48 protein-coding genes and 1 pseudogene (1 of these 49 only partly in view) are annotated in these 54953 nt (G+C 52.9%); 27 read left to right on the top strand and 22 right to left on the bottom strand.

The genetic code is table 11. The features are described 5' to 3' along the window. The 6 genes and pseudogenes from EK22_RS14055 to EK22_RS14030 all read right to left on the bottom strand — a co-directional run. Window positions 1-230, bottom strand: a pseudogene (locus EK22_RS14055) (IS110 family transposase); the annotation flags it as partial. A 451-nt stretch (window positions 231-681) separates the two neighbouring features. Then, complete coding sequence (locus EK22_RS14050; RefSeq protein ID WP_036251998.1) at window positions 682-3399, bottom strand: cation-transporting P-type ATPase; 2718 nt, start codon at window positions 3397-3399, stop codon at window positions 682-684. Between the two features lie 201 nt (window positions 3400-3600). Beyond that, the gene (locus tag EK22_RS14045) at window positions 3601-4095 is read right to left on the bottom strand and encodes a DUF4188 domain-containing protein (protein WP_036251996.1); all 495 of its coding nucleotides are present in this window, start codon (window positions 4093-4095) and stop codon (window positions 3601-3603) included. Further along, window positions 4092-4439 (bottom strand): hypothetical protein, encoded by a 348-nt coding sequence (locus EK22_RS14040; protein WP_036251994.1) that lies wholly within the window; start codon window positions 4437-4439, stop codon window positions 4092-4094. The genes EK22_RS14045 and EK22_RS14040 overlap by 4 nt, the downstream gene beginning before the upstream one ends. 55 nt (window positions 4440-4494) lie before the next feature. Beyond that, window positions 4495-4788, bottom strand: a complete 294-nt coding sequence (locus EK22_RS14035) for a putative quinol monooxygenase (RefSeq protein WP_020157401.1) — start codon at window positions 4786-4788, stop codon at window positions 4495-4497. 524 nt (window positions 4789-5312) lie between these two features. Further along, entirely contained in the window at window positions 5313-6317 is a 1005-nt protein-coding gene (locus tag EK22_RS14030; protein WP_036251991.1) for a mechanosensitive ion channel family protein, read from the bottom strand. A 1345-nt stretch (window positions 6318-7662) separates the two neighbouring features. Here EK22_RS14030 and EK22_RS24290 point away from each other — a divergent pair. From EK22_RS24290 to EK22_RS14005, 4 genes are all read left to right on the top strand, one after another. Continuing rightward, window positions 7663-8139: a cell envelope integrity TolA family protein gene (locus EK22_RS24290; RefSeq protein ID WP_152565112.1), complete on the top strand. Its 477-nt coding sequence runs from the start codon at window positions 7663-7665 to the stop codon at window positions 8137-8139. Between the two features lie 645 nt (window positions 8140-8784). Then, on the top strand, window positions 8785-9267 hold the full coding sequence (locus EK22_RS14015; protein WP_036251988.1) for an SRPBCC family protein: 483 nt from the start codon (window positions 8785-8787) through the stop codon (window positions 9265-9267). A 37-nt stretch (window positions 9268-9304) separates the two neighbouring features. Then, window positions 9305-9763 carry a PAS domain-containing protein gene (locus EK22_RS14010; RefSeq protein WP_036251986.1) on the top strand — a complete coding sequence of 153 codons (459 nt, stop codon included), beginning with the start codon at window positions 9305-9307 and terminating at the stop codon, window positions 9761-9763. 21 nt (window positions 9764-9784) lie between these two features. Continuing rightward, window positions 9785-10618: a sterol desaturase family protein gene (locus EK22_RS14005; RefSeq protein ID WP_036251983.1), complete on the top strand. Its 834-nt coding sequence runs from the start codon at window positions 9785-9787 to the stop codon at window positions 10616-10618. 29 nt (window positions 10619-10647) lie between these two features. Here EK22_RS14005 and EK22_RS14000 read toward each other — a convergent pair whose 3' ends face one another. The 3 genes from EK22_RS14000 to EK22_RS13990 form a co-directional block, all read right to left on the bottom strand. Then, window positions 10648-11163, bottom strand: coding sequence for a DUF421 domain-containing protein (locus tag EK22_RS14000; RefSeq protein ID WP_020157394.1), 516 nt, complete (start codon window positions 11161-11163; stop codon window positions 10648-10650). 3 nt (window positions 11164-11166) lie between these two features. Beyond that, entirely contained in the window at window positions 11167-12513 is a 1347-nt protein-coding gene (locus tag EK22_RS13995) for a DUF2254 domain-containing protein (protein WP_020157393.1), read from the bottom strand. Window positions 12514-12646: 133 nt separating this feature from the next. Further along, window positions 12647-13204 (bottom strand): OsmC family protein, encoded by a 558-nt coding sequence (locus tag EK22_RS13990; RefSeq protein ID WP_036251981.1) that lies wholly within the window; start codon window positions 13202-13204, stop codon window positions 12647-12649. Between the two features lie 613 nt (window positions 13205-13817). Here EK22_RS13990 and EK22_RS13985 point away from each other — a divergent pair. The 8 genes from EK22_RS13985 to EK22_RS23230 all read left to right on the top strand — a co-directional run bounded on the left by EK22_RS13985 (window position 13818) and on the right by EK22_RS23230 (window position 22496). Then, window positions 13818-15068, top strand: coding sequence for an ABC transporter substrate-binding protein (locus EK22_RS13985; protein ID WP_235209401.1), 1251 nt, complete (start codon window positions 13818-13820; stop codon window positions 15066-15068). After that, entirely contained in the window at window positions 15065-15940 is an 876-nt protein-coding gene (locus EK22_RS13980) for a carbohydrate ABC transporter permease (protein ID WP_020157389.1), read from the top strand. Before EK22_RS13985 ends, EK22_RS13980 begins: the two co-directional genes overlap by 4 nt. A gap of 2 nt (window positions 15941-15942) precedes the next feature. Beyond that, window positions 15943-16779 carry a carbohydrate ABC transporter permease gene (locus tag EK22_RS13975; RefSeq protein WP_152565111.1) on the top strand — a complete coding sequence of 279 codons (837 nt, stop codon included), beginning with the start codon at window positions 15943-15945 and terminating at the stop codon, window positions 16777-16779. A gap of 8 nt (window positions 16780-16787) precedes the next feature. Then, window positions 16788-17933 (top strand): ABC transporter ATP-binding protein, encoded by a 1146-nt coding sequence (locus EK22_RS13970; RefSeq protein ID WP_036251976.1) that lies wholly within the window; start codon window positions 16788-16790, stop codon window positions 17931-17933. 350 nt (window positions 17934-18283) lie between these two features. Next, the gene (kaiC, locus tag EK22_RS13965; RefSeq protein WP_036251973.1) at window positions 18284-20014 is read left to right on the top strand and encodes a circadian clock protein KaiC; all 1731 of its coding nucleotides are present in this window, start codon (window positions 18284-18286) and stop codon (window positions 20012-20014) included. Between the two features lie 13 nt (window positions 20015-20027). Next, window positions 20028-20363: a circadian clock KaiB family protein gene (locus EK22_RS13960; protein WP_036251971.1), complete on the top strand. Its 336-nt coding sequence runs from the start codon at window positions 20028-20030 to the stop codon at window positions 20361-20363. Then, a complete protein-coding gene (locus tag EK22_RS13955) occupies window positions 20360-20767 on the top strand; it encodes a circadian clock KaiB family protein (protein ID WP_036251968.1) in 408 nt (135 codons plus the stop codon). Before EK22_RS13960 ends, EK22_RS13955 begins: the two co-directional genes overlap by 4 nt. Further along, entirely contained in the window at window positions 20751-22496 is a 1746-nt protein-coding gene (locus tag EK22_RS23230) for a hybrid sensor histidine kinase/response regulator (protein WP_051961909.1), read from the top strand. Before EK22_RS13955 ends, EK22_RS23230 begins: the two co-directional genes overlap by 17 nt. A gap of 112 nt (window positions 22497-22608) precedes the next feature. Here the strand turns inward: EK22_RS23230 and nqrF are convergent, their stop codons facing one another. The 5 genes from nqrF to EK22_RS13925 all read right to left on the bottom strand — a co-directional run bounded on the left by nqrF (window position 22609) and on the right by EK22_RS13925 (window position 27886). Beyond that, on the bottom strand, window positions 22609-23838 hold the full coding sequence (gene nqrF, locus EK22_RS13945; RefSeq protein WP_036251966.1) for an NADH:ubiquinone reductase (Na(+)-transporting) subunit F: 1230 nt from the start codon (window positions 23836-23838) through the stop codon (window positions 22609-22611). A gap of 61 nt (window positions 23839-23899) precedes the next feature. Continuing rightward, the gene (gene nqrE, locus EK22_RS13940; protein ID WP_036252026.1) at window positions 23900-24508 is read right to left on the bottom strand and encodes an NADH:ubiquinone reductase (Na(+)-transporting) subunit E; all 609 of its coding nucleotides are present in this window, start codon (window positions 24506-24508) and stop codon (window positions 23900-23902) included. Window positions 24509-24514: 6 nt separating this feature from the next. Beyond that, window positions 24515-25339, bottom strand: a complete 825-nt coding sequence (locus EK22_RS13935; protein ID WP_036251962.1) for a Na(+)-translocating NADH-quinone reductase subunit C — start codon at window positions 25337-25339, stop codon at window positions 24515-24517. Further along, window positions 25326-26525 (bottom strand): NADH:ubiquinone reductase (Na(+)-transporting) subunit B, encoded by a 1200-nt coding sequence (locus tag EK22_RS13930; RefSeq protein ID WP_036251960.1) that lies wholly within the window; start codon window positions 26523-26525, stop codon window positions 25326-25328. The genes EK22_RS13935 and EK22_RS13930 overlap by 14 nt, the downstream gene beginning before the upstream one ends. Beyond that, window positions 26522-27886: a Na(+)-translocating NADH-quinone reductase subunit A gene (locus EK22_RS13925; RefSeq protein WP_036251957.1), complete on the bottom strand. Its 1365-nt coding sequence runs from the start codon at window positions 27884-27886 to the stop codon at window positions 26522-26524. Before EK22_RS13925 ends, EK22_RS13930 begins: the two co-directional genes overlap by 4 nt. Before the next feature lie 517 nt (window positions 27887-28403). On the opposite strand from EK22_RS13925, the gene EK22_RS13920 reads away from it, so the two are divergent. After that, a complete protein-coding gene (locus EK22_RS13920; protein WP_027146968.1) occupies window positions 28404-29039 on the top strand; it encodes an MEDS domain-containing protein in 636 nt (211 codons plus the stop codon). 75 nt (window positions 29040-29114) lie between these two features. Further along, a complete protein-coding gene (locus EK22_RS23725; RefSeq protein ID WP_020157375.1) occupies window positions 29115-31292 on the top strand; it encodes a hybrid sensor histidine kinase/response regulator in 2178 nt (725 codons plus the stop codon). Window positions 31293-31952: 660 nt separating this feature from the next. Here EK22_RS23725 and EK22_RS13910 read toward each other — a convergent pair. Continuing rightward, complete coding sequence (locus tag EK22_RS13910; RefSeq protein WP_036251955.1) at window positions 31953-34607, bottom strand: PAS domain S-box protein; 2655 nt, start codon at window positions 34605-34607, stop codon at window positions 31953-31955. Window positions 34608-34906: 299 nt separating this feature from the next. On the opposite strand from EK22_RS13910, the gene ssb reads away from it, so the two are divergent. Then, window positions 34907-35380 carry a single-stranded DNA-binding protein gene (ssb, locus tag EK22_RS13905; protein ID WP_020157373.1) on the top strand — a complete coding sequence of 158 codons (474 nt, stop codon included), beginning with the start codon at window positions 34907-34909 and terminating at the stop codon, window positions 35378-35380. A gap of 216 nt (window positions 35381-35596) precedes the next feature. Next, a complete protein-coding gene (locus tag EK22_RS13900; RefSeq protein WP_027146967.1) occupies window positions 35597-36046 on the top strand; it encodes a CBS domain-containing protein in 450 nt (149 codons plus the stop codon). Between the two features lie 3 nt (window positions 36047-36049). Here the strand turns inward: EK22_RS13900 and EK22_RS13895 are convergent, their stop codons facing one another. Both EK22_RS13895 and EK22_RS13890 read right to left on the bottom strand, forming a co-directional pair. Further along, window positions 36050-37327, bottom strand: coding sequence for a serine aminopeptidase domain-containing protein (locus tag EK22_RS13895; RefSeq protein ID WP_036251952.1), 1278 nt, complete (start codon window positions 37325-37327; stop codon window positions 36050-36052). A gap of 108 nt (window positions 37328-37435) precedes the next feature. After that, window positions 37436-37999, bottom strand: a complete 564-nt coding sequence (locus EK22_RS13890) for a YbhB/YbcL family Raf kinase inhibitor-like protein (protein WP_036251949.1) — start codon at window positions 37997-37999, stop codon at window positions 37436-37438. Between the two features lie 172 nt (window positions 38000-38171). Between EK22_RS13890 and EK22_RS13885 the strand changes: the two genes are divergently transcribed. Continuing rightward, window positions 38172-39791 carry a bifunctional aminoglycoside phosphotransferase/ATP-binding protein gene (locus EK22_RS13885; RefSeq protein WP_036251947.1) on the top strand — a complete coding sequence of 540 codons (1620 nt, stop codon included), beginning with the start codon at window positions 38172-38174 and terminating at the stop codon, window positions 39789-39791. A gap of 286 nt (window positions 39792-40077) precedes the next feature. Then, window positions 40078-41178, top strand: coding sequence for an AI-2E family transporter (locus EK22_RS13880; protein WP_051114321.1), 1101 nt, complete (start codon window positions 40078-40080; stop codon window positions 41176-41178). Between the two features lie 52 nt (window positions 41179-41230). On the opposite strand, the gene EK22_RS13875 is transcribed toward EK22_RS13880, so the two are convergent. From EK22_RS13875 to EK22_RS13865, 3 genes are read right to left on the bottom strand one after another with little or no spacing between them, the layout of a single operon-like run. Then, entirely contained in the window at window positions 41231-42646 is a 1416-nt protein-coding gene (locus EK22_RS13875; RefSeq protein ID WP_020157365.1) for a PhoH family protein, read from the bottom strand. Continuing rightward, window positions 42643-43125: a peroxiredoxin gene (locus EK22_RS13870; RefSeq protein ID WP_027146965.1), complete on the bottom strand. Its 483-nt coding sequence runs from the start codon at window positions 43123-43125 to the stop codon at window positions 42643-42645. The genes EK22_RS13875 and EK22_RS13870 overlap by 4 nt, the downstream gene beginning before the upstream one ends. A gap of 8 nt (window positions 43126-43133) precedes the next feature. Further along, window positions 43134-43697, bottom strand: a complete 564-nt coding sequence (locus EK22_RS13865; protein WP_081917901.1) for a glycine cleavage system transcriptional repressor — start codon at window positions 43695-43697, stop codon at window positions 43134-43136. Window positions 43698-43827: 130 nt separating this feature from the next. Between EK22_RS13865 and EK22_RS13860 the strand changes: the two genes are divergently transcribed. Both EK22_RS13860 and EK22_RS13855 read left to right on the top strand, forming a co-directional pair. Further along, the gene (locus EK22_RS13860) at window positions 43828-45363 is read left to right on the top strand and encodes an SPOR domain-containing protein (RefSeq protein ID WP_036251943.1); all 1536 of its coding nucleotides are present in this window, start codon (window positions 43828-43830) and stop codon (window positions 45361-45363) included. Window positions 45364-45388: 25 nt separating this feature from the next. Continuing rightward, the gene (locus EK22_RS13855) at window positions 45389-46291 is read left to right on the top strand and encodes a 5'-nucleotidase (RefSeq protein WP_036251941.1); all 903 of its coding nucleotides are present in this window, start codon (window positions 45389-45391) and stop codon (window positions 46289-46291) included. Window positions 46292-46326: 35 nt separating this feature from the next. Here the strand turns inward: EK22_RS13855 and epmB are convergent, their stop codons facing one another. Next, the gene (gene epmB, locus EK22_RS13850) at window positions 46327-47358 is read right to left on the bottom strand and encodes an EF-P beta-lysylation protein EpmB (RefSeq protein WP_036251938.1); all 1032 of its coding nucleotides are present in this window, start codon (window positions 47356-47358) and stop codon (window positions 46327-46329) included. 88 nt (window positions 47359-47446) lie between these two features. On the opposite strand from epmB, the gene efp reads away from it, so the two are divergent. The 7 genes from efp (at window position 47447) to rnhB (ending at window position 53953) form a co-directional block, all read left to right on the top strand. Further along, window positions 47447-48016 (top strand): elongation factor P, encoded by a 570-nt coding sequence (gene efp, locus EK22_RS13845; RefSeq protein WP_020157359.1) that lies wholly within the window; start codon window positions 47447-47449, stop codon window positions 48014-48016. Then, complete coding sequence (epmA, locus tag EK22_RS13840; protein WP_027146963.1) at window positions 48016-48996, top strand: EF-P lysine aminoacylase EpmA; 981 nt, start codon at window positions 48016-48018, stop codon at window positions 48994-48996. Before efp ends, epmA begins: the two co-directional genes overlap by 1 nt. A gap of 76 nt (window positions 48997-49072) precedes the next feature. Further along, a complete protein-coding gene (gene bamA / locus EK22_RS13835) occupies window positions 49073-51388 on the top strand; it encodes an outer membrane protein assembly factor BamA (RefSeq protein WP_020157357.1) in 2316 nt (771 codons plus the stop codon). Window positions 51389-51492: 104 nt separating this feature from the next. Further along, window positions 51493-51993, top strand: coding sequence for an OmpH/Skp family outer membrane protein (locus tag EK22_RS13830; RefSeq protein ID WP_020157356.1), 501 nt, complete (start codon window positions 51493-51495; stop codon window positions 51991-51993). Window positions 51994-52048: 55 nt separating this feature from the next. Beyond that, window positions 52049-52495: a 3-hydroxyacyl-ACP dehydratase FabZ gene (gene fabZ / locus EK22_RS13825; protein WP_036251935.1), complete on the top strand. Its 447-nt coding sequence runs from the start codon at window positions 52049-52051 to the stop codon at window positions 52493-52495. Beyond that, a complete protein-coding gene (gene lpxA / locus EK22_RS13820) occupies window positions 52474-53268 on the top strand; it encodes an acyl-ACP--UDP-N-acetylglucosamine O-acyltransferase (protein ID WP_304413694.1) in 795 nt (264 codons plus the stop codon). The genes fabZ and lpxA overlap by 22 nt, the downstream gene beginning before the upstream one ends. A 70-nt stretch (window positions 53269-53338) precedes the next feature. Next, a complete protein-coding gene (gene rnhB / locus EK22_RS13815) occupies window positions 53339-53953 on the top strand; it encodes a ribonuclease HII (RefSeq protein WP_027146960.1) in 615 nt (204 codons plus the stop codon). A gap of 13 nt (window positions 53954-53966) precedes the next feature. On the opposite strand, the gene EK22_RS13810 is transcribed toward rnhB, so the two are convergent. Then, on the bottom strand, window positions 53967-54953 hold the 3' portion of the coding sequence (locus EK22_RS13810; RefSeq protein ID WP_036251930.1) for a serine/threonine protein kinase. 3 nt of this gene lie beyond the right edge of the window; the window shows 987 of its 990 coding nt (coding positions 4-990); its start codon lies off the right edge, out of view; its stop codon occupies window positions 53967-53969.

The following is a 54953-nucleotide window of genomic DNA, read 5'->3' as shown; positions in this document are numbered from 1 at the left end:
TAACGGGCATTCAGCAGCACGACCTGATGCCCCAGCTTAGTCAGTTCTCTCCCCCAATGATGGGCTCCGCCGCAAGCTTCTATGCCAATCAGACTCGCCGGGTAATTGGCGAAAAAAGCCAGCAATTCTGCTCGCTTGAGCTTTTTCCTGATCGCTTTGCCCTCGGCGTTCAGGCTATAGCAGTGAAAGATGTTCTTTGCGATGTCCAGGCCAACTACATTATCATTCATTTCGGGCTCCTCTTTGCTCCGTTGTTTATTGTTGGGTGCATTATGACACCGTGGGAGTGAAGAGGAGTCCATATCATCATCCTATGTTTAAACAGGTAAATTATTTATGACCAGATCCTTAGCGTTTTTCGGCCGGGTCAGTGTCTTGGGGAGTTGCCTGTGTTCGCGTCATTCCGGCTAATAATGGAAGGATGCGGGTTTCACAGGCTTTCGTTCAAGACAGGAATTCTTGTTTTGAGTTTCGATCCAGTGACGAGTTCAGTCAAAATGGCAGCGCCGAAGCCTGATACGCATTATTAATGCAGAGCTTGGCCAGCAGCCATGGGTATGTGATGCACAGGAAGCTGCATCACCTCATGAATGATGCAGCTTCCTGCGTCTCGTGGAGCGCCTGCTCCGGGGCGGGACATTCTATGCGCTGAGTGGACAACGCCATGCCGAAAAGCCGGCATTAGCGGCGTCTGGCCGGCCGGTCCGGTTTTAAGTGCCTGATAAAAAACTTTTCGATCTCAACCAGTACAAATACGCTGGACGCAACCGTAATGATCATTCCCCAGGTGTGCAGATCGATGGCTACCGTTCCGAATAGCAGTTGCATCGGTTGCCAATAGGTAAACGCCAGCTGAAACAAGGCAAGCAGTATGACCGCCAGCCATACCAGCGGGTTGCCGAACAGGCCACGCAGGTTCAGCACGGAATTGTGCAGATAACGGCTATTGAAGACGTAAAAAGCTTCAAAAGCGACCAGGGTGTTGGTCGCCACCGTGCGCGCTTCTTCTATCGGCGCCCCCTGCGCTTGCTCCCAGAGAAACAAACCGAAGGTGCCGGCCACAATAATCAGCGATACGAAGACGATGCGCCAGATCAGAAAAGCCGACAGCAACGGCTCATTCGGTTTTCTGGGCACGCGTTTCATGATGTGCTGTTCCGGCGGCTCAAAGGCCAGGGTCAGTGCCAAGGTCACGGCGGTAATCATGTTGACCCATAAAATCTGCACGGCCGTAATCGGCAGTTCCCTGCCCAGGACGATAGCGGCGATAAGGGTAAAGGCTTCGCCGCCGTTGGTCGGCAGAATAAAAATAATCGACTTTTTCAGATTATCGTAAATGCTGCGGCCTTCTTCCACGGCATGGGCAATGGAGGCAAAATTGTCATCCGTCAGCACCATTTCACTGGCCTCCTTGGCGACCTCGGTCCCTTTTTTGCCCATCGCCACACCGACATCCGCCCGTTTCAACGCGGGCGCGTCATTAACGCCGTCGCCGGTCATGGCGACGACCTGGCCGGCCGCCTGAAGCGCCGTCACCAGGCGCAGCTTGTTTTCCGGATTGGTACGGGCAAAAACATCGACGTTGCGGATGGCGCCGGTGAGTTCGGCGTCGCTCAGTTTATCGATGTCTTCGCCGCTCAGTACCGCGTTGCCGCCGATGTTCATCTGGGCCGCAATCGCGGCCGCCGTGACGGCGTGATCGCCGGTTATCATCTTGACGCGAATGCCGGCGTCTTGGCAGTCTTTGACCGCTTTGACCGCTTCCGGGCGCGGCGGATCGATCATGCCGACGATGCCGATTAACGTCAGTCCGGTTTCAATGTCGGCAAAACCGATTTGCCTCTGCGAGTCGGCCGTCGTCTTGAACGCGATCGCCAGCAAGCGTTGGCCGCGGCCGGCCATGACGTGCATGGTTTCATGCCAGTGCTTCAGATTGATGGGCCCATCCTCGCCGCTGTTGCGTTGCTGGCTGCACATGCTCAGCACGCGTTCCGGCGCTCCTTTGACGAAGATAAAGGCGTGGCCGCTGTGGTCGTGATGCAAGGTGGCCATATAGCGATGTTCCGATTCGAACGGAATAATATCGATCATCGGCATTTCCTGCTTGAGAAAGTCAGGATCCAGATGGGCTTTATGGGCCAGCGTCAATAATGCGCCTTCGGTCGGGTCGCCGTGAATCCGCCAGTTGCCGGCTTTGTGCTCCAGGCGGGCGTTATTGCACAGTGCGCCTGCCCGAAGCAGTTCGCGCAGGTTGGGATGTTCGTCTACGGCTATGGCTTGATTGTCCAGCTCAAAGCCGCCGTGGGGATCGTAGCCCACGCCTTCGACGGTGTACTGCTTGTGGTCGGCGAACACGGTCTTGACGGTCATTTCGTTGCAGGTCAGCGTGCCGGTCTTATCCGAGCAAATCACCGTCACCGAGCCTAATGTTTCGACCGCCGGCAGGCGCCGGATGATGGCATTGCGTTTGGCCATGCGCTGCACGCCGATCGCCAGGGTAATGGTCATGATGGCCGGGAGGCCCTCCGGGATGGCGGCCACGGCCAGCCCTACCGCCGACATGAACAGGTCTTTTACGGACGAGTGCTGGACGTACCAGCCGTAAGCGAAAGTGCCCGAGGCGAGCATGATAATGGCAAAGGTCAGCCAGTGGCTAAAGCGGGCAATTTGCCGCAATAGCGGCGTAGTAAGTTGCGAGACTGTACGCAGCATCGAGCCGATGCGGCCAATCTCGGTTTTATCGCCGGTCGCGACCACGATGCCCAGCGCCGTGCCATAGGCGACCAGCGTGCCGGAGTAGGCCATGCAGAAACGGTCGCCCAAGGCGGACACCACATCGATTGTCTGGGTATTTTTTTCTACCGGCACGGATTCGCCAGTGAGCATGGATTCATCGATACGCAGGTTTTTCACCCGCGTCAGGCGCAAATCGGCTGGCACTTTATCACCGCTCTCTATGACTACGATGTCGCCGGGAACCAGGGCTTCCGCGGCTATCAGGAAATTTTTGTCATTACGCCGCACCATCGCCTGGTGCGTGAGCATATTGCGAATGGCATCCAGCGCTTTTTCCGCCTTGCCTTCCTGTATGAAGCCAATGATTGAATTGATCAGGACCACGCCCACAATCACGCCGCTGTCTATCCAGTGCCCGATCGCCGCCGTGACGGCGCCGGCAATCAGCAATACATAAATCAGTACGTTATGGAACTGGCTGAGGAACCGCCTGATCGGGCCGCGGCCTTTTGTTGCCGTCAGCTTATTCGCGCCATGGCGGCGAAGGCGTTTTTCAACTTCCTGCTCGCTTAACCCCTGCTCGGAACTGGAAAGAGCTTCATAAACGTCTTCGACAGGCAGGGCATGCCATGGCCGGTTTTTCGGATGCTTTTTTGCTTTCATAATTTTTTTGTTTTTTATTTACTTGCAACAACTTTATAGAGTGACTTCCAAGTGCGGATTTTGTCAACCTGACGCACGATGCTTGCATGCGGGAGAAAGGGAGGGTGATCTGGCTGAGTCGTCGGTGGCGTATTGCGAAAAACACTATCGGCGGCGTCGAAATGCCGGAGGGCAAGCCGGCCTGAAGCCGCCAACGGCTTGTCAGGTATCAGTATTTTGCTTGAGCGTCAGTCTTCCACGCGCAGTCTCTCTATATCCCGTGGCCGGCACGAGCGTACCGGCAACACCCAGGCCGAACCGGGGCATGCCGCTGTACGCGGTCTCGTATTCGCCGGCTCTTATCTGGTAGGTTTCGTGCCATATGCCAACGTCGCCGCGACTCTTGCTCACCGACTCATTAAAGGCTTTCCAGGCGGGAAGATGGGCGTTGTCTTTGCTTCGGGCATAGGCTTCCAGCTGGTCGAACGAGCGCCAGTACTGAACGCTCAAGCGGAGGCCGCTGATGTGGTTCAGCATTCCGAGTTCCGGGTGGGCCTCAAGCTCCCTGATCATTTTCGGCATGGCGGAAAACACGGGCCACCAGCTACGCACTTTCCAGGGCTTGTTAATCCGCATGCCGATGAGGAAGACGACGAAATCGCCTTCGATTTCGGCGCTCATGCGGTCGGTGAATAAATTGTCTATGGCATCGCTCATTCGTTTCTCCGCAGAACCGTTAGAATTTGTAAATTCAAGGCAATCAGAAACAGGCCCGCGCGCGTGGCATGGGAGTATTCCCACTGTTTTCGGAGATCCGCCCAGTTGCCGGGCAAGCGCGTCCAGTTGGCCGTCTGCTGATTGGCCGGATAGGTGAACAGGAAGAACACGGCCAGGGCGGCCGCGATACAAAGCAAGGCCCAGCCCCGGTAGATTTGCTGGACGGTCAGGTAATCCTCGCGGGACAGAGTGATTTTGTTCGGCAATTCCAGCGCGTGAGCCAGCGCGACAGCCAGCGCCAGCGCCGTGAACAGGAAACTGACAAAACGCAGGGTCTTCAACATCGTCGTTCACCTTTTTGCATAAGCGCGTACCGCGGCTTGAGATGTCGGATTTGTTTTATGATGCCTGGTCCTCGCATGTTATCCAGCGCTCCCGGGGGCGGGCGAGAAGCGCGATGAGCTGGCGGATGGTTTCGGAATTCTGGTATTTTTCCCGGACGGCATCCGCGTCCGCGCGGCTTCGCCAGTCGGCGATGGCGATGATGTGCCCCGGCTCGTCCTGATCGATGAAAAGCCGGTGCGAAACATAACCGTCAAAGCGGCGCATGTCCGACCATACCTGACGCGTGAGGCGGAGGCCTTGTTCTTCCGTACCCGGCTTTAACCAGGTATCCCAGATAACCGTAATCATTTGTTTTCTCCGATATATTTCAGCGTAATGTAATTCGGCTGTCCGCTAACCATTAAACTAAGCGGCCAGGGATGCGTCTTCGGCAGTCGCCTGCCAATTATTCAAGTGTTGCCTTGAAACCTTGCCCGACAAACGGGCTTAATGAAGCTCCGTTCATGGCACATGAGACACAGCGCTGATAGGAGTGTCTCTTGATGCTCTGGATCTTGCCGCCTATTCTGCCTGATGTTCCGCAGGGATCGTTTATATCCTGCTTGCCGCGCTGGCGACAGATTGTTAGAGCGATCTTTATTCAATTTACACTGACCACATCGCTTGAGTGGCAGTGCGCGCGTAGGTGCGAATTTATTCGCACTAAACTGTGTAATAGCAGGCGTTTGGTGAATTCGAGCCACCCGCAACCTGATGCCTCCAGATCCGTGAATTTTTACCCCAAGTATTCAGCCGGGGTCAAGCCATTCAATTTTTGCGCATGGAGTCGCCGTTCGGATTGATCCTGTGCCGGCAAGGCACCGGCCAGGGCTTCACGGATTTTGATCCGTTTCATGAGGGCTGGCGCTGCGTTCCGCTGAACGGGCTTTATTCAGAGCACGCAGGGCATCGACGATGCGCGCCGGACGCGGGACTTCGCCTTTGCCGGGCGGCCAGCCCTCGCGCTGGCGGGAACGGTCGCCGTCGGATTCCTCGGTCTGGTCGTGGAAAAGAATCTGCTGAGTCGGGAACGGCAGATCGAAGCCTTCGGATATCAGCGCGTTGGCAACCTTTTCCAGAACAACATCCAGGGCGTTGAGGCTTTCGAACCGGCGCGGCGGCTGTACCCACCAGCGTAAGCGGATAGTGACGCTGCTATCAGCCAGGTTAACGACCAGCGCATCGGGTTCCGGGTAATCGAGCGCTTCGGGAATCTCGCGCACGGTGTCGAGCAGGATACGCTTGGCATGGGCGATGTCGTCGCCGTAGCCGATGTTGATGTCATACTGGAGGCGCCGCTTCTTGTAGGCGGTATTCACCGTGACCGAGTTGGTGAAAAGATTGGAATTGGGAATCACGACACGCCGCCCGTCGTAGGTTTTGATGAAGGTGGCGCGGGTCTGGATGTCCTCGACCGTACCCTCGAAATCGTTGAGGATGATCTGGTCGCCGATGCGGAAGGGCTCGGCCAACAGCAGCAGAATCCCGGCCAGAAAATTTTGCAGGATGTCGCGAAAGGCAAAGCCGATGGCGACGCTGGACAGCCCCAGAATGTTGACGAGCTCGCCGGGTGTAAAGCCGGGAATGGCGATGACCAGGGCAATGAGCAGGCCGAAGAAGATAATCAGGCCATAACTGAGCCGGCCCATGACCAGGCCCAGATTGTAGTGGCGGCGGTTGCGCTGCGTGACGGCGCGCACGGCCGCGCGTATGCCCTTGCCGATGAACAGAAAAATAACAAAGACAACGACAGCGATAGCGAAATAGGGCAGCCTTTCAATAAAGCCGTTGACCATCGCCTGCACGGAGCCGGTCGCTTCGCTAAGGTTGAATTTCATAGCCTGCCTCCATCGCTGTTTCGCGGCAAAAGACCGTTTGGCGTGAAAGGGCGGCTACCGGTGCCCGGATTGTCAGGCCCGGGCGCGCGGAACGGCGACGTCCCATCGGTTTCCTTCACGGCCGGGCGCATGTTTGCCAGCCTTTCTTCATGACCGTTCGGTCGGGTTCACTCTTTTCGAGTTTTAATCATGTTGCTGGCGCTGTCGCGCAAGCGCTCAAGCCGGCCCTGGAAAACTACTTCCTGACGTTACGCACAGACAGAGGCTCATGCCGTCCGCAGCGTCGAACATGGACATTGTTTCCCTGACCGGCCGGGTTTATAAATGGGGGCAACCGCAGTAGTGGGAGCGATGCCTACATCGCGATTCAATACCACCCGGCAAGTCGCGATGTAGGCATCGCTCCCACAGGGACGGCCTTAGGCCTGAAGGAATGGCGGAGGAAGTTTTTTGACCGAATCCGCCCCTGCCGGCGCCTGAGTCAATTGTCTGCGTAACATCAGTTACTTCCTTGGACAAGGCGGTAACGCGCAAATTCCACTGGTTTGGCATCGCTTGTGCCAGCCGGTTTCAGCCGTTGTCCGGATCTGTTTGATGGGCTGGTTGTTGATTGGGTTCAAAGCGATATGCCGGAGCCCTAACAAAAAAATAACAAGTCAGTAACAACTTACAATAGTAAATTAGCTTATACTGATGCTCAGCACCAGTTAAGAACCGTTGACTGAGAATTAACGGCTATTAAATTGTGCCGCGGGCCTTTAGCGGCGTTATTGATCATTAACTAAGGAACGTGAATTTTATAATTCCCGCAACTGACTTGTCTTTCCGTCCCTCTTCGGCGTTGCCTACAGGGATGTAGGTAAGGGGCGTGAGCAGGAGCGGAAGCTTTGCGCAAACAGTTACATAGCTGGCTATGCGCCTGTTTGCGCGCCTCGGCAACTGCTCCATGCGTTGCTCTACCTCCTGCATCCATGCAGTCGTTGAACAGGAACAGAAATCCTGCCTCATTTGCGGGTCTTATTTCATTCCCGTTCCTAATCAACAAATAATACGAAGCCGGCATGTAATAAATGAATATATTCAGTTCCATTTGAGCACTAGTACTCAGTCAATTTAATTATGGCGGATAAGCTGTAGGTGCGAATTCACCTGTGCCCTTTAGAGTATTCGCACTATTCGCATGCCATGAATGCTCTGCAACTTTTTACTCGCCAGAACAAGACTGACTGAGTACTAGTTTAACCAACTTTTACAGCCCTTGGTCGGGCCGGCTCTTTGCTGAAGTCCGGCTAAGGTGTTTCTGAATGCCGGGTTTATCAACCTGGCTTACCAAGGGGGTAAAACCATGCACAACAAACAAATACTTCAAGGATTACTGATCGTTTCGGCTTTAGTGTTGACGGTGCCTGGCCATGCCGGAGCCGGTGGCGGCGGCAGGGGCGGCGGGCAAGGCGCGGGCGCGGGTGGCGGCCCCCAGCAGGGACGCTTTGACCAACTGCGCCAGCGTCAGGAAAATCAAATGCGCGAACGAGGGCAAGATCAGCAGAAGCGATTTGAAGAACAGCGCGGCAATCTGCGGCAGGATACTGACAAATTCCAGGAAAGGCAGGAGCAACAAATTCGGGAAAGAATTCATCAGGATCAGGGTAGCGGGCAGCAAATCCGCGAGCGCAGCGAACAACAAATCAGGGAAAGAACTGATGCGTCTGGCATGGAGCAAAGACAGCGGCAAATGGAAAACATCCGCCAGCGCACCGAGGGTAAAGCCAATGGCGACGCGCCCGGCGCTCAAAAACGCTGGTGGTGGCCATTTGGAGAATAAAGTTTTATCCATTCGTTAAGAGAAAAGGTGAAGTACAAGGCGAGTGCTTCACCTTTTTTTGTTTTCAATGTTTATCATTCCTGAGCCAGCTTTTTATCCCATCAGCCTTTATCCATACATCGATGGCAGCATAACTTTAACGTAATAACTGATGTTACGCTCGGACGATTTCATCCCGTTTGCCGCGCCGAGCACCGCAGCCTTCGCCGAGACAAATCGGGCGATAGCCGATTTGCACGACATAGTCGCCTGTTAAGGCGAAAAACAGGGATGTTTTTCGTGAAATCCGATTAAACCAAACCGTCGCGCTGGCGACGCTTAGCTAAGTAATGGGCATGGAATAATTCAGGGAATTGTAGGTGCGAATGAATTCGCACCTACACCGGAAATTCATCCGCGCACTTGAGGAAGTTATTTTATGCGCGTTCCTAAACCGATCTGAATTCAACCTACTGCATAACATCAGGTAATAATCAGAACAGCGATTGTTTATGCTGAATTCCCGGAACTGATTATGCGCTGTAGCACTCGTTACTGGTAATGAATAGCAATGCTCATAGTCGGTCTAATAAGGTTGTTATTGGTGCTTTCAGGTAAAAATATTATTTAAGTTGAGCGATTCGCTCAGTTGTGAGGGGGAATTCCATGAGAATCAAGTTTCCATTTGATTCATCCAGGCCGGTCGCCGGCGAAGCCAGCATTGAAATCGACAAGCCAATTCACGATGTTTTTTCGTTCATCGGGGAGCATTTTTTCGACAACTATCCCAAATGGGCGCAAGAAGTTGTTGAATTTGAGCCCCTGGACGGCAAACAGGTTTTTGTCGGCGCCAAAGCCAAACAAGTACGCAAGGACAGCGGCGCGGAGGTCGAGTCGGTTTTTGAAATTACCGATTATCAACCGTTTATCAAACTGATTTTTCAAGGCTTGACCGCGCCCTACAAGCACAGCTATTTACTGGCTAGTGGTGAACAAGCACAACCTACGCACCTGACCTTTCGCTTTGAATTACGGGAACTTGAAGTTTTTATGCGTCCGTTTGAAAAACTGATACGGGTCGCCATTGAAGATGGGGCGGAAAACACAGTTGAGAATATCAAAAATTTAATCGTCGCCGAATGCAACTAACTCGACTGGCTGTTATCAGAAATACTGGAGTTTAATCATGGTTTTTATCGTTGAAAAAGACAGCGGGCTTATTCCGCAAGTGCTGTCCGCTATTTTGGATGAATGTGTTAACGGCATAACGTTGGCCGATCCGGACCTGGACGACATGCCGATCGTTTATGCGAATAAGGCGTTTGAACGCTTAACCGGTTATAGCCAGGCGGAGATCATCGGCCATAATTGCCGATTTCTGCAAGGCGATGATAGAGATCAGGATGCGCGCTATCAAATTGCCGAAGCGATCAAAAATCATCAAGCTGTTGAAGTGACCATACGAAACTATAAAAAAGACGGCACATTGTTTCATAATCGTTTAAAAATCATTCCGCTATTCGATAAAAAACAGCGGGTTATTTACTATCTGGGTGTCCAGTACGATATAACCAGTCAGGTTGAAGCAGACAATGAAATCAAAGCCTTGACCGGTTTATTAAACGCCACGCCTAACAAATCATGACGTTTTTATGAAGGTGAATTTATGAATGCAGCGGTAAATATCAAGGGTGACGGCGACCTGCTTTTTAATGAAGCCTTGTTTGGTCTTGCTATCCTCGCTTTTGTTTTGTTGCTAGTCGTTGAGAAGATTAAACCTTACCGGCACTTTTCCGCCAAGGCTTATAAAGAATCGATAGTGACCAATACCAAGGCGTTTCTGTTTAACAATCTGGTTTTGACGGTAGTAAGGGCGTCATCACTGTTTCTTGTCGCGCAACAGTTTGCGTCTTACGGACTATTGAGCAGCATGGAAAATGGTCCGCTGAAATGGTTATTGGCTTTCGCTTTTTTTGATCTGGCCATTTACCTTTGGCACGTGGCGAGCCATAAATATGAGTGGCTGTGGCGGTTTCATAAAGTGCATCACAGCGATAAGAGCTTTAATGTGTCCACCGGCTTCCGCTTTCATGTGATCGATTTATTGCTGGAAATCGTCTATAAATCGATATTTGTTGTCGTCATTGGCGTCAATGCCTATTTAGTATTGTCCATCGAGATTATCGAGCTATTGTTCATATTCTTCCATCATGCCAATATCCGGGTGCCCAAGGAAGATCTGATTTCGCAATTCATTATTACGTCATCACTTCATCGGGCGCATCATTCGACCTTGCGTAAGGAGCATGACAGTAACTATGGCATTGTTCTATCGATCTGGGACCGCATGTTCGGCACGCGAAAAGAGCTGGTGCCTGAACATATCGGTCTGGATCTGATTGAAGCTGAAAATTTTATCCAACTGTTTTCGCTGGCGTTTATTACCGAACGCAAAATCCGGCAATTATTAGGCTGGATTCCAAAGGGCAGAAAACCGTGAAAGTCTGCCGTGTCGAAAGGCCGGGCCGCTCATTCGCCGCGCTGCGAGACACCTTTTAGTGATGTAAGCGCCTGACCTTCCTGACTTTGCAGGACGGTCAGGCTGCCGTCGGTTTCCAGTATAACGGCGGCGACGGATTCCATGCTCGGCATGCCCTGCGAGCGCACGGCGGCGCGGACTTCGTCTTCAGTGACGCGCTCGCGTCGCAGCGCCCCATGAAGAAAGTGTCCGCCGGAAAACAGCAGCGACGGCTCGGCTTTGACCAGCTTCGCCACGCGCTGCGAGCGTACCGACAGCCACGTGATGATGTATTGCAGGCCGATCAATAGCGCGAAGGCGGCAATGCCCTCGGCGAGGGCGGTGTTTCTGGACAACAGCACCGTCGCCAGCGTGGAGCCGAGCGCCACCGTCACGATTAGGTCGAAAGCGTTCATCTTCGACAGCGTGCGCTTGCCTGAAATGCGTAATAAAAACACCAGGGCCAGATACGCCAGAATACCGACGATAACGACGCGCAGCAAGCCGGTCCAATCATTGAAAAACATGGTTTATTCCTCCTTGGCAGGATTTTTTGTCAGGGCGCGCAGGGTCTTCTGCAGGCAATCGGCCACGCGCCGCCGATCGGTTTCGTTGATGATTTGCGCGGCATCCTCGCCGATGAGCCGGGCGTGCTGCATTAACGCGATGCGGTCCAGGTCACGGTGCAGATCAGGCGCTATTTCGATCATGATTCCGAGCAGGCGCTGCATCACATCGGGATTGCTGGCGCCGTAAAGGCGAATCGGATCGAAAGCGGCGTGTACCAATTCCTCGAAATCAAGCGCGCTGGCAATCACGCGCAACCGGCCGTCTTCATCCTGGCGCAAGGGAACTGGCAGTTCGCGTTTTGCCACGCCGCGCAACGACGCGCCCAGCCAGTCGATGCAGGTCAGGGCGGTAAAGGGTTCGTTAATGCCCGGCGAAAGGGCGTGGGCCGCGATTTCAACCAACTGCTGCACCACATACAGCGCGTCCTGATACGGCGTGCGGTGCGAGCCCAGGCTAAAGCAGGCACGCAAATCGGCCTCGATGTCATCGGTCATGTGCGAGGACGGCAACACGCGCAACAACGGTTCATCGCCGGTTATAAAAGCGCCGGGGCGCTTGACCAGTTTCAGTATCAGGTCGTGTCTGGTCGCCAGACTCATCAGCTGATCGTCATCCACGCCCTGTAAATAGCCGTTCTCGGATGCTGCCACAATATGCGCGGTTTGCCATTGGCTTTCGTCAGGCAATTGAAGCGGATTCGCATCCTCGCTTTGCGGCTGCCCGATTTCTTCGGGAAACAGGACCGGCAGCAATTTTTGAAACTCCCTGCCGACATCGGCGATCAGCTTTTCGGCCTGAATGCTCTGCGAGACATGGTGAATGAAATAGATCAGCACCGCCAGCGATGTCAGCGCCAGCAGCATGCCGATATTCACCGAGAGATATGGCACGAAGGCCGATTCCTCGACCGAGTGCTCCGTGCGCACGGTTCGCAGCACCAGCAGTGAGTAGACAAAGGTGGCGATATAGGTGCCGAGCGTGAATTGCACGCCGCGGTCGGAAGTGAAATTACGCAGCACGCGCGGCCCGAAATGCGATGACGTCTGCGCCAGCGTCGTCACGGTCAGCGAAAACACAATGGAAACCACGGTCATGATAGAGCCGGCGACGACCGACAAAACGCTGCGCGCGCCATCGGCTCCGCCTGACCATACCCAGCCCATGTCCTGCACCCAATCGCTGCCGAGGGCATGATCGATGGCGACGCTGCCGAGCGCCGCGCCGGTCGCGAGCAGCGCCATCAGCGCCGGCAGAAACCAGAACGAGTCGCTCAGAGTGTCGCGGATCTTGATCAGTTGCAGTTTCATGAAGAGCGCTCTTTTCGACTGAACGGGGCTTACAGATTACGAGGCGGGCGGGGCTGGAGGTAGATGGGAACCTCCGTATTTATGCCACTACGATGGTCTGGATTTTTTCGCTCGATGCCGGTCAGGATGTTCATTACTTTTCGAGCTGAACGGAGACCGGTATCGGCTTGGCAATGCTGTTGAAAACCGGGGAATATTTTTGCGCCATCTTGACGAGCTCCGCCTTCTGGTCCTCGGTAATATCCGCCTCGATTTTGAAGTACGCCCGGATATTCTTATAACCGACGGGAACCTCTTCCGATATGCCCAGAAAGCCGCTAAGGTCCAAGTCGCCCTCGTATCGGGAGGCCACTTTTTTGATTTCGATGCCCCGAGCCGCCGCATGTGCGACAAGGCTGGTCGTCAGACACCCGGACAGGGCCACGAGCAGATATTCCACGGGATTCGCGCCCAGGTTCCGGCCGCAAAGAACGGGGGGCTCGTCTATCTCAAAAGTCAATGGTTCCCGCGAGTCATCTTCCTTTAGAGCACCATAGAAGTCCTTGACGGTCGCACGATTGTGGGTGCCGTCGACCCAAGTATTGGCGGCACGAAATTTGAACTGGGCAATTTCGGGGTTATCCTTAATCTGTTCTATGGTGTTGAATAACTGGTCTACATTTATGCCATTGATTATCTGTTCCTGTGCCATCTTGATGTCCTCTTTAGACTATATGGTTGCGCGAGTATTGGGTTAGAAAATCGTTGGCCCATGGTCTAACGTACCGCATGGCCGGATACGCGCGGGGTGCCGGATAATCCGCACCCCGACTGGATGCGATAGTTATTGGGGTTGAATTTTCGCCGTTATAGCGGCCATTATTCATTTTCTGGGCTGGATTGCTATCCGTAGCGTCACGGATAGACCCGCCAGTACATTACGCGCTCTAGCGATTGGCCGGTTGATATCGGTGCTTTTCGGCGAGTCTGTTTTTTTACTTGAATTTAAGGAAAATTTAATCCGAAAATCATAGAGGCTTATGCGTGGCATCAAATTGAACCTATGAAAATGTGATAGAGTTCATACATAAGAATCCAAATATCCGGCTGCCGCTCTAGCCTGAATATTTCACCACGAAGAACACGAAGGACACGAAGGCTTTTCAATTCAAATATTTGCCTATGTTTCCGTAGTAATTTATGAAGTCATGGGAAGAAAATGGCAACAACTTGATTTTCTTCGTGTTCTCTGTGGTTATTATGAAATATCCGGGCTAGCTTGCTGATTTCATGGGTTGCAGCCGTTATTGCCGAATGGAGAGAGGATGCGACACCGTAGACTGATGATCTGGTGGCTTCAAGCCATCGCGCTGTCATTGCTGTTAAGCGCCTGTTCCGGACGTGAGGAAACGGGGCCGCCGGTTTTGAACTGGTATGTGTTCGACGAAAAATCCGGCGCCTTTCGGGATGCCGTTCGCCTGTGCACGGCACGGGCCGATGGCCGTTACCGGATCAGGATCACGCCGCTGCCGGCCGATGCCGATCAGCAGCGCGAGCAGCTGGTCCGGCGCCTGGCGGCCCGGGACCGGGATATCGATATCGTCGGCATGGACGTCATCTGGACAGCCGAATTCGCCCAGGCCGGCTGGATTCTGCCCTGGCGTGAGGCACAAGCGGCCGAGGCCATAACGGGCATGCTGCCGGCCGCCGTTAAAAGCGCCGTGTATCAGGGCCGGCTCTGGGCCGTGCCTTTCACGACCAATGCCCAGCTGCTCTGGTACCGCAAGGACAAGGTGGACAGGCCGGCTACCTGGGACGAGCTGATCGATGCCGCCGAGGCGTTCGACGTGCCCGGCACGCTACAGGTGCAGGGGCAGCGCTACGAGGGCCTGACGGTGTTCTTTATCTCGCTGCTGGCTTCGGCGGGCGGCGCCGTGCTGGATCATGACGATACCGAAGTCTCCCTGGAACCGGTGCCGACCCGGCGGGCGCTTGAACTGCTGAAACGAATCGGCAATTCGCCCGCGGCCGATCCGGCGCTGTCCACGGCGCGGGAAGACCAAAGCCGGCTGGCCTTCGAAACCGGCAAGCCTGTGTTCATGGTGAACTATTCCTATGTCTGGCCCAGCGCCCGCCAGAATGCGCCGGCCGTCGCCGGGCAGATGGGATGGATGCGCTGGCCGGCGGTTGTGGACGGCTTGCCGGGCCGGGTAACGATCGGCGGCATCAACCTCGGCATCGGCGCCTATACGCGGCATGCCGGCATGGCATTCGAGGCCGCCCGGTGCCTGGCTTCGGAACCCAATCAGATCAATGCCGCCCAAAAAGGCGGTCTGCCGCCGACCATCGAAGCACTGTATCAGACGCCCGAAGTCAGGGCGCGGTTTCCCATGGCCGATACCTTGCTGGCGACGCTGCAAGATGCCGTGCAGCGGCCCCGAACGCCGTTTTATTATGATCTTTCCCTGGCCATCAGCCACACGCTGCACCCGCTCAAGGACATCGATCCCGACGCCGATGCGATCCGGTTGCGCGAGGCGGTCGGCCGGGCGCTGAAATCGGAGGGCTTGTTTTGAAGGCGCGCGGCAATGCCGAACGGCGTCTGGCCTGGCTGTTGTGCGCGCCGGCCGTGACGGCGATGCTGCTGGTCACGGCCTACCCGATTCTGTATGCGTTCTGGCTGTCATTGTTCCGCTACGACCTGCGCTTTCCGCAGCACCGGCAATTCGTCGGACTGGACAATTATGTCAGCGTGCTGAGCTCCGAAATCTGGTGGAAATCAGTGGTGAACACGTTGATCATCACGGCCGGCTCGGTGGCCGTGGAACTGGTGCTGGGCATGCTGCTGGCGCTGTTGATGTTCAGGGCCACGCTCGGCCGCCGCACGATCCGGACCGTGATCCTGATTCCCTACGGCATGATCACGGTCGTGTCGGCGCTGGCCTGGAAATTCGCCTTCGATCCGACCACGGGCTTCGTCAACGCGCTGCTGAATCTCGACAATGCCTGGCTGACCGAGCGCTGGTCGGCCTTCTTCGTGATCATCTTCACCGAAATCTGGAAAACGACGCCGTTCATGGCGTTGCTGCTGCTGGCCGGGCTGACGCTGATTCCGCGGGATCTGATCAGTGCGGCCCGCGTCGACGGCGCCTCGGCCTGGCAGCGGTTCGTGCACGTTACGCTGCCGCTGATGAAACCGACGATCATGGTCGCGCTGCTGTTCCGGACCCTGGACGCCTTCCGCATTTTCGATACCGTGTACGTGCAGACGCGCGGCGCCGGGAATACCGAAACCGTGTCCCTGGTCGGCTATAACGTGCTGATAGCGAGGCTCAACCTGGGGTTGGGATCGGCCGTGTCGGTGCTGATCTTTATCGGCGTGCTGATTATCGCCTTGCTGTTCCTTAAAGGTTTCGGCACGCCATTGACGCGACAGCAAGGAGAATGACGATGGATAACAGACAAAACCGGCTGGAGGCGCTGCTTTGGAGCGGTTTTGGCCTGCTGGTCCTGGGATACGCCCTGATTCCGGTGCTGTGGATTCTGTCGCTGTCGCTGAAATGGCCCGCCGATCTGAACGACCGGCGCCTGATCCCGGCCCGCATCAGTTTCGATAACTACCGGGCCGTGTTCGAGGATGCCCAGTTTCCGGCGGCCTTGTGGAACTCCTTCGGCATCGCGCTGCTGGCGACCGGGCTGTCGATCTTGCTGGCGATGTTTGCCGCCTATGCCATCGTGCGCCTGCGGTTTGCCGGCAAAAAGCTGGTGCTGGCGGGCGTGCTGGCCATCTCGATGTTTCCGCCCGTTTCGATCATCGGCCCCTTGTTCAATCTCTGGCGCGGCATAGGGCTTTACGATACCTGGGCCGGGTTGATCATTCCTTACATGACCTTCACCCTGCCGCTGGCCATCTGGACCTTGTCGGCGTTCTTCCGCGAAATTCCCTGGGATCTGGACAAGGCCGCGCGCGTCGACGGCGCGACGCCGTTTCAGGCCTTTTTCCATGTCATTGCCCCGTTGGCGGCGCCGGGCGTGTTTACGGCCGCGATTCTGGTTTTTATCTTCGCCTGGAACGACTTCCTGTTCGCGACCTCGCTGACATCCACGAATGACGCGCGCACGGTGCCGGCCGCCATCGCCTTCTTCACGGGCAGTTCGCAGTTCGAGCAGCCGACCGGATCGATCGCCGCGGCCTCGGTGGTCGTGACCGTGCCGATCATCGTCATCGTGCTGTTATTTCAACGGCGTATCGTTGCCGGACTCACCGCCGGCGCGGTCAAAGGCTAGGAGGAGCAATGGCCGAAATCGTTCTCGACAATGTCAGCAAGCAGTTTGCCGACGGCACGCGGGTGTTAAGGAACACCAGTTTCACGATCCACGACGGCGAATTCTTTATCCTGGTCGGCCCGTCCGGCTGCGGCAAATCGACGCTGCTGAACATGATCGTCGGCCTGGACTCGGTCAGTGCCGGGGAAATCCGTGTCGACGGCCGGGTCATCAATGACCTGGACCCCAAGAATCGCAATATGGCGATGGTATTCCAGAGCTATGCGATTTATCCGCATATGACGGTGGGCGAGAATATCGGTTTCCCGCTGCGGCTGGCGGGTCTCTCCAAGGCGGAAATCACCCGAAAAGTCTGGGATGCCGCGGCACTTCTGGAACTGACCACCTTGCTGGAGCGCAAGCCGGCCAGCTTGTCCGGCGGCCAGCGCCAGCGCGTGGCCATGGGGCGCGCCCTGGTGCGCAACCCCGTGGCGTTTTTGCTGGACGAGCCGCTTTCCAACCTCGACGCGCGATTGCGCGTGCAGATGCGCGCCGAAATCGGCCGCCTGCAGAAGCGGCTCGGCACCACGATGATTTACGTGACTCATGACCAGACCGAGGCGATGACGCTGGGCGACCGCGTGGCGGTGTTAAACCAGGGCGTCGTGCAGCAGGTCGGCACGCCCCGGGAGCTGTATCAAACGCCGGCCAATCTGTTCGTCGCCGGCTTTATCGGATCGCCGGGCATGAACTTTGTGCCGGCCCGACTGGAAGGAAAGAGGCTGGCGCTGCCGTTCGGTGAAGCCGTACTGCCTGACCGGTTGGAAAAAAGCCGGCCTGGAGACGGGCCGGTCATCGCCGGTTTCCGTCCCGAAGCGGTCAGTTCGGCCGGACAGGGACACTCGCATGATCTGGCCTTTGAGGCGCGTATCGATGTGGTCGAATGGCTGGGCGCCGAGCTGTTCGTTTATTTCGATATCGCCTGGTCGGAAAAATGGGATTTGATTCTGCCGCATCTGAGCGCCATGCCGGAAAAAGGCACAACGATGTTCGTAGGCCGCCTTGATCCGTCGCTCAAGGTAAGCAAAGGCCAGACGCTCAGGTTGCAGTTGAAGCGTCAGGACATCCATCTTTTTGATGGCCGGACCGGGCGTAATCTGGCCATGATGGCATGATGCCTCCGGCGACTGAAGTCGCCCCCCACGGGTATGGCAAGCGCTATGGGGATATCTCGGGCAGGACGGAATTTGCGAACCCGTCCCTAACGGTTCAGGGATGGCTGAACATCTAATTCATGCAAAACATTTCGGACGCGGCAGGCAACATGTCCCGTCTGGTTGCAAAGATCCGGGCGCAACGCAATATTCCAGTCGTCGCCTACAATCTTGAGCCTGCCGGGCCGCATCAATAGCATCATCGAACCGCAAGCAATTGTCGCCTTTGGCGATCAGCTGTTTCTCTTGGAACTGACGGGATCCGTAAAGGATCGTATTTTATGAGTTTGATAGGTTAGAGATGAATAGACATGAGCCTAACGACGGAAAAAACAACCGACGATCTCCAGGAGCAACCTCTCGCCAAGATTCCTTCGGGCATTCGCGGCCTGGATGAGATTACCCATGGCGGCCTTCCCAAGGGACGCACCGTGCTGGTGGCGGGCGGTCCGGGTTCGGGCAAAACGCTGCTGGCCATGGAATTCCTGGTGCGCGGCATCATCGATTACGATGAGCCGGGCGTTTTTATGGCCTTCGAGGAAACCGCCCAGGAACTGAGCAGCAACATGGCTTCGCTCGGCTTCCGCGTGGACGAACTGGTTGGCAAAGGGAAAATGCTCATCGATTACATACACCTGGAGCGCAGCGAGATCGAGGAAACGGGCGAATATGACCTGGAGGGGTTGTTCGTCCGACTGGGTTACGCCATCGACTCGATCGGCGCCAAACGCGTCGTGCTCGATACGATCGAAATGCTGTTCGCCGGCCTGCCTGACGAGGGGATTCTGCGTGCGGAATTACGCCGTCTGTTCCGTTGGCTGAAGGCCCGCGGCGTTACCGCCATCATGACCGCCGAGCGCGGCAATGAGACGCTGACCCGCTATGGCATGGAGGAGTATGTCTCCGACTGTGTCATCACGCTCGACCATCGCATTTATAACCAGATCTCCACGCGTCGCCTGCGCGTGCTGAAGTATCGAGGTTCCCTCCATGGCACCAACGAATATCCGTTCCTCATTGACGAGGATGGGATCTCCATTCTGCCGATTACCTCCATGAGCCTTGAGCATACCGTTTGCAACGACCGCATTTCCACCGGCATCGAGCGTCTCGACAACATGCTCGGCGGCATGGGCATATACCGGGGCAGCAGCGTGCTGCTCAGCGGCACGGCGGGCACGGGCAAAACCACTTTCGCGGCATTTTTCGCGGACGGGGCCTGCCGCCGGGGCGAGCGTGTTCTCTATTTGCCGTTCGAGGAGGCGCCTCACCAGATCATCCGCAACATGCAGTCGGTAAGTCTCGATCTGGCGCCATGGGTAGCGCAGGGGCTGCTGCGCTACCATGCGGTGCGGCCGACAATTTATGGTCTGGAGATGCACCTGGCCAGCATCCACAAGCTGGTGGAGGAATTCCAGCCCAGCCTGGTGGTGGTCGATCCGGTCACCAACCTGATATCCGTCGGTACCCTCTCCGAGTCCGAGGCGATGCTCGCCCGCCTGATCGACTGGTTGAAAAGCCGGCGGATCAGTGCCGTGTTCACCAGCCTGACCTCGGGCGGAGGACCGCTGAAGCAGAGCCAGGTGGGTATTTCCTCGGTGATGGATACCTGGTTGATGCTCAGCACCATCGAAAGCCGCGGAGAGCGCAATCGAGGCATTCAAGTCGTGAAGTCGCGAGGCATGGCGCATTCCAACCAGATACGCGAGTTCCTTATCAATGATCAGGGCATCCGCCTGCGCGACGTCTACATCGGTCCGTCGGGAGTATTGACCGGCGCCGCCCGCTTCGCCCAGGAGGCGCGGGAAGAGGCGGAGCGTATCCTGCGCGATCAGGAGATCAAGCACCATCACAGTCAACTGGCGCATAAGCGTGCCGCCCTGGAAGCGCGGATTGATGCTCTGCGCGCGCAATTCGAGACGGAGGAGTCGGAGATCAATCTGGCGATCGCGCAGGCACAACAGCTGAAGACCCGGGCGGCAAGCGAACGTGAAGAAATGGCCCGGATACGCCATGGCGATGACGTTTCGGGCAACAAGTAGAGGAGAGCGAACCATGTCAGACAACCACGAGCATACGGCAGAAGATAAATCCGAAGACAGCGGAGAGATGTGGAAGCTGCGTCTCTACGTGGCCGGGCAGACACCCAAATCGCTGACTGCGTTCGCCAACCTGAAACGGATCTGCGAAGAGTATCTGAAAGGCCGTTATAGCGTCGAGGTGATCGACTTGCTGGAAAACCCGCAGTTGGCCGCCGGCGACCAGATCCTGGCTATCCCTACGCTGGTGCGCAATCTGCCTGAGCCGATGCGCAAGATCATCGGAGATCTATCGAACACCGAACGAGTATTGGTAGGCCTGGATCTGCGTCAACGGAAGGGGACAATATGAGTCCGCGCGATAAGACAGGGCAGGTCAGCGAACACCCTGAGCAAGCCAAAAGCGCTACCGAAGCATTTCAGGACGCGCTCCTGAATAAAGAGCAACAGTATCTGCTACGCCTTTACGTAGCCGGTACCACGGCGCTCTCGGTGCAGGCCATCGCCAATATCCGACAGGTATGTGAGCAGGAGCTGGTCGGGCGCTATGATCTGGAGGTGGTCGACATCTACCAGTCACCGGAGCGAGCGAAAGACGACAATATCGTTGCCGTTCCCACCCTGGTCAAGCAACTTCCCCGCCCGTTGCGCAAGTTGATTGGCGATCTCTCTAATTGCGAGCGCATTCTCGTGGGCCTGGACCTGCATCCGAAGCCCTCCACCAGAGCGGAGCAGAACGGTGAAATCCGGCAATGAGGCACAGCAGGAGCTGCTACTTAAAATCCAGGACCTGACGCTGCGCCTGGAGGAAGCGCAGGAGACCCTGGACGCCATCCATACCGCCACAGTGGACGCGGTGGTGGTGAATCACGACGGCAAATACCGGGTTTATACCCTGGAAGGGGTCGATACCATCTACAGACATTTGTTCGAAACGCTGAACGAGGGGATCCTCATCGTCGCCGCCGACCGAACGGTTCTTTATGCCAACCGGCGATTCGCGGACCTGACAGGCATGGCGCTGAGTAGAATCACCGGTGCCGGCCTCGAACGCTTTTGGCCCCCGGATCAGGCGGCGGATTTTGCCGCGCTCCTGGCTAGAGCGGAGGAAAGGCCGCACCGCGACAATCTGTCGCTGATCCGTGCCGACGGCAGCCGGGTGCCCGTGATGGTTTCGATCAATCCGGCCCCGCTGGAAGCCCCCGAGGCTGGCTGCGCGATCGTAGTCACGGACCTGACGGAACTGCGGCAGGCACAGGAATCCCTGCGCAAGGCCAATGAGGAACTGGAGACGCGGATCAGGGCGCGGACAGCGGATCTTCAATGCGCCAACATGGCGCTGGAAATCGAGATCGCCGAGCGTATGCGGGCGCAAGAGGCCCTGCAAAACAAGGATAGGCAAAAGGACGAGTTTCTGGCCATCCTGGCCCATGAACTGCGCAATCCTTTAGCGCCGCTCAGCAATGCCGTGCAGATTATGAAACGGCCCGATCTGGACGAAAAGCGGCTCGCCTGGTGCCATGATGTCATAGACCGCCAGATCGAACACATGGTGCGCCTGGTGGACGACCTGCTGGATGTTTCCCGCATCAGTCGCGGCAAGATCGAACTCAAGAGGGAATACCTCGAATTGTCCGCTATCATCGACAGTGCCGTCGAAAGCACCTTGCCCTTCATTGAAGCCACCGGCCACCAGTTGACGGTTTCCCTGCCCGATGAACCATTGGTTCTCAACGCCGATCCGGTGCGGCTCACTCAAGTATTCGCCAATCTGCTTAACAATGCGGCGAAATACATGAAGGCGGGCGGAGACATTTATCTTTCGGTACGAAGACAAGACACTACCGCCAGGGTGAGCGTGCGGGACACAGGTATCGGCATCCCTGCCGAGGCGCTGCTTTCGATATTCGACCTGTTTACCCAGGTCGACATTGGCGCCAGCCATGCTCAGGGCGGCCTGGGTATAGGGCTGGCCCTGGCGCGCAGCCTGGTACAGATGCACGGCGGCAGCATCGAGGTTTATAGCGCAGGTCCCGGCCAGGGCAGCGATTTTGTCGTCTATCTGCCGCTAGTGGCTGAATACCATGACGATGCCAAGGCATCGCAAGACTCGTCTGCCGGGCACCACTCCCCTCAGCGTATCCTGGTGGTGGACGATAACCGCGACGCCGCCGACAGCCTTGGCATGCTGCTGGAATCCCTGGGCGCCGAAGTGCAGGTCGTTTACGACGGGAGGACGGCGCTGGAGACTCTCAAGATCTTCACGCCGTCCATGATACTGTTGGATCTGGGCATGCCGGAGATGGACGGCTACGAGGTAGCCCGGCGGATCCGGAAGCAACCCTGCTTGCGGGATGTGGTACTGATTGCGCTGACCGGTTGGGGACAGAAGAAGGACCGCGAGCGTACCCGCATGGAGGGATTCGATCACCATCTGATCAAGCCGGTGGATATCGAGGTACTGAAGACGCTGTTGAGGTTGTAGTACGAATCTTTCGAACGGATGGCTGTAAAGTTGAATTCGTGCCTATACCCATAAAACAGCCAGGCCGCAGGCGCATCTGCCGCTGGCATTCGTCCCCGAGGCACCTGAAAATTCAAAATTTATCAAACAAAATATTCTTCGAATCGACGCCCTGATTGATCAGCATATTGACCACGGCATCGATCATCATCGGCGGACCGCACAGGTAATACTCGCAGTCTTCGGGAGCCGGGTGGTCTTTGAGATATTGATCGTACAGGATCTGGTGAATGAAGCCGACGGGGCCGGTCCAGTTGTCTTCGGGCAATGGACTGGACAGGCCGATGGCCCACTCGAAGTTGTCATGCTCCTGCGCCAGCCGGTCGAAGTCTTCGGCGTAAAATACTTCGGCCAGACTGCGGGCGCCGTACCAGTAGGATATTTTCCGGCCGCTGTGCAAGCGTTCCAGCTGGTCGAAGATATGCGAGCGCATGGGGGCCATGCCCGAGCCGCCGCCGACGAAGATCATTTCATTGTTGGTTTCCCGGGCGAAGAATTCGCCGTAGGGACCCGATAGGCTGACCCTGTCGCCGGGTTTCAGGTTGTAGATATAGGATGACACCTTGCCGGGCGGGGCGTCGGGCTTGGAGGGCGGCGGCGAGGCGATGCGGACGTTCAGCATGATGATGCCTTTTTCGCCCGGATAGTTGGCCATGGAGTAGGCGCGCATGACCGGTTCGTCGACTTTGGAAACATATTGCCACAGGTTGTATTTGTCCCATTCCGGCCGGAACCGCTCGTCGATGTCGAAATCGCTGTACCTGACGGTATGGGGCGGTACGTTGATCTGGACATAGCCGCCGGCCCGAAATTCCATGTCTTCGCCGGGCGGCAGTTCCAGGACCAGCTCCTTGATGAAGGTCGCCACGCTGCGGTTGGAGCGCACCGTGCAGTCCCAGTTGCGGATCGCGAACAGTTCCGGCGGCAGGCCGAGGCTCATGTCGTCCTTGACTGAAACTTGACACGACAGCCGGTAGTTGGCGTTGATCTGTTGCCGGTTGAGTTTGGCCCGTTCGGTGTCCAGGAGATCGCCCCCGCCTTCCTTGATCACGACCTTGCATTGTCCGCAGGTGCCCTGGCCGCCGCAGGCCGAGGGAATATAGATTTCATTGTCGGCCAGGGCATTCAGCAATTTGCCGCCCATCGGCACGGACAGGCTGAGCGCCGGATCATCGTTGATATCGATCGTGGCGTTGCCTTTGGCGACCAGCCGGTCTTTGGCCAGCATCACGACAACAGCCAGCACCAGCACGATCAACGTGAACAGGGCCATGCTGATAATGATCAGGGTGATATCGCTCATGCCGGTTCACACTGGACGGCTGAAGCCGCTCCCATATTGACTGAACGGTTCGTCTTCATGGCTACAGCTCGATGCCGGAAAACAGCATGAAGGCCATGGCCATCAAGCCGGCCGTGATGAAGGTTATGCCGAGCCCTCTGAGGCCTTCGGGTACATTGCTGTACTTCATTCTTTCGCGGATGCCGGCCAGCCCGACGATGGCCAGCGCCCAACCCGTGCCGGTGCCCAGGCCGAACACGGCGCTCTCCATAAAATTGTAATTGCGCTCAACCATGAACAGGCTGCCGCCGAGAATGGCGCAATTGACCGTAATCAGGGGCAGGAAGATGCCGAGCGCTATGTAGAGCCTGGGGATATATTTGTCCAGAAACATTTCCAGGATCTGCACGATGGCGGCAATGACGCCGATATAGCTCAACAGCCCCAGAAAGGTCAAGTCGACGCCGCGCAGTCCCAGCCAGGACAGGGCATTTTCCTTGAGCACATGCTGGTAAATGATATTGTTGATCGGCACGGTGATCGATTGCACGACAATGACGGCAATCCCTAAGCCAATGGCGGTCGACATGCGTTTGGAGACGGCCAGAAACGTGCACATGCCCAGAAAAAAAGCCAGGGCCAGATTTTCAATGAAAATGGCGGTGAGAAACAGGCTCAGGTAATGTTCCAGCATTGCTTACTCCAGCCCGCTGTTACGGGCAACATCTTCCGGTATCTGCCCTTGGTCGAGATTGTCCAGAAACGGGCCATATCCGTGTTCGCCCAGCCAGTATCTGACCAGATTATTGACGCCGCGACTGGTTATGGTCGCGCCGGAAAGGCTGGCGACTTGATGGTCGGCCTGGTCTGAGGCCGGATCGATCTCGCCGCGCGTGACTTCGATAATAACCCGGCCCTGCTCATCGTATGCCTGCTTGCCCTCCCAGCTGTTTTTCCATTGCGGGTTATCGACTTCGCCTCCCAGCCCCGGCGTTTCCTTGTGCTCGTAGAACGTGATGCCGGTGATCGTGCGCAGATCCTTATCCAATGCGATAAAGCCGTAAAGGGTGGACCACAGCCCCTTGCCGTAGACAGGCAGGACCAGTTTTTGCAACTGTTGGCCGTCCTTGACCTGATAGACTGCCATGTACTTGGGTCGCTGTTTTATCCGGGCCTGATCGTATTCCGGCGGAATGGCTTCGCCGTAATCGGGATCAAAAGCCAGCGCTTGAATATCGAAGGTCTCGAGGTTGAGTCTTTCATTGAATTTTTCCTCGTCGACGATCTCTCCGGACTGCAGGTCTATCATCAAGGGCTCGATTTTTTGTTCATAGATCGCGTCAAGATCGGCGCCTTCCTCATACAGATCGGCAACGATCAGGATATTTCTGATCCTGTCCAGGCGCTGGTTATGCTTTTGCGTGGCATGCAGCAATATCGCGGCGGCGGACACGAACAGGGAGCAGACCAGGCTAACGCCCAATACGATCTGCAGCGCATGCCGGACGCTATCCTTTTGCATCGAGCCTCCGCTGCCGTCTGCGGATATGCCGGCTGACGAATAGCTTGTCTATGGTCGGCGCAAACACGTTGCCGAATAAAATAGCCAGCATGATGCCCTCCGGGAAGCCGGGGTTGATGACTCTGACCAATACCGTCAAGGCGCCGATCAGCATTCCGTAAACATACTGGCCGGGCAGGGAATGCGCGGCCGATACCGGATCGGTGGCCATGTAAACCGTGCCGAAGGCGAATCCGCCCAGCACCAGGTGCCATTGCGGCGTGAGCTGAAACATCGGGTTCGACGCGCTGCCGAGGTAATTGAACAGCAGCGACAGGCCAGCCATGCCCAGCACGACGCCGGCCATGATGCGCCACGAGCCGACGCGGCTGACGATCAGAATGAGCGCACCGATCAGGCAGGCCAATGTCGAGGTTTCGCCCATGGAGCCGGGCATTAAGCCATAGAAGGCGTCCTGCCAGGAAACCGACAGCTCCAGCGCCGGATCGGGCAGTTCCGCCAGGGGCGTGGCCCGGCTGTAGCCGTCGACCGGCACCCAGACGGTATTGCCGGTCATTTCCCGGGGATAGGAGAAAAACAGGAAGCAGCGCCCGACCAGGGCCGGATTCAGTATGTTCATGCCGACGCCGCCGAAAATTTCCTTGCCGATCACCACGCCGAACGAGATGCCGATCATGACCTGCCACCAGGGTATGGATGGCGGCAGGATCAGCGCGAACAGCAGGCTGGTGACCAGAAACCCCTCGCTGATGGTTTGTTGCCTGACGCAGGCGAACAGCACTTCCCAGAAGCCGCCCGCGAGCACGGTGACGATATAGACCGGCAAAAAATACAGCGCGCCCAGCAGCATGTTGTCGAGCATGCTGGCCGGATCGCTGCCGGCGCCCATGAAAGTCAGCAGGGCGCCGCGCCAGCCCTGGGCATATTCGGCGCTTTGCTGTTGCAGCGCCAGGTTGGCTTGCAGGCCGGTATTGTACAAAGCCATGATCACGACCGGTATCAGCGCCACGATGACCGTGACCATCATGCGTTTCATGTCCATGGCGTCGCGCACGTGCGGGGCGTCCGTGGTAACGGTGCCGGGCGTATACAGAAAAGTGTCCACGGCCTCGTACAGCGGGCCCAGCTTCTGCCATTTTCCACCCTTGCCGAAAAGCGCCCCGAGTTTTCCGGGTTTCTCACTCATGCGTTTGCACTCCCTGAAATTTCTTCCTCGATCATTTCCAGGTTTCGGCGCAGCAGCGGCGCGAACTCCAGTTTAGACGGGCAGACAAAGGAACATAAGGCCAGATCTTCCTCGGCCAGTTCCAGGCAGCCGAGGTTTTCGGCTTCTTCGATATCCTGGACGGCCAGCGCGCGCAGTAAAAAAAGCGGCATGATATCGAGCGGCATGACGCGTTCGTAATTGCCGTTAGGGATAATGGCCCTGATATCGCCGTGCGTCGAGGTGGTGAAATCGTAGGTGCTGCCGGGGATAAATTTGGATAGCACGACATTTTTAATGGAATAGAGATGAAGGCCGGGATTCAGCCAGCCCAGGAATTCGCGCCGCCGATGTTCCGGCAACACGGAAATCTGCTGATGGTAGCGGCCCAAAAACGCCGTGGCGCCTTCGGCTTTATGGCCGGACAGTACCGAGCCGGAAATGATGCGGTTACCGTTTCTGCTCAGTTCGCCCTGGCAGTGTTCATCAAGGCAGGCGCCGATTCGGGTTCTGATCAGGCAGGGATTTTTGACGGACGGGCCGGCCAGGGACACGATGCGGTCGACATACAGCCGGCCGGTGGTGAACAGCTTGCCTACCGCGATCACATCTTGAAGACCGAGGTGCCAGACGGTTTTGCCGAGATGGACGGGATCGAGAAAATGGATATGCGTGCCGACGTTGCCGGCCGGATGGGGGCCTGAGAATTCGGCGACAGTCAGGTTCTCGATGTCCATGTCCGGCAGCCGGGTTTTCGGATGTTTGCACAGAAAGATCTTGCCCTCGGGCAAGCGGGCCAGGATGCGCACGCCGTTGACGAAGTCCTGTTCGTGGCCGGCCAGCAGCGGTTCGATGGCCGGTGCTAGCGGATTGGTATCCATGGCCGTGATAAAGAGGGAGTGAGGCACTGTTTCAGGATCTGCCGTTCTGTTGAACGGCCGTGCGCGCAGTGCCGTCCACAAACCGGACTCCAGCAGTTGCTCGATGATCTGCTGGCGGTTTAGCGAGGACAGACGGTTTTCGGCATAGGACTGGAAGCGAACTTCCTCCTCACTGTCAGTCAGTTCGATCACGACCGACAGCAAGGCGCGTTTTTCGCCGCGATTAATGGCTTTTACATAACCTGTCCCGGGCGAGGTATAGCGTACCGCCGGCATTCTTTTATCGGTGAACAATAGTTGGCCTTTAATGACCGGATCGGACTCCTTGACCGCCATTTGCGGCTTTAAACCGATACTGTCAAAACCGAGTATCGCAACGGTTTTAGGGGGGGGCGTGGTTTTGATAATCTGTTCGGGGCCGCCTTTGATGGGCAGGTCCAGGCCTTTTCTTATTTTAATCATTGAGTGATAAGTGCTGGATGGATGCAAGACTGGCACTGGTATTATTTCTTAATGGACGAGCGCGATAAATCAGTAGAACTACCTATGGATAGCGTTGCCAAATACCGCCGGGTCGGCTGATTGCCGGTGTTATTGTTAAGTGCTTCGTCGAGACTTTGAAAATTATTCGGGAACTTTCGGGTTTTGGATAAAATCTTTGTATCAATTGATGGGCAAGTCTTATATCTGGCAAGGCTTACCTGATGCTGATCAGAAAAGCCTTAGATAAATTACTCTGTTCCCGATTTGTAAAAATAGCGATATACAAAAAATTGAGAGTTGATACAATCAAATATTTAAGGTTTTGATTATAAAGCTGAGATTCAGTAATTCAGAGTTGTTAATAATAAAAAACACTAGCGATGGAGCCTGACTGATATCGTGTAATTTTTGTAATTATCCTTTTCCATTATCTAAGCGCTGTATTTCTTAATAACAAACAGACTTCGGATTTTACGGTCTTGTAGAGGTGTTTTATATGTGTCAAACCAGTCAACGGGTTTCATTTGGATTTACCGAGCAGACGTTTCCGGTAGGGATGCACATCTGCTACTTGTACAATAATGAGAACGAGCGGCGTCATATTATTGGCCGGTTTATCCAAAGCGGACTGCGTGCCGGCGAAAAAGTAGGTTATCTTGCGAATATTTCTTCCACGGATGAAATCGATAGGCAGCTCTCTCAACTAGGCATAGCGCCTCCATGTGATATTAAGCCGGAGCAACTGCTTCTGAAGCCGGCAGAGGCAACTTATTGTCCCGATGGGACTTTCAGGCCGGAGCGCATGATTGATTATTGGCGTTCCCTTTATGCCCAGACCCAGCATGAAAGCTTTTCAGGCATGCGCCTGACCGGGGTAACAAATTGGATAAACAAGGGCCTGCCCGGCATTGAACGCTGGATCGAATATGAAGCGATGCTTAACAACCTGCTGGAAGAGTTGCCTATCCATGGCATTATTTGTCAGTATGACGTCAATAAAATAGACGGCGCTACGCTTTTTGACGTGCTGAATGTGCACCCGATGATGATCGTGGCCGGTCAGATTGTGCATAATCCTTATTTCCAGCAACCTCAAAACCATCATGAGCTGACCCCCGCGATACAAGCATAGATTTTATCGGTTATTCCCCCGTTAGCTGATGGTATTTCCCTATGGCACATAATTGTTTTGCAGCAAGCTTCATCCATGATGACCACTCAATGTAGAGCCGAGGTTCTTGGCAAACTGTTCGTTATTCCCGGAACCCTGTGCATTCTTCCGGACCAGCAAACTATTGTTGATTTTGTCAATAAAGCGCTAAACCAGATCGTGCCCGGCCTTGCCTCGGTATATTTCTGCATGGAAGGTTCTATAAGCGTAACAACGTCGGATCCCGTTATTAACTGTACAGGCTGCGCCACTAACTGGGACAGGGCCTTTGCCTCTGCCGAACCCTGTGCACTGGATCGGGCAGGCACGCGCCGTCTGCCGCTGCGTACCGCGTCGAGGCTATACGGGTTCTTGATCTATTCGATTGATAATCTTGAGGAGTTTTTACCTTATGAGCCCTATGTCGCGAATCTTGCCAATATCGTTACCACGGAACTGGAAAGGCGCTCGTTGGAATTGACGAGGCGGACGGTCCAGGAACAGCTTCATCAAGTGCTACAGGAACTGGAGTCCGAGGTTGTCGACCGTACGACGGAGTTAGCGCAACGCAATGCCGAGCTTGAGAAGGAGATACAGTCCCGAAACAGCCTGGAAAAAGCGTTGCGGCTCAGCGAGGAACGCTACCGGTCCCTGACGATCGCCACGACACAGGTCACCTGGACAGCCAGCCCTTTGGGGGAAGTCATCGAGGATATCCCCAGTTGGCGGCTATTTACGGGCCAGAATGAGGAGGAGGTTAAAGGGCATGGCTGGATCAATGCCGTGCATCCGGAAGATCGTCAGCAGGCCATGATGGGCTGGCTGCAGTCGGTGAAGACCGCTTCTATCTATAACACGGAGTATCGCCTTTATCGACATGACGGCGAATATCGTTATGTTTCCGTTCGCGGGGTGCCTATATTGGAAGGGGACGGAAGCATTCGGGAATGGATAGGAACCTGCACGGATATTACCGAGCAGAAGCTGGTGGAAGCCGCGCTGCAGAAATCTCATGAGGAACTGGAAATCCGAGTGCAGGAAAGAACCGCGGAACTGGCGCATACTAATGAAATCCTGAGTAATGAGATTGCCGAAAGAAAACGCATGGAACAGGCGCTGCGCGAAACTGACCGCCATAAGGACGAATTCCTGGCCATGCTGGCCCACGAGCTGCGCAATCCGCTGGCGCCGATCCGCCACGCGCTGCATGTATTAAAGAAGCAGGGTCACACGGATCCCACGCTGGAATGGGGGCATGCGCTGGTTGACCGGCAAGTCACCCATATGGCGCGGCTGCTTGATGACCTGCTGGATGTGGCCCGCATCATTCAGAACAAAATCCGGTTGAAAATGGAACGTTGCGATTTAAACGATATCATTACCCATGCCGTGGAGGATTGCCTGCCCTTGATTGAAGAGCGGAAGCATCATCTCGTGCTTTCCCTGCCGGAAGAGCCTCAGTGGGTGGAAGGCGATGCGACACGGCTGGAGCAGGTTATTACTAATTTATTGAACAATGCCGCCAAGTATACGGAGGAAGGCGGTAAAATAACCCTCAGCGCCATGCAAACGGGCGTTTATGCACTGATACGCGTGGAAGATACCGGTGTCGGCATCGCCCCGGAACTTCTGGCGCATGTTTTTGATCTTTTTACCCAGGCCGATCGTTCCCTGGCTCATTCCCAGGGCGGGCTCGGACTTGGACTGACACTGGTGCGCCAGTTGGTCGAGAAGCATGGCGGCTCGGTCACGGCGGCGAGCGCCGGCGTCGGTCAGGGCAGTTCATTCACGGTACGGCTGCCACTTCTGCCGACCATTCAACCTGTTATCGAATCAACGAACGAATCTATGCCTAATACATCTATTTCTTTATTATCCGATCTACGCATTCTGGTCGTGGATGACTATGTCGATGCGGCTGAAAGCCTGGCGATGCTGCTGCAAGCGGAAGGCCATGAAGTCGAAACGGTCCACTACGGCCTGAAAGCGATCGAACAGGCGCAGCGTTTCCGGCCGCAGGTCGTGCTGCTCGATATCGGCCTGCCCGATCTGGACGGCTACGAGGTTGCCAAGCGGCTGCGGGCCTTGCCGGAAACCCGCGATACGATCCTGATCGCCTTGACCGGTTACGGACAGGCTGAAGACCGTAACCGGTCACAGAACGCGGGGTTCGACCATCACCTGCTCAAGCCGGTTAACTTTGAAAAGCTCTCGGATCTGCTGGCTTCCGCATGACTGCCGGCATAATGACCAGCTTGGGCGGCCGAAGACTAGCCAATATTTTTCATGCGGCCACACATTGGGGCAGTTAGTTCGATTTACTGCAAGTATCATTTTTTGAGTCGCTTCGGACAAATACGCGCGTAGAGGCGAATTCATTTATGCCCCCGGGTCGTACCCATGGAGCACAAGCGAATTCGACCCTACAGTGGCCGGCGTCAAAATCAGTGGTAACAAAAGGCGGCTCTCTTCCTCTTATCCTACATTCCGCGGCAAAATTTGACCCAATCAGAATTATTTCAGTATCGATTGTTAATCGGCCTGTTCATTTTCCTTGATTCCCAGGGTTTTAATCTGGCAATTCCTACGGATTGATCCCTGATACCGTAAAATGAACAGACACGTAGGGGCGAACCTGTGTGTTCGCCCTTGCTCAACGGTTCGCCTTTGGCCAGTGGTTCTCCGGTAACCCGTTGTGCACCCGAAACAGGGCGGACACGTAGGTCCGCCCCTACAATGCGTCCGCACGATACAGGCTCCCTCTTTGATTTCCATGTTACCTATTATTCCGGTAGTGGCTGATTTGGTTGCGGAATGTCGGTCTTATTCTGAATTCAGGTTATTGATGGCTCAGTGGGTTCCCATACTGAATTTTTTAGTCAAGACAAGGCGGCGTTATGATGCCGTCAGCAAGGCTGATAACTTCTCGAAGTTAACCGGCTTGAGTAAATGGTGATTGAATCCGGCCAATTCCGAACGTTCGCGATCTTCGGTTTGTCCGTAACCGGTCAAGGCGATCAGGGTCGTGTCGCGGGTTTCCGGTAAGGCCCGCAGCCGCTTGGCGACCTCGTAGCCGTCCAGATCGGGCAGGCCGATGTCGAGCAGCACGACCTGCGGCCGGAAACGCTGCGCCTGTTCGATCGCTTTCAGGCCGCAGTCGGCGGTTTCGACTTCATGGCCTTCCGCTTGCAGCAGCATGGTCAGGCTTTCGGCCGCGTCAAGATAGTCATCCACGACCAGGATGCGAAATTTGGGTATCGGTAACATGGATTGGGTCTGTGTGGATTCGATATCGGTGGATTTCATTGTCAAGGCCGGCAGCCGTACCGTGAATGAACTGCCCTGGCCGACGCCGGCGCTCGCCGCCGTGACCGAGCCGCCATGGATCTCGACCAACTGGCGCACCAGCGTCAGTCCAATGCCCAATCCGCCCTGGGAATGGGCCAGGGAATGGTCGGCCTGGGTAAAAAGATCGAAAATCTGTGGCAGAATGTCCGGAGCGATGCCGATGCCGGTGTCCTGGATCTTGATGACGGCGTCGGAATTGTCCCGCATCACGCTCAGCGTGATTGTGCCGCCTTCGCTGGTGTATTTGGCGGCATTGTTCAGCAAGTTGGACAAAACCTGCTCCAGCCGAACCCGATCGCCCTCGATCCACTGGGGGGTTGTGGTCTGGGAGACGATCAACTCCTGACCACGCGATTCGATCAGGGGGCGGCTGGTTTCTATGGCATTATTGACAATATCGGTAAGCTCGAAACGCTCGGACTTCAGGGTGATTTTGCCTTGCATGATGCGGGCCACATCCAGCAGGTCATCGAGCAGCCGCGCCATATGGGTCACCTGACGGTCGATGACATTACGGCTCCACACCAGCTTGGGATCCTCATCCTCCCGCATTTTCAGCAACTGCACGGCATTGCGGATGGGCGCCAGCGGATTGCGCAACTCGTGGGCCAGCATGGCCAGGAATTCGTCCTTACGGCGATCCGCGAGGCGCAATGCTTCCTCGGCACGCTTGCGCTCGGTAATGTCGGATGCCACTCCCAGCAGTTTGTTACAACTATTGTCGTCATCGAGCAGTGGGATTTTGACGGTGCTGTACCAATGCACGATGCCGTCGCAGCAGGTGACCTTTTCCTCCGGGATGCGCTTGGGAGTGCGGCTGCTTATTACCTCGAGGTCATCCTGCAGGAAGCGAGCCACTTCATCAGCATTGGTATTGAAAATTTGATCGGATTGACCGATCAAATCTTCAGGATTGGTGCCGTAGCAGCGGGCCAATGCCTCATTTCCTAAAATGAACCGGCTCTTCCGATCCTTGACGAAAATCATGCTAGGAGCGGCATCGATGACCTGTCTGAGGAACATGCGCTCATGTTGCAATGCTTCCTGGCTGCGTTTGATGTCGGTGATGTCCTTGGTTGTTCCGAAACCGCCGGTCAGCGAACCATGCTCGTCAAATTCAAGCTCGGCCTGTTCGCGCACCCATTTTATCTCCTGGCCGACTATAAGCCGGTGTTCTATATCGTAGGGCTTGCCGGTAAGCGCGTCTTTCCATGCCTTATCGACTAACGCCCGATCGTCCGGATGAATAATCTCAAGAAATAATTGATAGGTTAGGGACGTGCCCTTGGAGATGCCAAAAATGCGGTAATTTTCATCGGACCAGTCCAGAATATTGTTCCCGATGTCCATGCGCCAACTGCCGATATGAGCGACGGCCTGGGCGCGATTCAGATTGATCTGGCTCTGGCGCAATGCCTCTTCGGTTTTCTTGCGTTCAGTGATGTTCGTACTCACCGTGGCCAAGCCGGCAAGATTTTCGTTTGGATCCTTCAGGACAAAGACGTTGCAGATCATCCAGAAAGCTTCGCCGGTTTTGAAGTGCCGGAAGCGGATTTCAATCTCGCCGCGGCCGTTCTGAATTACGGCGGGAAAGAACTCATCCATCATGAATGCCTGGTCTTCCGGAAAAAAGAATTCCCTGATCGGTATGTCAAGACCCTGTTCGAGGCTATCCAGGCCTACGAGACGCAGGCCGGCATCGTTGATAAAAAAAGGCGCGCCTTCCGTATCGCACATGCCGATAAATTCAGTGCTGCTTTTAGCCAGAAACACATATAAATCCCGCTCTGCTCTCGTTTTGTTGCGCTCGGCGATTTCTTGCTTAAGCTGCTCTTCCCGTTCCATGACCGTATGCAGTGCCCGTTGTTGTTGCTTGTATAAGAGCGAAATTATCAGGCTGCATATTGCGCCTACACTAGCCAGAAGCACGACGTGCAGCATTTCGCCGGGGCTGGCGACAGCGATGAGCTTGTAGGGCTCGAATAAAAAATAAATGCTTGCCACCGCACTCACTAACGTGGTGAAAAGTCCCGCCAGCAATCCTCCGCACCAGGCGGCGAATGCAATTACGACCAAAAAAAGCAGCAGTTGCGGCGTATATCCGAATATAAGCTGAAGGTCTTTCAAAATATACAAGATCACCGCAACCCCCAGTATTGAAGCGATATAGACATTGCGGAAAAAATATTTAAGATGAATCATTTTTATCTGTAGCGATCTATATTGACATTCGTGAGTTTAATCCAAATCGTAAGAGGGGTCCTGAAATCAAAATGGATAAGGTTGTCCTTATTAACCTGTCACAGTCCGGAAAACAGCAATGGGTTAATCGTCCAGTTGCACTATCATCTTTTTCCTTACCTGGAAAGATGCGATGATAGCCAGAGTAACTTTTAGGGCTGCTATTTTTTCATAACTAAAGGTAGAGAATTTTTTAAATCTTATAGTTCAATGAGAAACAGTATAATCATTGGCCAAACAGAGAAATTGCGGAGAAATTGATGCTTAATAAAGTGATATTGATAGGGAATTTAGGGGCTGACCCTGAAGTGCGATATATGCCGGCAGGTGGCGCTGTCACTAATATCAGTCTGGCGACCACAAGACGATGGAAGGATAAGCAAACCGGCGAAAGGCGCGATGCCACTGAATGGCATCGGATTGTATTTTTTAACCGTTTAGCGGAAATAGCCGGCGAATATCTCAAGAAAGGCAGTCAGGTTTATGTTGAAGGCCGTTTGCAAACCAGAAAGTGGCAGGGGCAGGACGGACAAGATCGCTATACGACTGAAATCATAGCGGAAGAAATGCATATGCTGGGCAGCCGTAGCGGCGGTACTTCCAGTTTTGGCACGGATCAGCCGCAGGCGGGTTATTCCGCTCCGTCATCGAAGCCTCAGCCGCCGCAAGGCAATGCGCCGTCCATGCCGTCGCCGCCCGAGTATGATGATTTCGATGACGATATCCCGTTCTGATGGATACTTGAGATAGAGTCTGTAAAGAATACACTTAAGCCCCTGATTAAAGGGGTTTTTTTATTTTTAAATAATGCACTTTTATATGCATTAGCGGACTGGTGGCGTGATTTTTAATGAATTGATCACAATCATTATAAATTTTATCCAATCAGTCATTATTATTGTTCATGCCTTGTCGCTCGGGCTTCTTATCTTTCAGGTTCAGGAGGCGCCATGTCAGTAGGAACAATTTGTAATCGTGAAGTGGTCATTGCCGAAAAAGAATCCTCTGTCTCAGAAGCCGCAAAGCTTATGCGCGAGTATCATGTCGGTAATGTGATCGTGACTGAAAATCGTAATGGCTTGAATTATCCGGTAGGTATGGTAACCGACAGGGATATCGTGATTAAACTGATCGCCAAGGATATCGACATCGATGCCGTTAACGTCGGCATTATCATGGCCGAGGATCTGGTCGTGGCAAGGGAAGACGATGATCTGATCGATACTGTCAAGAAAATGTGCGGCAAGGGCGTGCGGCGCTTGCCGGTCATCGATGCGTCCGGCGCGTTAATCGGCATTCTGGCGATGGACGATCTGGTAGATCTGTTTGCAGAGCAATTAAGGGATCTGGCCGGCTTGATCAGAAAAGAACTACTCTACGAAAAAAATCTCAGGCCATGATTGTTATTCCTGTTTCAGGCGTTTTCGCAGCCAGTCATCAATAAGGCCAAGGATCTGCTCGCGTAACGGAGAGGCTGAAAAAAGCTGTTCATGATGGCTGATGCTGGCGAGCAAAACGAGCCGGTTATGCGGGTGATGTTGACGGGTTGCGGTGGCAAAATCAATGCTGCCCCAGGCCGGGGTAATGGGGTCGTTTTCGGAATAAATGAGTAGATAAGGACTGTCGAAATGATTCATTTGGCGCCGGAACCGGATGATTTCCTTTTCAACCGCCAGCACATAGCGCAGGACAGTCTGCCTTATCATGTACTTATCTTCGCTCAGCCGGCGTTTTTCTTCCTCGGAGTCGGTCAGGTATTCGCTCACCCAATCCGGTGCAGTCGGCGAAAACAAATTGCGCATGCCAGGCAGCGACAGCAATTCAATCATGCCGTCTTGCAGCGGCACGCTGATCAGGGCCAGCAGTTGATTGAACAGCATGACCGGGAAGGGTTCGTCCTGCGGATTGAGAAAATGTTCATGGGTATGAAAACTGAAACGGACTAGCGGATTTTGAAACCAGCCTCGCCAGCCCGGCACTTCCGTGACTGAAAAGGCCGGGGCGCTGAACACGATGCCTTTTATTCGGGTGGTGATGGCCTTATTTTCAGCCTGCAGCAGATGAGAGGCGGTAATCAGCGAGCCCAAACTGTGGGACAGGATGAATATGGGCAGCGGTTTATCGCCAGGGATGGTGTGTATGCCGCTAGCCAGCCGGGAGCTGGCGCGGCGATCGTCAGGGATGCTGTGTGTGCCTTCAGTCTGTGGGGAACTGGCGCGGAGATGGCAATGATCGGACAGGTAATGCAGGGCCGAAGCGAGATCGTCGCGCATCGACTGCAGGTCCCGGAATTGAGCTTGTTCAAGATAAGCATGACTGGCATCATAGGCCGCCGCGCCGGCGGCGATGCTTTCATGGGCTTTCGACAATACCGGGTTGCTCAGGCCGTGCGCCGTCAGGTCCATGCCCAGAACGATGAAGCGGTCGGCGAAGTATTCGGCCACATGACCATAGCGGCCGACATATTCGTTCATGCCGTGCACAATCAACAGGCAGCCTTGAATCGCGTCCGGCGACGCCGGCCTCAGGAGCTGCATGCTTCGCCGGGCGTCATTTTCCGCTGTCTTTAGATAGGTCGGTTCGCCCCATAAAGGATAGGGCGCCGTCACCGTTTGCTGGCGCGAGCAGGCGCTGCAAAACAGCAGACATGCGGTGAAACAGACGGCGGCCGGCTTAGTCATGAACGGGCAGCGAGGATTGATAAAGCCGGCACAGGGAGCCTCGAATGCCGGGTTTACCAATCCTGCCTGCAGTTTTAATCAGTCTGAGAATAGGTCTGTACATGGGGCTTACTGGCGCTGATAAGTGCCGATCAATTCGGTCTGATCGATTATGTGCCCTTCCATCGCCTTCTCGAGCTGGGCTTTATCAGGCCAATGCAAATCCGGCAGTTCTATGTCCAGGGCGTAGAGCTTGTGAAAATAACGGTGCCGGCCTTTGGGCGGACAGGGGCCGCCGTAACCGGTGCGCTTCCAGTCGTTCTTGCCTTGCAGCGTATCCGGCGGCAAATCACTCGGCGTTATGCCTTGCGGCAAGCCGGCCGCCGCCGGCGGGATGTTGTAAAGCACCCAGTGCACCCAAGTCATTTTGGGCGCGGCCGGATCGGGCGCATCCGGGTCATCGACGATCAATACCAGCGATTTGGCGACTTGTGGAATATCCGACCAGGTCAACGCCGGCGAAACATCCTCGCCGTCGCACGTATACTGCTTGGGAATTTCGCCCTGGTGGGCAAAGTCGGGAGACTTCAAGGTCATGGTCATGGATTTTTCTCCTTCAACCGGGAAAGCCGGGATGGTATAAAAGCAGAAAATTAAACAAATCGAATAGACGGCTCTATTGATTGCCTTCATGGGTCACCTCGTTTTCTGTCAATGGCATAGTATCGTCGTGGCTGTTTAAATGCCGCAATGAGGCGAATCAATAATGCCGCCATTTCAATACGCCGCAACTCTTGGGAAGATACGATACTCTTAACGTTATTCGACATTTTTTATTGCACTGATAAAACAGCCGAGGTATCGCATGAACAATGCATCAACCAAGAATAGCAATAGGCCGGCCGGCGCAGGTGATGCCGTTTATCCGCCGCTGATTCAGGCATTGCACAGAGCCAATGCATATCCGCATGCCATCGAACCGATCCGGCTGGTTGAAACCCATATTTCCTGGCTGCTGCTGACAGGAGAATATGTATACAAAATCAAAAAACCGGTTGATTTCGGTTTTCTGGATTTCTCAACGCTGGAGCGGCGGCGGTTTTTCTGCGAAGAGGAGTTGAGGCTTAACCGGCGCCTCGCGCCTGAGCTGTATCTCGATGTCGTGCCGATTACGGGAACGTCTGAGCATCCGCAAATAGCCGGTACGGGGCCGGCTATCGAATATGCGGTCAAGATGGTGCAGTTCCCCGCCGGGCAATTGCTGAGTGAGCGTGCCGAACGCGGCCAGCTGGAGACGGGCGAGATCGATCAAATAACCCGGCTGATCGCGGCATTTCATGAAACCATTGAACGGACCGGGGAGGAGTCCGTTTATGGTAATAGTGATGTCATCCAGCAATGGTTTATGGAAAATATCGATACGGTCAAGCCGCTGCTGGCCGATGCTTCGCAATTGCGGCAGCTTGAGTCCATTCAGGCATGGGGGGATGCGCAATGGCGCGGCAAGATCGCGCTGATGCAGCAACGCAAGCGGCAGGGCTATGTGCGTGAATGTCACGGCGATCTGCATCTGAATAACATTACCTTGATTAACGGCAAGGTCACGCTGTTCGATTGTATCGAATTCAATCCGACGCTGCGCTGGATCGATGTCGTTAGCGAGATAGCCTTCCTGTTTATCGATCTGCTGCACGTGGGTTATGAGCGTTTGGCCAATCGTTTTCTCAATCAATATCTGCATTACACGGGCGATTACGGCGGCTTGGCTTTGCTGCGTTATTACCTGGTCTATCGTGCCATGGTGCGCGCTAAAGTGACACTGCTGCGCATGGCCCAGCAGCAGAATAATGAGGCCGTTTGTGCCCGCGCACGCGCCGACTATGCGGTCTATGCGCATCTGGCCGAACGCTTTACTAAGGATGGCTGGCCCGCGTTGATCATCACTCATGGTTATTCGGGATCCGGCAAGTCCACGCTGGTCAGCCAGTTGGCAGAACGGCTGGGCGTGATACAGATTCGTTCCGATGTCGAACGTAAAAGATTGTTCGGCTACCGGATGCTGGAGGCGACTCGTAGCGGCGTTGATCAAGGGCTTTATACGCAAGAGGCGGGGCGTCAGACCTTCCAGCGCCTGGCCGGGCTGGCCAGGTCCGTGATTGAGGCGGGCTTTACGGCGGTTGTCGACGCGACCTTCATTGCCGCCGCACTGCGTGAGCAATTCCGAGCGCTGGCAAACGACTGCGGCGTGCCCTTTCTGATCATCGATTTTCAGGCATCCGAGCAGGAGTTATACAGGCGCATAGAACAGCGGCGGCAATTGAAGAATGACGCTTCCGAAGCGACTATAGAGGTATTGAAACAGCAGCTTGCCTCGGCGCAGCCGCTGTCCGCGGATGAACTGGCCTTTACGATAAGAGTGAATACCGAGAGCGATAACACCCTGGATCAGTTGCTCCATGATGTAAATAAATTTTTATTGCATTAAGGATTTGGTCGTCAATAATTTCCCTGTTTAGACATCGTTCGCGAGCGATGTATTTCACTGCGCGCCGCCTGGAGCGCCTGCTTTTGGTCAGCGCATCCTATGCAAGATTCCAGTTTCAGGAAGTCATTTTTAGCCAGATCCTAACAACAGCAAAAGGCACCGCGGATCGAGTGATTATCCTGTCTGATTTCCTTATAAGTGCCTTATTATTAAAATCATCATAGGTCTATTGGTTTATTGGATGTAAAATGGTTTTGATAATTATTATAAAAATGCTCTGTTATTCATGACCCCCCAATCCTCATTAATAAGTTCAAATTTCTTTAGAGACTGTTTTAAGCGTTTTTTGCCCAATTCCCAAGCTGTCGCGCTGGCAGTTATTTTGATCGTCAGTTTTGTGCTGATTTTTTCATTGTCAGGTTTATTGATGCCGGTCTTCTCATCCATTGTTCTGGCTTATTTACTGGAAGGACTGGTGGGCAAGGCTGAAAGCATGCGTCTGCCGAGATTGCCGGCGGTTTATCTGGTGTTTTCCGGCTTTATGGCATGTCTGGGATTTTTACTGTTTTATCTCATGCCGATTGTGTCGCAGCAAGCAGTAGAACTTGTCCAACACATCCCGCTGATCATCAATCAAGTGCAGAACGGCATCATGCGTTTGCCGGAAATGTATCCGCAATTTATTTCGGAAAGCAAAATCAGGGAGATGATGTTTGCCGTTCAGCGAGAATTATTAACGTATGGCCAGAATATGCTGTCGGTTTCGGCGGCATCCGTGATGAGCCTGGTCAGTGCCATGGTTTATCTGTTTCTGGTGCCGTTAATGATATTTTTCTTTTTGAAGGATAAAGAAATACTGGTGGACTGGCTGTTGCAGTTCATGCCCCGGGATCGGCATTTAACCGTGCGAGTCTGGAAGGAAGTCGATGTGCAGATAGGCAATTATGTACGGGGAAAATTTGCCGAAGTTTTTATTCTGTGGTCGGCCAGCTATGTAACGTTTTCTACGATGGGCTTGAATTATGCGATGCTGCTGGCTGTCCTGATGGGCTTGTCGGTTATTATTCCGTATGTGGGCGCCACATTAGTGACTTTTCCGGTTCTGGGCGTGGCTTATTTTCAATGGGGGCTGGCCGGCGATGACTTTATGTATGTCGTGATCGCCTATTCGATCATCCAGGCATTGGACGGCGTGGTGCTGGTGCCGGTGCTGTTTTCCGAAGCGGTCAATTTACATCCGATAGCGATTATTGTGGCTATTCTGTTATTTGGCGGCCTGTGGGGTTTTTGGGGCGTGTTTTTCGCAATTCCGCTGGCGACAGTGGTTAAAGCCGTGCTGACGGCCTGGCCGCGGATCGAGGATAACCCTGATCACATGATTTATTAGATTTCAGCACCAAGGCGAAAGCGGTCGACCTTCGCCCTGGTCTTTGGACTCCTTACAGAATATCCGACGCGTAATCGGCCAGGCGCGAGCGCTCGCCCCGACGCAGGGTGATGTGCGCGCCATGCGGCCAGGTTTTGAAGCGATCGACTACATAAGTTAAACCGGAAGTAGTCGCGGTTAAATAGGGCGTGTCTATCTGTCCCAAGTTGCCGATGCAGATGATTTTTGTGCCGGGCCCCGCGCGCGTTATCAGGGTTTTCATTTGCTTGGAGGTCAGGTTCTGCGCCTCGTCAATAATCAAAAACCGGTTAAGGAAGGTCCGGCCGCGCATAAAGTTGAGCGACCTGATCTTGACCCGGTTCATGATCATGTTCGTGGATGCGCCTTGTTCCCAGTCAGTTTGTCCGGAACGGCTGCCGAGCAGTTCAAGGTTATCGATTAACGCCCCCATCCACGGCGCCATTTTTTCTTCTTCAGTACCGGGCAGAAAACCGATATCTTCGCCAACCGGAATGGTTTCGCGCGTCATGACGATTTCCTGATAAGTTTTATTTTCTATGGTCATGACAAGGCCAGCGGCCAGGGCCAGTAAGGTCTTGCCCGTGCCTGCCGTGCCCAGCAAGGTGACGAAATCTATTTCCGGATCCAGCAGTACGTTAAAGGCGAAGTTCTGTTCGCGGTTTCTGGCCGTAATGCCCCAGACATTATTGTGTTTGGAACGATAATCCCTCGCCAACTCCAATATGGCCACTTGTCCCTCGACAGACCTTACGATGGCTTCGAAATTGGATTCGTCCTCTATATATAAGTACTGGTTGGGATACCATTCGGCAACCAGCGGATCCTCCAGTTTGTAAAAAGTACGGTCTTTTTCCTGCCACGATTCCATTTTACTGCCGTGCTGTTCCCAGAAATCGCTGCCTAATGCCTTGGCGCCGCTGTATAACAGATCGATGTCTTCCAGCGTCTGGTCGTTATGGTAATCCTCGGCAGGCAATTGCAGCGTCGCCGCCTTGATGCGCATGTTGATGTCCTTGGACACCAGAATGACATTATTGTTGGGCAGTTCTTTGGTAAGGGCCAGGACAATGCTCAAGATAGAGTTGTCGGGGATATTGCCGGGCATGCTTTCCGGCAACAGTGCCGTCATGGCACTGGTTTGAAAATACAGTCGCCCCTGGCTTTCGACGCCCTCGGCCAAGCCGTGTTCTATGCGCGATAAGGGCAGGCCATCGTTAATGGTTTGCGTATCGGCATCACTTATCAATTCATCCAGAAACCGGCTGACTTGTCTGACATTACGGGCAACTTCGGTTAAACCTTTTTTAGAGTGATCCAGTTCTTCCAATACGATCATCGGGATAAAAATATCATGTTCCTGAAAACGGAAAATGGCGGTCGGATCGTGCATCAGTACATTGGTATCTAAAACAAATAGTTTTTTCTCCGGTGGAGTTTGAATATTCATGGCTGGTTTCCTGTGAGTTCCGCCAATGCTTGCAGAACTTCTTCTATATGTGTTTTAACTTTTACTTTGCGCCATTCGCGGACAAGTAATCCCTGTGGGTCGATGAGGAAAGTGCTGCGTTCGATGCCGCGAACCTCTTTGCCGTACATCTTTTTCATTTTTATGACATCAAATTGTCGGCATAGTGCTTCATCCTGATCCGACAGCAGATCGAAAGGAAACGCCTGTTTACTCTTAAAGCCTTCATGAACGCGGACCGTATCGCGCGAGACGCCTAATACAATGGCATTGAAGCGGGTAAATTTATCGATATTGTCGCGGAAGCCGCAGCCTTCCTGTGTGCAGCCGGGGGTATTGTCTTTGGGGTAAAAATACAGAACAATGTATTTACCCGGGTAATCCGATAATTTGACGGACTTGTCGCCGGTGGAAAGGGCCTCAAAATCAGGCACAGGAATGCCTATGCTGGGTGGAGTCATGACTAGACCTATCGTTTTATGGGTTCAAGGATTGAATCGATATTCAATTGATCGCAGAAATCCAGGAATTCCTCGCGCAGTGACAGCAGGTGCAGATGCGGCGGGATTAATATGACAAACTTGGTTGAGAAGACGGAGGTTTGAATGTAGGGCGCCTGATAACAGCTGCCGGATATTTCCTCAATGCCGATGTCGCGGTCAAACAGGAAAGTCGCGATTGATTCCATCACATTATCGCGATCCAACGATATCGTTTCTAAAGAATAAGGCACATAATCACAGCCCTTGTCTTTGTGTTCGATGCGTAGTTTATGAATATTAATCTCTAGCCGTTTCTGGATGACATCCAAAGTGCTTTCGAGTTTGGCAATATGATTCCAGTTTCCTTGAATAAGCAGATAAGCGGCTGTAGCCTGAGCCAGGCGGGATGACCTTATTTCGAGGATGTTGCATTTACAGTCGCGTACGGCGGGTAATATTTTTGCAATAAAATTAATCTGGTTGTCGCCTAAAACGGTGATAGCTAGTTGCATATTATTCTTAATCAAAGTTTTTATTTGAAAGTTTAACATCAAATGAGCGAAACTTTGCGAACATTAAGTTTTATTGGCCCTAAAATAAAGTAATTTTTTTCAAGTCGGCAAATACCGGCATTAATTTCAATTTTATGGTGATGTTACTCCTCATTATAAGGATTCAAATATGACAGATTCAGCAAATAATAACCCCAAAAACAGGCCTCATAGCTTCAATGAGGATTTGGATGCCATGCTGGATAAAGCAAAGTCATCCCTGGCTTCATCAGATAACCGGGAAGATGATGAGGATGCTATTGACGGATTGCTCATGGCTGATGGGCTTGATGCCGCGGAGGCGCAACAGGCTGACAGCAGTAAAGATCTCAGCGATAACGATAACGATTTGTCGGATGAGTTTGACGATTTTAGCGATGACTTCGCGGAATTAATGCTCGTTCAGGACGAGGAAGAAGAAAAATTCGACCCATTTGCCCATGTCGTCATTGACGATGAAGCAAGCGCTTCAACTGATGATGAAATGCCCAGTGGCATTGAGGTTTTTTTTGAATTCGATGATTTTGATGGGCAGGCGCCTGATGCTGAACCAGACAAGCCGATAGCTCAAGCTAGGCATCAGGAAGCGGTACTGGATGAAGGCTATCAGGACGATGACTTTCCTTTACCGGAGCGGGCGTCTGATAAAGGAACATTTTTGAATCTAAATAACGAGCCGGAAAATCAAGACACTCATGCCGCGTTCCAGGAGACAAAAAGGCCTGAAAAAAAGCCGGGCATGGAACTGCCGCCGATATCCATGCCGAATATGGAAGACGTGATGGCTGGAATAAAGCCGAGGCGCGGTGCGGATGAACCCTTTATATCTGATAGCGCCGACACGGCGGTACCGGGGCGATTCAATCCTGATCAGGAATCCATTAACCGGCTTCAGAAAGCGTTGAGAACCGAATTTGAAAGTAAAACTAAAAAAATAAGGCTGTTCGCTTATGTTGCCATGGGGTTGAGCTGCGTTACATTGGTTTCCGCGCTTGGATTCGGTTTAATGGCCTACAGTGCGAAAAAGGAAGCTTTAAGGCTGAGCGAACTGGTTGCCACGCTTGAAAAAGCGGAGGGGCGGGCTGCTCTGCAAGGTTCAGATCAGGAACTGGATGATATCAAATCGGCCATAGAGCAGTTGAACCAGAGAGTCGATGGCATTATGGAGCAGTTATCAAACAAGGTTCCATTATCAACGGAAGCAGAGACAAACGAACCGACAGAGGAACTGGCGGCAGCAGAAACGGAACAAGATATGCTGAGAGACTTGCAGGCCAGACTGGATGCATTGGAAAGAAAAGCGCTGGCGGTACAGGCAATAAAACCGGGAGACGCAAAGGCGGAAGTTATAAAACCGATAACTGTCTCCGTAAAAGAAAGCAATACCAAGAGTTCTAAAAGCACCTCCGGAAAAGTCAACACAACAGCCGGTTGGTCGGTCAATCTGGTTGCCTACAGGCAGCAATGGTACGCTAAAAGCAAAGCGGCTGAATTCGGACGAAAAGGCATCCCTGTTGAGGTGGTCAATGTCAAAGTGGATAACACTATCTGGTATCGGCTGCGGGTAGGCGGGTTTAAAAATAGAGAAGAAGCCACTTTATATGCAACGAAAGTCAAGAAAACCCTTAATTTAAGCTCGGTCTGGGTAGGCAATGCCCAGGGTTAAGGACCGGATATTGATCAGATAAGGCATGAGCAGGCAAAAACTCGTTGTCGCGGTTTCATCCAGAGCCTTGTTCAATCTGGACGATTCCCATGCGATATTCCAAACCCAGGGCAAAGAAGCTTTCTGCCGTTATCAAATTGAGCATGAAGATGAAGTGCTGGCTCCCGGTTACGGATTTTCCCTGGTACAGAAATTCCTGGCGATCAACGAGCGTTGTGTGGATGAGCCGCTCGTTGAAATTGTCCTGGTATCGCAAAATAGCGCCGATACAGGGCTGAGAGTCTTCAATTCAATTATTCATTACGGTTTGGATATTACCCGTGCCGCATTTACCAGTGGCATGTCTCCTTACAATTATATTTCGGCATTCGGCGCGCAATTATTTTTGTCGGCCAATGCCGATGATGTCACCCAGGCGCTGGATGCCGGTTTTGCCGCCGCGACTATACTTTGCGGTTCCTCATTGACTAACCCGTCCAGCCAGTTGCGCATCGCGTTTGATGGCGATTCCGTGTTGTTTTCGGATGAATCGGAGCGTATCTATCAACAGCAGGGGCTGCAAGTATTTGCCGAGAATGAGCGTAATGAGGCCAAAACGCCTTTGCCGGGCGGCCCTTTTAAAGACTTCCTGGCCGCGCTGCATTATATTCAGACGCAGTTCGATCCGCAGTCGTCACCGATCAGGACGGCTTTGGTGACCGCGCGTTCTGCACCCGCTCATGAACGCGTGGTCAGAACCTTAAGGGCTTGGGGCGTGCGTATCGATGAGGCGCTGTTTTTGGGCGGCATGGGCAAAGGACCTTTCCTGAAAGCTTTTGGCGCCGATATTTTCTTCGATGATCAGAAAAAACATTGTGAATCCGCGGCCCAGCATGTGGCCGCGGCGCATGTGCCTCACGGCATTGCCAATCAAGTAATCGCGGATTAGTGCCGGCCTGGGAGACTGCAATATAAACCGGATGGTCAGCGATAGCCGCTGGCGTCATTCAGCACGTACTGTTTGGAGGCCATGCCGGCCACTTCCTTAACCAGTTTCGGTACAAGATAGCCGGGCAGGATCGCCTGGACCTGCCGCATTAGCGTTAACGCTTCCTGTTCGCAGACTTCAAAATGGCCCGTTCCGATCGCCTGGTCGAGCAAATGCAGATAATAAGGAATGATGCCATGGCTGAATAAGCGCTCGCTCAGCTCGCATAGCTGTTCCGCCGTATCATTGACGCCTCTTAACAGTACCGATTGGTTGAACAGTGTGATGCCGTTATTTTTGAGCGCCGCACAGGCGGAAATCACGCGCTCATTGATTTCATTGGCATGATTGCAATGTATGACCAGGATGATTTGGGCAGGACTTTGTCTCAGAGTGTCAATTAATGCTTCGGTTATTCGGGCGGGTAGCACGACGGGCAGCCGGCTATGTATCCGGATGCGTTTTAAATGCTTGATACGGCCCAGTTGCTGAATAAGTCTGGATAATCGGGCGTCGTTGAGCACTAGCGGATCACCGCCGCTTAAAATCGCTTCCGAAATGCCGGGGTTCTGTTCTATATACCGGATTGCGGCGTCTTCCTTTTGTTTGCTCAGTTGCAGGTCGGCATAAGGAAAGTTCCTGCGGAAGCAATACCGGCAATTGATGGCACAGCTGCCGGTATTGATGAACAAGACACGGCTTTGGTATTTGTGCAGTACGCCGAATTCGGTCGCGGCCTGAAGATCGCCGACCGGATCGGCGCTGAAACCCGGGTGGGCAAGCAGTTCATCGTTGACCGGCAATACCTGTCTGAGCAAGGGGTCATGCGGATTGCCTTTTTCCATGCTTGCAGCAAAACTGAGCGGAACGCGCAAGGGAAAGCGTCTGCCGGCCGCTGCCGAAACCGGCAGGATATCCTGTGGCAAGTGTAAATAATGACATAAATCTTCAATATTATTAAAGGCTTCGGCAAGCTGCTGTTGCCAGCTTGAATTAAAGTGTTCTGTTTCGCTTTGTTGCTCTGACATGAAATGGCTTATTTTAAAGTTTCTATCGGTAGTGGCCATCTATTATAATGGTTAAGTTTTAATTATTGTTTGTAGTCTCGAGGATAAAATGGCTAGTTATAGTACTAATGAATTTAAAGCCGGGTTGAAAGTCATGTTGGATAATGACCCCTGTGCAATTATTGAAAATGAATTTGTCAAGCCGGGAAAGGGACAAGCCTTTAATCGGGTAAAAATCAGAAACCTCAAAACTGGCCGTGTGATCGAAAGAACATTTAAATCAGGCGAGTCTTTAGAAGGGGCCGACGTTGTCGATGTGGAAATGCAATACCTGTATAACGACGGCGAATTCTGGCATTTTATGGTGCCGGATACGTTTGAGCAGTATCAGGCCGATGGAAAAGCGGTAGGCGAAGCTAAAAATTGGCTGAAAGACCAGGATTTTTGTACCGTAACGTTATGGAATGACGCGCCGCTTTCCGTCGCCCCGCCCAACTTCGTCGAATTGGCCATTACCGAAACCGATCCTGGCGTGCGCGGCGATACTTCAGGCGGCGGCGGCAAGCCGGCTACGCTGGAAACTGGCGCGGTAGTCAGAGTGCCTTTGTTTGTCCAAATCGGTGAGGTTGTCAGGGTGGATACGCGTACCGGTGAATATGTCTCGCGCGCTAAAGACTAGTGCTGAGTGATTGGCGGCCGACATGTCCCGTAGAGCATTTGCGTCTGAGAGCGCAAATGCTCGCTGCAATACGTGGCTTTTTTGAAGAAAGATCCGTGCTTGAGGTGGAAACGCCTTTATTAAGTCATGGCATCGGAACAGACCCGCAGTTAGAGTTTTTCACCACAGAATATTGTTTATCGCCCCGGAAGCAAACACTGTTTTTGCAAACATCGCCTGAGTTTGCCATGAAGCGGCTGCTCGCAGCCGGCAGCGGTTCTATTTATCAAATAACCAAAGCCTTCAGAAACGGTGAGTCAGGACGCTTCCATAATCCAGAATTCACATTGCTTGAATGGTATCGGGTTGGCTTTAAGTTGCCGGATTTGATGAATGACTGCGCCGACTTGATAACTCTGTTATTTGCTAACCGCAGACCGCTGCGGGCAACGCAGCGATTCAGCTATGAGGAAATATTTCACCGCTATACCGAACTGAATCCGCTTGAGTTTTCTTATCGGCGGTATTGTGCCTATGCACTGGCTAATCAATTACCTGAAGCCGTCAGCATTTGCGGGCACGATCATGCGCTATGGCTGGATTTTATTTTCAGCCATAAAGTCCAGACGCATTTGGGCCAAAATGCTTTATGCATGGTATACGGCTATCCCGCCTGCCAATCATCATTAGCGAGAATCAATGCGCAAAATCCACTGATCGTCGATCGGGTCGAGCTGTTTATCAATGGTGTTGAACTGGGCAATGGCTATTTTGAATTGACCGATGCCGAAGAGCAGGGCAGGCGTTTCGATAAGGAACTGGATATCAGGCGGCAAAAAAGCCTGCCTGCTTCAGTCAAGGATGGCCGTTTTGTTGCTGCGTTGCAGGCCGGCTTGCCGGAATGCTCGGGCATGGCCATCGGTCTGGATCGTTTGCTAATGCTATTGTCGGACAGCGCGTCGATTAATGATGTACTGGGTTTTCCTATTGATAGGGCTTAACTCGTTTAAAATCTTTACTGTGCTATAATCCTGCGAGTTTTTATACCTGACAATATGTTTTTCATTAGATGTTTACATGAGATCAAATACTTTTTCGCGCTTGCTGTTGCTATTACTACTCGTTTCCCAAGCGGTTAAAGGTGACGAAGAATTTGTTGTTGAGAATATTCAGGTTAAAGGACTTCAGCGTATCTCTGTCGGGACGGTTTATAACTATCTGCCTATTAATGTAGGTGAAAGATTTTCTCTGGACAATGCCGGAGCGGCAATCAGGGCATTGTTCAAAACCGGCTTCTTTAAAGACGTCTCTCTGGAAAGAGAAGGTTCCACGCTGATTGTTAATGTCGTGGAACGCCCATCAATAGCAAAAATCATTTTTGAAGGCAATAAGGACCTCAGCAAGGATGATTTGACCAAAGCCTTAAAGCAGATCGGTTTGGCCGAAGGCAAGGTATTCGACCGGCAGGTGCTCGATAAGGTTGAGCAGGAGTTGAGTCGCCAATATTTCAGTCACGGCAAGTACGGTTTAAAGATCGATACGGAAGTCTCCAACCTGACTCGGAACCGGGTCGGTATTCATATTAAAATCTCCGAGGGACGGGTCGCTAAAATCAAGCAAATCAATATCGTCGGCAATACCGTCTTCGACGACAAAACGCTATTGAGCAAATTCGAATTAAGCACTTCGAACCTTCTATCCTTCTATACTAAAAACGATCAGTATTCCAAGCAGAAATTATCGGCGGATTTGGAAAAATTACGATCTTATTATCTTGATCGCGGCTATATCAATTTTTCGGTGGAGTCCACCCAGGTTGCAATCACGCCGGATAAAAAAGACATCTATGTCACCATCAATGTCAAGGAAGGCGATGTGTATACGCTTGAAAAAGTAAAGTTGGCCGGCAATCTGGTCGTCAACCCGGAAGAGCTTATAAAACTCGTCAAAGTCGGACCCAAGGAAATCTTTTCCAGAAAAAATGCCACGGAGACTTCGAAAGCGATATCCGACCGCTTGGGCGATGAAGGCTATGCGTTCGCAAACGTCAACATGGTGCCGGAAATCAAAGAAGATACTAAAACAGTTGATATGACTTTTTTTGTCGATCCGGGTAAACGCGTTTATGTAAGACGTATCAACATGAGCGGTAATGTTAAAACACGTGATGAAGTATTGCGTCGGGAAATGCGCCAGATGGAATCGAGTTGGGCATCAAGTTCAAAAATTGAGCGATCGAAAACGCGTCTGGAACGATTGGGCTATTTTGAAGAGGTCAATGTTGAAACGCCGCCGGTCCCCGGGACTTCGGATCAGATTGACGTGAATTATTCAGTCGTGGAGAAAGCCTCCGGCAACTTGATGGCCGGGATTGGCTTTTCTCAAACGCAGGGGATCGTCCTGAATGCCAATATTTCTCAGGACAATGTATTTGGTTCCGGCAAGCGCGTGAACCTGACCTTTAACAACAGTGATTATTTCACGCAATACCAGTTCGGCTTTTTTAATCCTTATTTTACATTGGACGGCGTGAGTTTCGGCTACGACCTCGGCTATACAACGCGAGATGCTACGCAAGTCAACCTCGCCAACTACACTACTGATGTTATCAGTACCGGCGTGAACTTCGGTATCCCATTGAATGAATATGACCGGTTGCAGTTTAATACCGACCTAAAGCATACCAAATTAAAAACGACCGACTTTACATCCACTAAAATACGGGATTTCATGAATAAAGAAGGTGATAAGTATCTGACTTTGGCGCCATCGCTGGGATGGACGCACGATACGTTGAATCGGGCGATATTTCCTGACAGAGGCGGACAGCAACGATTTTCTACTTTGGTGACAGTGCCCGGCAGCGATCTCCAGTATTACAAGGTCAGTTATAAACAACAGCAGTATTTCCCCTTGGCCAAGGATTTTACCCTGCGTTTGCATGGAGAGATAGCCTATGGCGACGGTTATGGAAAGACGGATGACCTGCCTTTCTTTGAGAACTATTTTGCCGGTGGTTGGGGATCTGTGCGCGGTTACGATACCAATACATTGGGTCCACGCGATTCGCTAGCCCGTCCTTTTGGTGGCTCAAGTAAGATAATCGGCAATGCCGAGTTGTTTTTCCCCGTACCTTTTATGCCGGAGACTAAATCAATCCGGTTGGGGACTTTTTTTGATGCCGGAACGGTTAGCGACGGTTTTAAAGTTGATAACTTAAGATATTCGGCCGGACTGTCAGGTGAATGGCTGTCACCGTTTGGCGCTTTGTCGGTCAGTATTGCAGTGCCTTTAAATTCGGGTAGGAATGAGTACATTGATAATAATAATGTCACTCAATCCATAGAAGATGACAAAAAATATTTCCAATTTAACTTCGGACAAAATTTTTAGAAGAAGTTTTTGGTTTAATAGGCTTATCCCCTATAATTTAACTAATATATCAACAATTTTTACCAACTATTTAATTTTAACTACAACCGGAGATAGGTTTAACAATGAAAACAAAAATTGCTTTATTTGTAGGACTATTGCTGACTGCGAATGTGAGCTTCGCCGATCTAAAGATCGGTTTTGTCAATATACCGGCTGTTCTTGAAAAAGCTCCACAAGCCGAAAAAGCTAAAAAACGTCTGGAACAGGAATTTTCACCTCGTGATAAGCAGCTGGTTGCCCAGCAAAAGGAAATTCAAAATCTGGAAGAAAAAATGGCCAGGGATGCTTCCGTCATGGGTGAGTCGGAAAGACGGAATCTGGAAAAAGACATTTTAAATAAGAAAAGAGACGCCAAGAGAGCTCAGCAGGAATTTAGCGAGGATTTCAATATCCGTCGCAATGATGAGTTGGGTAAACTGCAACGCCGCATTGTTGAAGCGATCCGTGAAATAGCCAAAGACCAAAATTTCGATTTATTACTGACGGATGGCGTTATCTATGCCAGTGAACAAATCGACGTCACCACTCAAGTTCAAGAAAAACTTTCAAGACTGCCAGATTAATTGTTTGAATTTTCCATGCATATCATTATAACTCTTAAGTGAAGCACTCCCAGCCATGTCTGTTAAGTTAGATATTTTACAAATTCAAGAATTTTTACCTCATCGTTATCCATTTTTATTGGTTGACAAGGTTGTTGAGTGTGAACCTGGAGTAAGATTAGTTGGCGTTAAAAACGTTACTTACAACGAACCGTTCTTTCAAGGTCATTTTCCGCAAAAGCCTATTATGCCTGGCGTGCTGATCCTGGAAGCATTAGCGCAAGCTACGGGATTACTGGCATCGGAAACCGCGCCCGATGTGCTGGGCAAGGGCATGATTTATTATTTGACCGGCATCGACAAGGCTAAATTTAAACGACCGGTTGTGCCTGGCGATCAATTGGTGCTGGAAGCAAAATTTATTAAAAGCAAACGTAATATCTGGGCTTTCGATTGCTGTGCCGAGGTTGAAGGCGAGTTTGTCGCTAGCGCTGAAATCAGATGTGCGGCAGTGGTGGACTAGCTTTGATCGATCCAACGGCCATTATTGATATTAAAGCCGATCTGGCGGGAGATGTCGCTATAGGTCCTTTTTCTGTGATAGGGCCTGATGTCAAAATTGATTCCGGCACAGTTATCGGTCCACATGTGGTTATCAAGGGGCCCACGTCAATCGGTAAGCAGAATCGCATCTATCAGTTCACATCGATAGGCGAGGATCCTCAGGACAAGAAATATGCATCCGAGGTAACCCGACTTGAGATCGGCGACAGGAATACCATTCGGGAATTTACCTCCATGCACAGGGGCACCAAGCAGGATCGCGGCGTGACTCAGATAGGGAATGACAACCTGTTCATGGCATACACACATGTAGCCCATGATTGTATTATCGGCGACCATGTGATTATGGCCAACGGCGCCTCATTAGCCGGGCATGTGCATCTAAATAGCCATGCGATCCTGGGTGGATTCACATTGGTGCATCAGTTTACCCAGATAGGGCAATACAGTTTTGCCGCCATGGGCAGTGCCATCACGCAGGATATTCCGCCGTTTGTTATGGTCGGCGGAAAACCTACCCGTCCTCATGGCATTAATTCAGTCGGCATGGAGCGCAATGGTATTTCTCCAGAAGACATTCGATTAATCAGAAAGGCATATAAGATTATTTACAAAATGAATTTACGGCTGGAAGATGCGATTGAACAAATGGAAGACATGGCGGGGGACAGTAAACAGTTATCCGATATGGTCAGTTTTCTGCGCAATGTGACCCGGGGTATTTTGCGCTGATTGCATGAACAGGCGAAGCAAAAAACAGGTTCAATTATAAATTCTTTTAACTTAATTGATCGCCAATTGTATGGATGACCACTATTCAATAAAACACGCTCAAAAGATCAATATCGCAGGCGTTGATGAGGCTGGTCGAGGGCCGCTGGCAGGCCCTGTTGTTGCTGCTGCTGTCATTTTGGACCCTTTATGTCCGATTGATGGACTGGCCGATTCTAAAAAACTGAGTGAGAGCAAGCGGAACAATCTGTGCAAGATCATTAAGGAAGTCGCTTTGGGTTGGGCAGTGGCGGAAGCCAGTGTCGAAGAGATCGATGAACTGAATATTCTTCAGGCTACGTTGCTGGCCATGCAACGCGCCATAAATGGACTGCCTGTGCGGCCGGACGAGGTTCTGATAGATGGCAATCAACTCCCTGTTTTACCCATGCCTGCTCAGGCCATAGTCAAAGGCGACTGCAAAATAAAGGCCATCAGTGCCGCTTCTATTTTGGCGAAAGTCGAGCGGGATAAAATCATGTGTGATTATCACAAAAGATATCCTGATTTTTCGTTTCATCTGCACAAAGCCTACGGTACTAAACAACACTTGGCCGAGATAGAGCAATTCGGCTATCTGGACGGCGTGCATAGAACGTCGTTCAATCCGGTAAGAAGCATGATACTCAGACAACGGATAAAATAGATCAGTTGTACGGTTAAACCGCTTCCAGAGGTGCTTCATCCATGAGAGCTGTCTGCTCGCGCAATTCAATGATACGATCCTGCCAATAACGCGGCGAACTGAACCAGGGGAATGCCATAGGAAATGCCGGGTCATTCCAGCGTCGCGCAATCCAGGCGGAATAATGAATTAAACGTAATGTGCGTAACGCTTCCACCAAGTGTAATTCGGCAATGTTAAAGTCATAAAAAATTCTGTAACCGGTGAGCAGGTGTTTTAATTGCACGGTCATCTCGGCGCGATCTCCCGCCAATAGCATCCATAAATCCTGAATCGCCGGTCCCATCCTGCAATCGTCAAAATCAACAAAATGCGGGCCATCATCGGTCCATAAGATATTGCCGGGATAACAGTCGCCATGCAGCCGCAAGTAATTCACCTTGCCGGCACGTTCGAAACAGTATCTCACGCTATCCAGCGCATAGGCTGTAACACTGCTGTAAGCATCGATCAAATCTGTTGGGATAAAGTCGTTCGTCAACAGATAGGCTCTCGGTTCATCGCCAAAGCTGTTGATGTCCAGAGTAGGGCGCTCTTTAAAAGGTTTTAATGCGCCGATGGCATGTATACGGCCAATAAACCGCCCCATCCATTCAAGTTTTTCGGGATCTTCCAGTTCAGGAACCCGGCCGCCTTGCCGGGCAAAAACGGAAAAACGAAAGCCGTCTATCCGCTGTAATGTCTTATTGTCGCCAAATGCCATTGCCGGCACGACGGGGATTTCATTTTGAGCCAGTTCCTTTACGAAGCCATGTTCTTCAAGAATAGCGGCATCAGTCCATCGATCAGGCCTGTAAAATTTGCTGACAACGGCCGAACCTTCTTCCATGCCGACCTGATAGACGCGATTTTCATAACTGTTGAGCGGGAGCAGGCGGCCGTCGCTATGCAGACCAATGCGATCGAGTGCATTTAAAATAACATCGGGAGTTAGTGCCGAGAAGGGGGCAAGATTAGTATT

Source organism: Methylobacter sp. BBA5.1 (genome assembly GCF_000746145.1).
Taxonomy (GTDB): domain Bacteria; phylum Pseudomonadota; class Gammaproteobacteria; order Methylococcales; family Methylomonadaceae; genus Methylobacter; species Methylobacter marinus.
The sequence above is the reverse complement of the archived record's forward strand: the minus strand, read 5'-3'. Positions and strand labels throughout refer to the sequence as shown.

Coding starts and splice junctions, on each gene's coding strand:
- EK22_RS14050 (WP_036251998.1), bottom strand. CDS start 3,399: ATGAAAGCAAAAAAGCATCCGAAAAACCGGCCATGGCATGCCCTGCCT.
- EK22_RS14045 (WP_036251996.1), bottom strand. CDS start 4,095: ATGAGCGATGCCATAGACAATTTATTCACCGACCGCATGAGCGCCGAA.
- EK22_RS14040 (WP_036251994.1), bottom strand. CDS start 4,439: ATGTTGAAGACCCTGCGTTTTGTCAGTTTCCTGTTCACGGCGCTGGCG.
- EK22_RS14035 (WP_020157401.1), bottom strand. CDS start 4,788: ATGATTACGGTTATCTGGGATACCTGGTTAAAGCCGGGTACGGAAGAA.
- EK22_RS14030 (WP_036251991.1), bottom strand. CDS start 6,317: ATGAAATTCAACCTTAGCGAAGCGACCGGCTCCGTGCAGGCGATGGTC.
- EK22_RS24290 (WP_152565112.1), top strand. CDS start 7,663: ATGCACAACAAACAAATACTTCAAGGATTACTGATCGTTTCGGCTTTA.
- EK22_RS14015 (WP_036251988.1), top strand. CDS start 8,785: ATGAGAATCAAGTTTCCATTTGATTCATCCAGGCCGGTCGCCGGCGAA.
- EK22_RS14010 (WP_036251986.1), top strand. CDS start 9,305: ATGGTTTTTATCGTTGAAAAAGACAGCGGGCTTATTCCGCAAGTGCTG.
- EK22_RS14005 (WP_036251983.1), top strand. CDS start 9,785: ATGAATGCAGCGGTAAATATCAAGGGTGACGGCGACCTGCTTTTTAAT.
- EK22_RS14000 (WP_020157394.1), bottom strand. CDS start 11,163: ATGTTTTTCAATGATTGGACCGGCTTGCTGCGCGTCGTTATCGTCGGT.
- EK22_RS13995 (WP_020157393.1), bottom strand. CDS start 12,513: ATGAAACTGCAACTGATCAAGATCCGCGACACTCTGAGCGACTCGTTC.
- EK22_RS13990 (WP_036251981.1), bottom strand. CDS start 13,204: ATGGCACAGGAACAGATAATCAATGGCATAAATGTAGACCAGTTATTC.
- EK22_RS13985 (WP_235209401.1), top strand. CDS start 13,818: ATGCGACACCGTAGACTGATGATCTGGTGGCTTCAAGCCATCGCGCTG.
- EK22_RS13975 (WP_152565111.1), top strand. CDS start 15,943: ATGGATAACAGACAAAACCGGCTGGAGGCGCTGCTTTGGAGCGGTTTT.
- EK22_RS13970 (WP_036251976.1), top strand. CDS start 16,788: ATGGCCGAAATCGTTCTCGACAATGTCAGCAAGCAGTTTGCCGACGGC.
- kaiC (WP_036251973.1), top strand. CDS start 18,284: ATGAGCCTAACGACGGAAAAAACAACCGACGATCTCCAGGAGCAACCT.
- EK22_RS13960 (WP_036251971.1), top strand. CDS start 20,028: ATGTCAGACAACCACGAGCATACGGCAGAAGATAAATCCGAAGACAGC.
- EK22_RS13955 (WP_036251968.1), top strand. CDS start 20,360: ATGAGTCCGCGCGATAAGACAGGGCAGGTCAGCGAACACCCTGAGCAA.
- nqrF (WP_036251966.1), bottom strand. CDS start 23,838: ATGAGCGATATCACCCTGATCATTATCAGCATGGCCCTGTTCACGTTG.
- EK22_RS13935 (WP_036251962.1), bottom strand. CDS start 25,339: ATGCAAAAGGATAGCGTCCGGCATGCGCTGCAGATCGTATTGGGCGTT.
- EK22_RS13930 (WP_036251960.1), bottom strand. CDS start 26,525: ATGAGTGAGAAACCCGGAAAACTCGGGGCGCTTTTCGGCAAGGGTGGA.
- EK22_RS13925 (WP_036251957.1), bottom strand. CDS start 27,886: ATGATTAAAATAAGAAAAGGCCTGGACCTGCCCATCAAAGGCGGCCCC.
- EK22_RS13920 (WP_027146968.1), top strand. CDS start 28,404: ATGTGTCAAACCAGTCAACGGGTTTCATTTGGATTTACCGAGCAGACG.
- EK22_RS23725 (WP_020157375.1), top strand. CDS start 29,115: ATGATGACCACTCAATGTAGAGCCGAGGTTCTTGGCAAACTGTTCGTT.
- EK22_RS13910 (WP_036251955.1), bottom strand. CDS start 34,607: ATGATTCATCTTAAATATTTTTTCCGCAATGTCTATATCGCTTCAATA.
- ssb (WP_020157373.1), top strand. CDS start 34,907: ATGCTTAATAAAGTGATATTGATAGGGAATTTAGGGGCTGACCCTGAA.
- EK22_RS13900 (WP_027146967.1), top strand. CDS start 35,597: ATGTCAGTAGGAACAATTTGTAATCGTGAAGTGGTCATTGCCGAAAAA.
- EK22_RS13895 (WP_036251952.1), bottom strand. CDS start 37,327: ATGACTAAGCCGGCCGCCGTCTGTTTCACCGCATGTCTGCTGTTTTGC.
- EK22_RS13890 (WP_036251949.1), bottom strand. CDS start 37,999: ATGAAGGCAATCAATAGAGCCGTCTATTCGATTTGTTTAATTTTCTGC.
- EK22_RS13885 (WP_036251947.1), top strand. CDS start 38,172: ATGAACAATGCATCAACCAAGAATAGCAATAGGCCGGCCGGCGCAGGT.
- EK22_RS13880 (WP_051114321.1), top strand. CDS start 40,078: ATGACCCCCCAATCCTCATTAATAAGTTCAAATTTCTTTAGAGACTGT.
- EK22_RS13875 (WP_020157365.1), bottom strand. CDS start 42,646: ATGAATATTCAAACTCCACCGGAGAAAAAACTATTTGTTTTAGATACC.
- EK22_RS13870 (WP_027146965.1), bottom strand. CDS start 43,125: ATGACTCCACCCAGCATAGGCATTCCTGTGCCTGATTTTGAGGCCCTT.
- EK22_RS13865 (WP_081917901.1), bottom strand. CDS start 43,697: ATGTTAAACTTTCAAATAAAAACTTTGATTAAGAATAATATGCAACTA.
- EK22_RS13860 (WP_036251943.1), top strand. CDS start 43,828: ATGACAGATTCAGCAAATAATAACCCCAAAAACAGGCCTCATAGCTTC.
- EK22_RS13855 (WP_036251941.1), top strand. CDS start 45,389: ATGAGCAGGCAAAAACTCGTTGTCGCGGTTTCATCCAGAGCCTTGTTC.
- epmB (WP_036251938.1), bottom strand. CDS start 47,358: ATGTCAGAGCAACAAAGCGAAACAGAACACTTTAATTCAAGCTGGCAA.
- efp (WP_020157359.1), top strand. CDS start 47,447: ATGGCTAGTTATAGTACTAATGAATTTAAAGCCGGGTTGAAAGTCATG.
- bamA (WP_020157357.1), top strand. CDS start 49,073: ATGAGATCAAATACTTTTTCGCGCTTGCTGTTGCTATTACTACTCGTT.
- EK22_RS13830 (WP_020157356.1), top strand. CDS start 51,493: ATGAAAACAAAAATTGCTTTATTTGTAGGACTATTGCTGACTGCGAAT.
- fabZ (WP_036251935.1), top strand. CDS start 52,049: ATGTCTGTTAAGTTAGATATTTTACAAATTCAAGAATTTTTACCTCAT.
- lpxA (WP_304413694.1), top strand. CDS start 52,474: ATGTGCGGCAGTGGTGGACTAGCTTTGATCGATCCAACGGCCATTATT.
- rnhB (WP_027146960.1), top strand. CDS start 53,339: ATGGATGACCACTATTCAATAAAACACGCTCAAAAGATCAATATCGCA.